The following is a 57671-nucleotide window of genomic DNA, read 5'->3' as shown; positions in this document are numbered from 1 at the left end:
TGTACGCGCCGGCCTCGCGGGCGATGAGGTCGCCGGCCGCCAGGTCCCAGGGGTGGAGCCCGCGCTCGTAGTAGCCGTCGAGGCGACCCGAGGCCACGTCGCAGAGGTCCACGGCGGCGGAACCGCTGCGCCGGATGTCACGAAGCCGCGGGATCAGCTGCTGGGCCACGTCCGCCTGGTGCGTACGGACGTCGCTGACGTAGTTGAAACCGGTCGAGACGAGCGCCTGGTCGAGCGGCGGCGCGGGCCGGCAGCGCAGCGCGGTGCCCTCGCCGTACGCGCCGCCCGTGGCGTACGCCCCGCCGCCGAGCACCGCCCGGTAGGTCTCGCGGCGCATCGGGGCCTCCACCACACCCACGACCCGCACGCCGTCCCGTTCGGCGGCGACGGAGACGGCCCAGGTGGGCAGTCCGTACAGGTAGTTCACGGTGCCGTCGAGCGGGTCGATGACCCAGCGGACGCCGCTGCTGCCCTCGGCGCTGGTCCCTTCCTCGCCGAGGAAACCGTCCTGCGGGCGGCGTTCGCTCAGGAAGCCGGTGATCAGCTTCTCGGCGGCGAGGTCCATCTCGGTGACGACATCGATCGGGCTGGACTTGGTCGCGGCCACTCCCAGATCGGCCGGGCGGCCGTCACGGAGCAGCGCGCCCGCGCGGTCGGCGGCCTCCAGGGCGAGGTCGAGCAGTTCGGACAGGTTCGGGTCGGTCACGGCTCTCCAGGGGGCTGTGGGCGTACGGCGGGGCGCTTACGCGTAGGGGCTGTCGGCACCCGCGGCAGCGGGCTTGGGGGCCCGTGCCGGGCAGCAGCCGACCGGGCAGAGGTCGTGGCCCGGGCCGAGCGCGCCCAGCGCGCACCGCTTCCCGCTCTGTCCCCGCTCGGTGGCGGCGCGCTCCAGCACCAGTTCGCGCACGGCCGCGGCGAACCGCGGGTCGGCGCCCACGGTTGCCGACCGGCGCACCGGCAGCCCGAGCTCGGCGGCCTTCGCGGTGGCCTCGGTGTCGAGGTCGTACAGGACCTCCATGTGGTCCGAGACGAATCCGATGGGGGCCATCACCACGGCGGGCACCCCGTCCGCGTGCAGCGCCTCCAGGTGGTCGCAGATGTCGGGCTCCAGCCAGGGGATGTGCGGGGCGCCGCTGCGCGACTGGTAGACGAGCTGCCAGGGGTACTCGACGCCGGTCTCCTCGCGCACCGCGTCGACGATCAGCCGGGCGACATCGAGGTGCTCGGCGACATAGGCGCCACCGTCGCCGTGCGCCTCGACGGGGCCGGAGCTGTCGGCGGCCGAGGTGGGGATGGAGTGTGTGGTGAAGGCGAGGTGCGCCCCGGCCCGTACGTCCTCGGGGAGGTCGGCCAGGGAGGCGAGGACGCCGTCCACCATGGGCGTCACGAAGCCGGGATGGTTGAAGTAGTGCCGCAGCTTGTCCACCCGGGGCACCGGCAGCCCCTCCGCCTCCAGGGCGGCCAGTGACTCGGCGAGGTTCTCGCGGTACTGCCGGCAGCCGGAGTAGGAGGCGTAGGCGCTGGTGGCGAGGACCGCGATGCGGCGGTGTCCGTCGGCGGTCATCTCGCGCAGGGTGTCGGTGAGGTACGGCGCCCAGTTGCGGTTGCCCCAGTACACCGGAAGGTCCAGTCCGTGCTCGGCGAAGTCCTTGCGCAGGGCGTCCAGCAGGGCTCTGTTCTGGGCGTTGATCGGGCTGACGCCGCCGAACAGGAAGTAGTGCTTGCCGACCTCCTTCAGCCGCTCCTCGGGGATGCCTCGGCCACGGGTCACGTTCGCCAGGAACGGGACCACGTCGTCCGGGCCTTCGGGGCCGCCGAAGGAGAGCAGCAGCAGGGCGTCGTAGGGGGCGGGATCGCGCAGATCGGACATGACACCGATCCTGCCACTCGCCTCGGACAGCCCTCCCACCGACATCGGCTCCGGGACCCACCCCCCTGTCGGACCGACCGCCTCGACCGTAAGCTGTATCGGCTACCTACACGTATTACAGGCGCGTGCGATCACGCTGTTCCGGAGCCCTCCTTGCCCAGTCCCTACCGCGCGATATTCGCCGCCCCCGGCACCAAGGGGTTCTCGGCGGCCGGATTCCTCGGCCGGATGCCGCTGTCCATGATGGGCATCGGTGTGGTGACCATGATTTCCCAGCTCACCGGCCGTTACGGCCTCGCCGGCGCGCTCTCCGCGACGCTCGCGATGTCGGCGGCGGTGATCGGGCCGCTGATCTCCCGGCTCGTGGACCGGCACGGGCAGCGCCGCGTTCTGCGTCCCGCCACCCTCGTCGCGCTGGCGGCGGTGGCCGGGCTCCTGATCTGCGCGCAGCAGCGGCTGGCCGACTGGACGCTCTTCGTCTTCGCGGCGGGCGCCGGCTGTGTGCCCAGCGTGGGTTCGATGATCCGGGCCCGCTGGGCGGAGATCTACCGCGGTTCGCCGCGCGAGCTGCACACCGCGTACTCGTGGGAGTCGATCGTCGACGAGGTGTGCTTCATCTTCGGGCCGATCATCTCGATCGGGCTGTCCACCGCCTGGTTCCCGGAGGCGGGGCCGCTGCTGGCCGCCGGGTTCCTGCTGGTCGGCGTCCTCTGGCTGACCGCACAGCGGGCAACCGAGCCGGTTCCGCATCCGCGCCGGGAGCACACCGGCGGCTCCGCGCTGCGCTCCCGGGGCCTTCAGGTGCTCGTGGTGACCTTCGTGGCCACCGGTGCGATCTTCGGGTCCGTCGACGTGGTGACGGTGGCCTTCGCCGAGGAGCGGGGCCACAAGGCCGCGGCGAGCCTCGTGCTGGCGGTGTACGCGCTGGGGTCCTGCCTGGCCGGAGCGGTCTTCGGCCTGCTGCACCTCAGGGGGAAGGCGTCCACCCGGTGGCTGGTGGGCGTGTGCGCGATGGCCGTGAGTATGATCCCCCTCCAACTGGCCGGGAACCTGCCGTTCCTGGCCGTGGCGCTCTTTGTCGCGGGTCTCGCCATCGCACCGACGATGGTCAGCACCATGGCCCTCGTCGAACAGCACGTACCGCGCACCGAACTGACCGAGGGCATGACCTGGACCAGCACCGGGCTCGCCGTCGGGGTGGCGCTCGGCTCATCGGCCGCCGGCTGGGTGGTCGACGCGTCGGGGGCCGAGGCGGGGTACGTGGTGCCCGTCGTGTCGGGAGCGCTCGCGGCCGCGGTGGCGTTCCTGGGGTATCGCCGGCTCAGCGGGCCGGTTCCTACGGAAGGGCGCGCGGAAGATGACCGACACCGACGCACGGACGACGACGAACGCGTGGCGTAACTGGGCGGGGAACGTCACCGCCCGGCCGGTACGGGCCGTGTCCCCCGCCTCCGTTCCGGAGCTGGCCGAGGTGCTGCGCCGGGCGTCCGAGGACGGTCTGCGGGTGAAGCCGGTCGGCACCGGGCACTCCTTCACCGCGACGGCGGCCACCGACGGCGTGCTGATCCGCCCGGACCTGCTCACCGGCATCCGGAACATCGACCGCGAGGCGATGACGGTGACCGTCGAGGCCGGCACCCCGCTGAAGCGGCTGAACACCGCCCTGGCCCGCGAGGGTCTCTCGCTCACCAACATGGGCGACATCATGGAGCAGACGGTCGCGGGCGCCACCTCGACCGGCACCCACGGCACCGGCCGTGACTCGGCCTCCATATCCGCGCAGATCCGCGCCCTCGAACTGGTCACCGCCGACGGCACGGTGCTGACCTGTTCCGAGAAGGAGAACGCCGACGTCTTCGCCGTCGCCCGGATCGGGCTCGGCGCACTGGGTGTCGTCACCGCGATCACCTTCGCCGTGGAGCCCGTCTTCCTGCTGACGGCCCGCGAGGAGCCGATGACCTTCGACCGGGTCATGAGCGGCTTCGACGAGCTGGTCGCCGAGAACGAGCACTTCGAGTTCTACTGGTTCCCGCACACCGGGAACTGCAACACCAAGCGCAACAACCGCAGCGCGGGCCCCGCCGCCCCGCCCGGAAAGCTCAGCGGCTGGATCGAGGACGAGCTCCTCTCCAACGGGATCTTCCAGGTTGCCTGTTCGCTGGGCCGGGCGGTACCCGCCGCCATTCCGTCGATCGCCAAGCTCTCCAGCCGCGCCCTGTCGGCCCGTACCTACACAGACATCCCGTACAAGGTCTTCACCAGCCCGCGCCGGGTCCGCTTCGTGGAGATGGAGTACGCGGTGCCGCGCGAGGCCGCCGTGGAGGCGCTGCGCGAGGTGAAGGCGATGGTCGAGCGGTCGCCGCTGCGGATCAGCTTCCCGGTGGAGGTCCGTACCGCCCCCGCGGACGACATCGCGCTCTCCACGGCCTCGGGCCGCGAGAGCGCGTACATCGCCGTCCATCTCTACAAGGGCACGCCCTACCAGGCGTACTTCACGGCGGTCGAGCGCATCATGACCGCCCACGCCGGGCGCCCGCACTGGGGCAAGGTCAACACCCGTGACGCCGAGTACCTCGCCGGGGTGTACCCGCGCTTCGGCGAGTTCACCGCCGTACGCGACCGGCTGGACCCGGACCGGCTCTTCGGCAACGACTACCTGCGCCGGGTGCTGGGCGAGTAGCGCCCGCCGGTCCTGAGCGGCTCCGCGCGCCCCGGGCGCCACGGGCGCGCGGGGCCGCTCACTGCCCGGTGTCCGTGCCTGTGGTGGCGCCGTCGCCCTGTGCCGGGGCCTCGCCGCCGCCCGCGGGGGCCGTGCCGGCGGAGGCGCCGTCGCCGGGCGCCGCCGGGGAGGAAGCGGTCGGCGGGGACGGGCTCGTACGGTCACCGGTGCTGCCGGACTGCGTGGGGCTGGGTGTCGGATCGGCCGGGGAGCGGTCGCCCTCGCCGGAGTCCGGGTTCTGGCTCGCGCCACCCTGCTGGTCCGTACCGGGCGTCGTGCCGCTCTCCTGGCCCGGCGTCCGCCCCTGACCGGGGTCGGTGGTCGTCGACGGCGCCGGATCGTCCGACCCGGAACTCCGCTCCCCGCCGCGCACGACGGAGCCGACGGTCGTGCCCTGACCACCGCTCAGATCGTTGCCGGAGATCAGCTCGTACGTGGTGATTCCGGCCATCGTGAGGACGAAGACCACGGCCGCCCCGAGCGCCGACCGCTTCCAGCCGCGGATCCGGGTGCCGTGCGTGGTGGCTTCGGAGAACTCCTCGTCCGGGTCCGGCCGCCCCGTGGTGAGCAGCTGGGTCGCGTCGAGGGGCCGCAGCATTCGCGTACGGTCCGGATCGTCCGCCCTGCGCAGCACGGTCGTGGCGTCCACGGCCGGCATCACCGTGGTGGCGTCCGTGGCTCCGTCGGGAGTGCCGGAGGTGGCGCGGGAGGGCGTTCCGGCCGTTGGCCGTCGCGTCCTCTTCTTCGGTACACGCGCACCGCAGGTCTCACGCGTATGCACGGTCACCTCGCGGCCCGGGTGCTTCACCTGGACCGTGACCTCACGGATCTGCTCCCCCGTGCGCCGGAAGAAGTGCTGGAAGACCGAACCGCCGCAGGTGGCGACGACGCTCATCACTCCGGCGCCGAGGATCGTGCCGTACACACCCAGCTGCGACGCCGCCACCGCTGCCGCGACCGCTGCCACAGCGCTGCCCGCCACCTGCGGCAGGCTCAGATCTATACGCCTTTCTTTGGGTTCTATGTCACTTTCCGGCTTCTGCACCATTTCCAGCCCTTGATTGACATCTCTCCCACCATGCAACAGGAAGGGACATTTGAGCGAAGTGATTGGTTCCGCTTCGGGGGATTCTGTGAAGCAGGACACCCGTGAAAGGTGCACCGCCCCCGGCCGGGTAGCCCAACTCCCGCACCTCAGGAGAACTTCGACGGCGCGGCGGTCCACCCTGGTGGCCCGAATGGAGTACTGTGGCGAGCCCTGGGGCCGGACTCCCGTACGGGTGTCCGGGATCTTCGGGAGGGGGCCGAAGGAGGCACTCGATCCGGCGGCGCCACGGCATCGCACGGGGACTGGCTACACGAAGCGACCAAAGGTCACTTTATGTTGCAGAATAGGTCACCGTGTCATACCGGCGATCAAGGGCTCACGCCCGACACGCCGGGCAACACGGCAATGTTGTGGCAGGCTGCACCCGGGCAGGCCACACTCGACTAGCGGAAGCAGCGACGCACGTGACGTCGGCAGGCACCACCCGGGAGGTCCCCATGCCCGAACTGCGTGTCGTGGCCGTCTCCAACGACGGCACACGACTGGTGCTCAAGGCTGCGGACAGCACGGAGTACACGCTTCCCATCGACGAGCGGCTGCGAGCCGCCGTGCGCAACGACCGCGCGCGGCTCGGCCAGATCGAGATCGAGGTGGAGAGCCACCTCCGCCCCCGTGACATCCAGGCGCGGATACGAGCCGGTGCCTCCGCGGAGGAGGTCGCCCAGTTCGCCGGGATCCCCGTCGACCGTGTCCGCCGCTTCGAGGGCCCCGTGCTCGCGGAGCGCGCCTTCATGGCCGAGCGGGCCCGGAAGACCCCCGTGCGCCGTCCCGGCGAGAACGCCGGCCCCCAGCTCGGCGAGGCGGTGCAGGAGCGGCTGCTGCTGCGCGGCGCCGACAAGGAGACCGTCCAGTGGGACTCCTGGCGCCGGGACGACGGCACCTGGGAGGTCCTGCTGGTCTACCGGGTCGCGGGCGAGCCGCACTCCGCGAGCTGGACGTACGACGCGCCGCGCCGGCTGGTCCAGGCCGTGGACGACGAGGCGCGCTCGCTGATCGGCGAGACCGACGACGTCGCCGCGCCCGAGCCGAGCTTCCCGTTCGTGCCCCGGATCGCCCGGCTGCCGCGCGACCGGCCGCTGGACCGCGCCCTGGACCGCCAGATGGAGCGGCCCACGGCGCCGCCGCCCCCGCCCGAGCCCGAGGAGCACATCGCGTCCGTCTCGGCCGGTGAGCGCGATTCGCTGACCAGCCTGCTGGAGGCGGTACCGAGCTTCCGCGGCGACATGGTGGTGCCGGAGCGGCCGGCGCCGCCCGAGCCGCCCGCGATCGAGCCCGCCGCCAAGGAGCCGGAGGCGGACGGGCCGTCGGCCGCGGCGGCATCCGCGGGCGCCGGTTCCGCCTACGCGGATGTGCTGATGCCGCGAGCGGTGGCCGGTCACCGCGACCGGCTGACCGGTACGACGGACCGCCAGGCCGAGGCGGACGGCGTCCGGCCGGGCCGCCGGGCCGCCGTACCGACCTGGGACGAGATCGTCTTCGGTACGCGCCGCAAGAAGCAGGACTGAGCGGAGCGACCACAGGATGACGAGGGCCCGTACGCCACTTCGTACGGGCCCTCGTGCCGTGTGCGTCCGCCGCACCCGGCGCCTGCGGGGCCGCACGCGGCGGGTCCGGCCGGTCCGGTCGGCGCCCGTCCCGTTACTGCGGCTCGGGTCCCGTGGCGACCGGGCGGGACTCGTCGCCGGACCACTCGGACCAGGAGCCCGCGTACAGCGCCGCGGGGATGCCCGCGACGGCCAGGGCCAGTACTTCATGAGCGCCGGAGACCCCGGAGCCGCAGTAGACGCCGATCTCCTCCGTCCGGTCGGCGCCGAGCTCCTTGAAGCGCACCGCCAGCGCCTGAGCGGCCAGGAACCGGCCGTCCTCCCCCGTGTTCTCGGAGGTCGGGGCCGAGACGGCGCCCGGAATGTGGCCGCCCACCCGGTCGATCGGCTCCACATCGCCCCGGTAACGCTCGGCGGCCCGGGCGTCCAGCAGCAGACCCGAGCGGGCCAGCGCCGCCGCCCCGTCCGCGTCCAGCAGCGGCAGCGCACCGGGCTCGGGCCGGAAGTCGCCCTCGGCCGGGGCCGGGGTCTCCTGCTGGAGTTCACCCGTCCAGGCGGCGAGTCCGCCGTCCAGGACCCGGACGTCCGGGTGCCCCGTCCAACGCAGCAGCCACCAGGCGCGTGCCGCCGCCCAGCCCTGGCCGCCGTCGTACACGACCACCGGGGTGTCCCGGGAGACACCGGCCCGGCGCATCACCGCCCCGAAATCCTCCGGATCGGGCAGTGGATGACGGCCGCCGAGGCCTGCCGGACCGGCGAGTTCCGCGTCCAGATCGACAAAGACCGCACCGGGAATGTGCCCGGCCTCGTAGTCGGGTCGCCCGTGCGGGCCACCCAGTTGCCAACGTACGTCGAGGAGCACCGGCGGACGTGGCCCCGCCGACTCGCTCGCGTATTCGGATGCGGTGATGATGGGCTTCATGGGTGCCATCCTCGCGCAGGAGCCACCCCACCCGTAACACCGTCGAAACGGACGCACCGCACCAAATCGATCTCCCTCCGTCGAGATCCCGGAAAGTGCGGCGCGGCCGGAGCACTTCGTGCGCCGGGTGGTGCAAACATCTGCACGGGGCGTACACATCCCGTACCGCGCGACGGCACGCCGGCCCCGTTCCCCCCGTACGGCCACCCCGATGGTCCGAGGAGAGAGTGACGATGACCGAGGCTGCCGCTCCGCGTACGCCCGGAACACCTTGCTGGGTGAGTCTGATCGTGCACGGCCTGAGCGCGACCCAGGACTTCTACGCCGATCTGTTCGGCTGGGAATTCGTGCCGGGTCCGGACCAGCTGGGTCCGTATGTCCGGGCGCTGATCGACGGGAAGGTGGTGGCGGGCATCGGCCAGCTTCCGCCCGAGCGGCACCTGCCGGTCGCCTGGACGACCTATCTGGCCAGCGACGACGTGGATCTCACGGCGGAGACCATCCGGTCCTGCGGTGGCACGGTCGCCGTGGGGCCGCTCGACGCGGGCGAGGCGGGCCGGCTCGCCATCGCCTCCGACCCCAGCGGCGCGGTCTTCGGGGTCTGGCAGGCCGCCGCGCATATCGGCACGGCGCTCGCCGGGGCTCCCGGCACACCGGTCTGGAACGAGCTGGTGACCCGCGAGACCGCGACGGTCTGCAAGTTCTATCAGACGGTTTTCGGCTACGAGGCGGAGGCGGTCGTCTCGGCCGACTTCGACTACCAGACCCTGCATCTGGCGGGCCGTCCGGTGGCCTCGCTGCACGGCGTCGGCCACGCCCTGCCGCGCGACCGGGGCCCGCACTGGATGACGTACTTCGAGGTCGCCGACACCGACGAGGCGGCCCGGCGCGTGGTGGAGCTCGGTGGATACATCCTGCAGCCGCCCCGGGAGGGGTCGAGCGGCCGGGTGGCGACCGTGGCGGACCCGGAGGGCGCGGCGTTCACGATCGTCCACTCGGACGCACGCTGAGCCGTCCGGCGGGAGCGTCAGCGTGCCCGGACGCGCTCGACATGCCGACGAGCGGGTCCGGCCAGCCGCGCGTGCATCTCGTCGAAGAGCTCGGAGGCATGGGTTCCGCTCCATTCCCCGGGCAATAGTTCACGCGCGACCCCGGGATCGAGGTAGACCAGCCGGCGCCAGTCGGTGAGGACCCCGATGTACGTCGTGAACGCCTGGCGGTCCGTCACCGGGACGCCGTTCGCGATCCGGTCGGCCACCGGACGGTGCGCGGCGAGGAATTCGACGTACAGCCGCTGCAGCCGGTCGGTGTCCCACCAGGAGCGGACTTTCGCGGCGAGTTCGTCGGCGTCGCCGCCGGCCGACAGGTAGTCGGCCCGGAAGAGGTCGGCGTACGAGCGCAGTCCGTGCCTGGCGAGCATGGACTCCGCCTCGTCGTGCACATGTCCCGGAGCGATCCACACTCCGGCGGACACGGACCCGAAACCGAGCCGGGTGAGCTGGGTGCGCAGGGTGTGCCGCCTGGCGCGTTCGGACTCGGGCACCGAGAAGACGACCAGCACCCACCCCTCGTCCACGGTGGCCCGCCGGGCCGCGAAGATGCGCGGATCGCCGTCGCGCAATATCCGCTCGGTCTCGGGCGAGATCCGGTACCCGGCCGCTCCGGACACCGACTGGGCCTCCAGCAGTCCGGCCCGCTTCAGCCGGGAGACGCAGGAGCGTACGGTCTGCGCCTCGACGTCGAGGTCGGCGAGGAGCTGGATCAGTGAGGCCACCGACATCCAGCCGTCGGTGTCGCGCGCGTACAGCCCGTAGACGGTCACGATCAGCTGCCTGGGCTGCACCTTGCCCAGCGGGCCCCGTCCGGCCCCGGACTCTTCTGCGCTCACCGTGTTCACAGGCGTCATCCTAAGCAGCCCGCGCACAGCGCCGGCCGGGCGGTTCAGACGGAGGTGACGGGCAGCACGTCCGGCGACAGCGCGCCCGCGCGGGCCCTCGCGCTGGTCGTCCTGCGCTGGTGGTGGCGCCGGCACAGCACCTCGTAGCCGACCTCGCCCGCCTGTTGGTTGACATCACCCACGACTACCTGGGCGCCTTCGACGACCATCTCTCCGCCGACCGTCCGGGCGTTGTGCGTGGCCCGCGCGCCGCACCAGCAGAGCGCCTCGACCTGGAGCGTCTCGACCCGGTCGGCGAGCTCGATCAGCCGCTGGGACCCGGGGAACAGCTTGGTCCGGAAGTCTGTGGTGATGCCGAACGCGAAGACGTCCATGCCGAGGTCGTCGACGATGCGTGCGAGCTGGTCGATCTGGACGGGGGCCAGGAACTGCGCCTCGTCCACGATCACGTAGTCCGCCCGGCCGCCCCGGCTTATCCGGTCGACGAGATGGGCGTACACGTCCATGCCCTCATCGGCCTCGACGGCCTCGGTGACCAGCCCCAGACGCGAGGAGAGCTTGCCCTCGCCCGCCCGGTCATCACGGGTGAAGATCACGCCTTGCAGGCCGCGTGCCGAACGGTTGTGGCCGATCTGCAGCGCCAGCGTGCTCTTTCCGCAGTCCATCGTTCCGGAGAAGAACACAAGCTCGGGCATGAGGGGCTGAGCACCTTTCGGGCGGGAGAAGAAGCAGCGGTCGGGAAAAACGCGGTTACGAGCGTACTTCGAGGAGCGGGACGAGCTGCTCGACGGGGGTCATGGAGCCGTGCATGCCGACCATCGCGGACTCGTGCGGCTCATTGACGGAGGCGGTGATCACCACGTCGTCGTGGGCCGCCGCGACGACGTCGCCGATCCTGCCGTGCACACGCTCGTCGATCTTCGGGCCGAACCAGCCGGCCGCGATCGCCTCGTCCCTGCTCGCCACCCAGAACTGCTCGCCGAGCACTTCCCGCCAGACGGTCAGCACGTCGTTCTCGGCTCCCGGGACGGCGTACACATGACGGGCCCGGCCCTCGCCGCCGAGCAGGGCGACGCCCGCGCTCAGCTCCCAGTCCTCGTCGAAGTCGATCCGGGACTGCTCGTCGAACGGGATGTCGATCATGCCGTGGTCGGCGGTGATGTACAGCGCCGAGCGGGGTGGGAGCTGTTCGGCCAGGCGCCGGGCCAGTCCGTCCACGTACATCAGCTGTCCGCGCCAGGCATCGGAGTCGACACCGAAGCGATGGCCCTTGCCGTCGACCTCGCTGTAGTACGTGTAGACGAGCGACCGGTCGCCCGCGGCGAGCCGCTCGGCGGCGGTGTCCATCCGCTCCTCGCCGGACAGCCGGCCAAGGAACGAGCCGCCGCTGAGCGCGACCTTGGTGAGCGGGGTCTGCTCGAAGGCGGGGGCGGAGACCTGGGCGGTACGCACGCCCGCGGCGTCGGCGAGCTTGAAGACCGTGGGGTACGGCTGCCAGACCTTCGGGGAGGTCCAGGGGTTCCAGCGGAGCTGGTTCATCAGCTCGCCGGTCTCCGGATTGCGCGCGGTGTAGCCGGGCAGACCGTGCTCCCCGGGCGGGAGCCCGGTGCCCACCGAGGCCAGCGAGGTGGCCGTGGTGGCCGGGAAGCCCGCCGATATCGGGCGGCCGGTGCCGCCGCGCGAGGTGGGGAGCAGGGAGTGCAGAAACGGTGCCTCGTCGGGGTGGGCCTTGATCTGCTCCCAGCCCAGGCCGTCGATCAGGAACACGCAGTTCCGGTCGGCGGGGGTGAGTTCGGGGATCGCCGCGGTGAAGCCGGGCACGCCCTGTCCGGCGACGAGCGTGGGCAGCAGGTCGCAGAGCGATCCGCTGCCGTACTCCGGGACCGGGGCACTCTCGACAGCGAGCGGGTCGGACTCCTGCCAGGCCGGCTGCGCCATCAGTGGCCGGTCGCCGGGGTCGCCGCCGTGGCCTCGGAGAGCGACTGGGCGAAGGCGAGGGTCTGACGCACGGTGTCCGGGCCGTCGCCGGCCTCACTGACCCGCAGGCTCAGGTCGTCGGCGGTGGAATTGCCGGTGTAGCCGTGGTCGGCCTCGCAGTTGGGGTCGCCGCAGGCGGCCGGCTCCAGGTCGATCCGGGAGACCGCGCCCCAGCCGATGGTGAGGACGACCTCGCGGGGCAGCGTGCCCGGCACGTACTTCTCCGGGTTGGCCACGACCCGGCTGACCACGACCGAGGAGATCCGGTCGAGCTTGACCGACTCCGTGGACGTGGTGGCGTACGGGGACGGGGAGCTGGTGTCGGCGTTCTGCTCGTCGGTGTGGCTGACGATGAAACGGTTGTCCGTCAGGACCAGGACCGTGACATGGCGGCGCACCTCGTTGGAGTCGAACGTGGTCTCCTGGTGCACCAGGTACGAAGCGACCGGCTCACCGCCCACGGCGGCCTCCACCGCCTCGGCCACGAGGGCCGGGTAGTAGCCACTGCGCTCGATCGCCGCGCGCAGCCCCTGGGTCGTCGTACCGGTCTTTGCCATGAGGACCATCCTACGGGGGCCGGATGACTGCCGGGGACGTTGTGCGGCAGGGCGGACCGGGCCCTTCGGACGTGACGGCGCCCGGGTCAGTAGTTGGGCAGGCGGCGGGGGCCGAGATCGGTGCGGGGCGGGGGCGGCGAGAGGCGGACGGTCGCGCCGAGCACGGTCAGCCCCTGGGTGGCGACCACCACTGGTTCCAGGGCGATGGAGACCACCTCGGGGTGGTCGTCGACCAGCCGGGAGACCCGCAGCAGCAGCTCTTCGAGGGAAGCGGTGTCCACGGGCGCCGCGCCGCGCCAGCCGAACAGCACCGGGGCCGCCCGGATGGACCGGATCAGCTCGGCGGCGTCGCGGTCGGTGGCCGGGACGAGGCGGTGGGCGGTGTCGCCGAGGAGTTCGGAGGGTGCGCCCGCGAGCCCGAAGGACAGGACGGCACCGGCCGCCGGGTCGATCGTGGCCCGTACGACGGTGTCGACGCCGCGCGGGGCCATGGCCTGGACGACGGGCCGGAGTTCGGCCGGCTTGCCGAGCAGGTCGGTCAGTTCGCCGTACGCCCGGCGCAGCGCGGTCTCGTTGGCGAGGTCGAGCCGGACACCGCCGAGATCGGCCCGGTGGCGCAGATGCGGCGCAGTGGTCTTGAGCGCCACGGGATAGCCGAGCCGGGCGGCCGCGGCAACTGCGGCATCCGGGTCGGGTGCCGGGAGCGTCGGCCGTACGGTGATGCCGTAGCGGCCGAGGAGTTCGCGTGCCTCCTCGTGGGCGAGCGGCCGGCCCCGCGGGTCGGGGTCGGGGCCGAGGAGGGTGTCGATGAGCTCGGCGGCGCCCGATTCGTCGATGGTGTCGTCGAGGAACTCGGGCACCTTGCCGGGCACGGCGGCCTGGCGTCGCCACTGGGCGTACCGCACCGTTTCGGCCAGGGCGCGCACCGCCCGTTCGGCGGCGGGGTAGGCGGGGATCCGGCCGATGCGGGTCCCGGGGGCACTGGTGAGGGGGGCTGCGGGTGCCGGGCCGGGGTCGGGCGGGGTGGTGGTTCCGGTACGCGCGGCCGGGGCGGGCGGGGGTGCCGGGCGCGGCTGCGCGACCGTGCTGGTGGCCGCGGCGAGGGCCTCCGCCAGCCCGCCGATCTCGACATGGACGACGGCGACCGGCTTGGCCGGCCCCGCGGCGGCGGCCGTGTGCAGCGCGGCCGCGAGCACCTCGCCGTCGCCCGCCTCCGCCTCGCCGTCCTCGCCGACCCACGGGATGGCCGTCACGACCACCGAGTCGCAGCCGTCGTCGGCGAGGGCCTCGGCCAGGGCGTTCATGAAGTCCCGCGGGGTGGCGGCGGTGGTGAGGTCGAGGGGAGGGCGCGGGCGCAGCCCCTCGGCGAGGCAGGCGTCGTACGTGAGGAGGCCGAGCGATTCGGAGTTGCCGAGGATCGCGACCCGGGGGCCGGCCGGCAGCGGCTGGTCGGCGAGGAGGAGGCCCGCGTCGACCATCTCCGTCACCGTGTCGACCCGGATCACGCCCGCCTGCCGCATGAGCGCCGAGACCGTCGCGTCCGGGATCCGGCTGATCGGCACCGCGTGGCCGGGCGGGGTGGAGCCGCTGTGCCGGGCGCCCTTCACCACGACGACCGGCTTGACCGCCGCGGTGCGCCGCGCGAGGCGGGTGAACTTGCGGGGGTTGCCGAGCGATTCGAGGTACAGCAGGGCGACGTCGGTGTCGGGGTCCTCGTACCAGTACTGGAGGAAGTCGTTGCCGGAGATGTCGGCGCGGTTGCCCGCGGAGATGAAGGTGGACAGGCCCGCGCCGCGCCGGTAGAGCCCCGAGAGCAGCGCGATGCCGATCGCGCCGGACTGGGTGAAGAGGCCGATGCGGCCGGGGGCGGGCGGCTCGGGGGCGAGCGAGGCGTTCAGCCGAACCGTTTCCGCGTTGTTGATCAGGCCGAAGGCGTTCGGGCCGATGATCCGCATTCCGTACGAGCGGGCCTGCCGGACCAGTTCGCGCTGCCGCTCCCGGCCCTCGGCGCCCCATTCGGCGTATCCGGCGGAGAGGACGACCAGGCCCTGGACGCCGTGTTCGCCGCAGTCCGCGACGGCCTCCGGAACCCGGTCGGCGGGAACGGCGACGACCGCGAGATCGACCGGCTCGCCGATCTCGCCGATCGAGCGGTGGGCGGGGACGCCGTCGACTGTGGCCAGGCCGGCGGCAAAGGCGCGGTTCACGGCGTACGTACGGCCGGTGAAGCCGGCGCCGAGGAGGTTGTGCAGGACCGTGCGGCCGACGCCGCCGGGGGTCCGGCCGACCCCGATGACGGCGACGGAGCCGGGGGCCAGCAGGCGTTGCACGGACCGCGCCTCCGCCCGCTGCTCACGGCCGCGCTGGACGGCGAGGGACTCGGCGGTCGGTTCGAGGTCCAGGGTGAGGTGTACGGAGCCGTCCTCGAAGCTGCGCTGCTGGGTGTAACCGGCGTCCCGGAACACCTTGATCATCTTGGTGTTGGCGGGCAGCACCTCGGCGGCGAAGCGGCGGATCCCGCGCTCGCGGGCGACGGCCGCGATGTGTTCGAGCAGCGCCGAGGCCACGCCGCGGCCCTGGTGCGCATCCTGGACGAGGAAGGCGACCTCGGCCTCGTCGGCGGGTGCGGAGGCGGGCCTGCCGCGCTCGTCGATCCGGTCGTAGCGGACGGTCGCGATGAACTCGCCGCCGATCGTGACCGCGAGTCCCACCCGGTCGACGTAGTCGTGATGGGTGAAGCGGTGCACGTCCCGGTCGGACAGCCGGGGGTACGGGGCGAAGAACCGGTAGTACTTCGACTCGTCGGAGACCTGCTCGTAGAAGCTGACCAGCCGCTCCGCGTCGTCCGTGGTGATGGGCCTGATGCGCGCGGTGCCTCCGTCGCGGAGCACCACGTCCGCTTCCCAGTGGTCGGGATAAGCGTGATGCGGACTCTGCTCCGGCGCGGGCTGCATGGGCAAAGACTACGGCTCGGCCAGCGGTCGCGTACGTCTCGGGGCCGGGGCAGTCTGAGAGGGCCGATCGGCGGCACCCCGGGCATCGCGGGCGTTCCCGGGGTCGGCCGGAGCACTGCGCACCGCGTGAGAGACTGGTCTAGACAACCTTTGATTCGTGAAGGGCAGAACCATGGCTGAGCGCCGCGTCAACGTCGGTTGGGTCGAGGGCCTGCACGCCCGCCCCGCTTCCATCTTCGTCCGTGCCGCCACGGCCTCCGGCGTCCCCGTGACGATCTCCAAGGCCGACGGCAACCCGGTGAACGCCGCCTCCATGCTCGCGGTCCTCGGCCTCGGTGCCCAGGGTGGCGAGGAGATCGTGCTCGCCTCCGAGGCCGACGACTCCGAAGCCGCCCTGGACCGTCTGGCGAAGCTGGTCGCCGAGGGGCTCGAGGAGCTCCCGGAGACCGTCTGAATCATTTTTCCCGAGAGAGCCGCGGCACCCTGAACCGGAGCCGCGGCTTTTTCTTTTCCCGGAACGGACCTCCCGGAGAGCATGTGGAATTACGGCATGCCGATCCAGGGCGGGGCGGAATAGGGTCTCGCGAAATCGCATCTCTTTGTATGCGGCTTGTATACGGCGCAATTGTTAATTCCGGACGCCCGCGGTGTTTACGGGGTGTTGCGAGGTCCTCACCCGTCCGGCACGGGCAGCGGCGGGCGGCCGGGCCTGCCGGTCGGTGCGGCGCAGCCGGTGCGCGGCCGCGGCCCGCTCCGCGTGATGGGCGGCCAGCGCCCTGGCCCGCTCCGCGTCGCCGCGTGCCACCGCGTCCACGATGGCCCCGTGCTCGGCCCAGGAATCCACCGGGCGGGCCGGCTGGTCGACCGCGTACATCCAGGCGGTCTTGTGCCGCAGCTGGGTGAGCAGCGCGATCAGGCCGGGGCTGCCGGAGGCCTGCGCCAGCGTCTCGTGGAACCAGCCGCCCAGTGAGCGCAGGTCCTCGCCCTCGCCCCGCCTGGCCCGGTCCTGGCCGAGCCGCACGAGGCCGCGAAGCACCTTGAGGTGCGCCTCGGTGCGGCGTTGCGCGGCGCGTGCGGCACCCAGCGGCTCCAGCAGCGTCCGGACCTCCAGGAGGTCGGCCGCCTCCAGCTCGGTGGGCTCGGCGACGCAGGCGCCCGCATGCCGGCGGGTGACCACGAAGCCCTCGGACTCCAGGGTGCGCAGCGCCTCCCGCACCGGGACACGGGAGACCCCGTAACGACGTGCCAGCAACTCCTCCGTGAGACGGCTGCCGCGTTCGAAGACACCGGAGACGATGTCGTCGCGGATTGCCGTGCATACCGAATGCGCTGGAATGCGCATGTCCGAACCTCCGCCTCAATCCCCGCGAAACGCGGCCGGCCGATGCCTGTTCCGTGACTCTATTGCAATGCGGCCGCATTTCCGATGCCGGGCGGAAATTCATGAATATCTTTTGGCCACGGGGCGGTTCGGCGGACGGTCGTCGTCCATGGCCGTGCGGCGGGCATGCCGAAGGCCCCGGCATGCTGCCGGGGCCTTCGGCGGGGTGCTGCGACGGCGCGTCGGTCAGACGTTGACGCCGTGGGCGCGCAGATACGCGACCGGGTCCATGTCGGAGCCGTACGACGGTGTCGTCCGGGCCTCGAAGTGGAGGTGCGGCCCGGTGGAGTTGCCGGTCGAGCCGGAGAGGCCGATCTGCTGGCCCACGCCGACGCTCTGGCCGACGGAGACTCCGATCGAGGAGAGGTGGCCGTACTGCGTGTATGTGCCGTCCGTCATCCGGAGCACGATGTTGTTGCCGTACGCGCCGCCCCAGCCGGCCTCGACGACCGTACCGGCGCCGACGGCGACGACGGAGCTGCCGGACGCGGCGTGGAAGTCGATGCCGGAGTGGCTGCCGGAGGACCAGAGCGATCCGCTGGACTTGTAACCGGTGGTGACGTACGAACCGGCGACCGGGAGCTGGAAGGCGCTCAGCCGGGTGCGCTCGGCGGACCGGGCAGCGCGTGCCTTCTCGGCGCGGGCCTCTGCGGCACGCTTCGCGTCCGCCTTGGCCTTGGCCTTGGCCTTCGCTTCGGCCTTCTTCTCGGCCTCGGCCTTCCGCTGGGCCTCCGCCTTCGCCTTCGCCGCCGCGTCGGCCTGGTGCTGCTGCGCGTCGGCCTGGGCGTCGATCCGGTCGGCGAGGGTCTTGTCGATGGCGATGACCTGGCCGAGGCCGGTGTCGCTCACGGAGGGGGTCCCGGAGTCCGCGGCGAGGGCGGGAGCGGCCAGGCCGCCGATGACGCCGGTGGTGGCCAGAGCCGCGACGCCGACCGCCTTCGCGCGCGTGCGCGTCAGTCGGCTCGGGGCACGGTGCTTCCCGGTGGCACGGGTGAACGCCATGAAGTGGCTGATCCTTTCCTTCCTTCTCGCCTACCGGGTTAGCTGACGGGTTCGGAGCAGGAAGGTCTCCTACGGACGCCCCGGCCCCATCCGGGCTCAGGCATCCGATTCACCCCAGGGACTGCATGGGTCCCCGGCTCCCCGGGCTCGCGCCTGACGGGGACTCGGCGATGACTGTCCGGTACGTCGCGGATGCGGCATACGAGTGACGGACAGCCGAGCCGACGCTAAGCGGGGTCACTTTCATTCACCAAACGGACAGGCCGTTTTGTAGCGCATCCCACAGGCCAGACAGGCAACCTCCGCATCAGAACGGACAAAAGGGAAGACCCCGGCGAGATTTTGCCCGCAAGGATCTTCCCTTTGCCCAGATATAGGGCGATATGCCGGATCGCTCCGATCGGCCGGTGCCCGTCGGACGGTGCCGGTCGTCAGCCGGTGACCACCGACACTTCTCCGATGCCCAGAGCCCGGACGGGCTCCTCGATCCGTGCCGCGTCGCCGACGAGGATCGTGACCAGCCGGTCACCCGGGAAGGCGTTGACAACCGCCGCGGTCGCCTCGACCGTGCCGGTCTCCGCGAGCCGGGCGTACAGGTGCGCCTGGTAGTCGTCGGGGAGGTGCTGCTCGACCTGGTCGGCGAGGGTGCCCGCGACGGAGGCCGCCATCTCGAACTTCAGCGGCGCGACCCCCACGAGGTTCTGCACCGCCGTCTCGCGCTCCTCGTCTGTCAGGCCCTCGGCCGCCAGCGTCCGAAGGACCGTCCACAGGTCCTTGAGCGCGGGCTCGGTGGACTCCGTGTCGACCGATCCGCTGATGGCCAGCATCGCGGCGCCGGTCGCGCCCGAGGCGGCGTCCGGGGCCGACGACCGCAGCACCTGGGCGAAGGCCCGTACGCCGTAGGTGTAACCCTTCTCCTCGCGCAGCACCCGGTCGAGGCGGGAGGTGAGCGTGCCGCCCAGGCAGTACGTGCCGAGCACCTGGGCCGGCCACACGCTGTCGTGCCGGTCGGCGCCGATCCGGCCGATCAGCAGCTGCGTCTGCACCGCGCCCGGGCGGTCGACGATCACCACCCGGCCGGTGTCGTCGGCGGTGATCGGCGGGGCGGGACGGGGCTCGGCGGGCTCTCCCGACCAGTCGCCGAGGGTGTCGGCGAGCAGGGCGTCCAGGTCGATCCCGGTGAGGTCGCCGACGACCACGGCGGTCGCCGCGGACGGCCGGACGTGGGCGTCGAAGAAGGCGCGCACGGCCGCCGCGTCGATCCGCTCCACCGTCTCCTCGGTGCCCTGGCGCGGACGCGACATCCGCGCCGTGGCCGGGAAGAGCTCCTTGGAGAGCTGCTTGGCGGCGCGGCGGGCCGGGTTGGCCTGCTCGTGCGGGATCTCGTCGAGCCGGTTGCGCACCAGCCGCTCGATCTCGCTGTCGACGAAGGCCGGCGCCCGCAACGCCTCGGCGACCAGCGCGAGCGCCTTGGCCAGCCGGGAGGCCGGGACCTCCAGGGAGACCCGGACGCCGGGGTGGTCGGCGTGCGCGTCGAGAGTGGCGCCGCAGCGCTCCAGCTCGGCGGCGAACTCCTCGGCGGTGTGCTTGTCGGTGCCCTCGGACAACGCCCGCGACATGATCGTGGCCACGCCGTCGAGGCCCTCGGGCTCGGCGTCCAGCGGGGCGTCGAGGAAGATCTCGACCGCCACGACCTGCTGGCCGGGACGGTGGCAGCGCAGCACCGTGAGGCCGTTGGGCAGGGCGCCACGCTCCGGCGCGGGGAAGGCCCAGGGCCGGGCGACGCCGGGGGCCGGCTGCGGGTGGTACTGCATCGAAACTCCAGTCGCGGCAGCGTCGGTCACTTGCCCGCTCCTTCGTGCGCGTCGGTGTCGTCGGCGTCGGTCTCGTCGGTGTCCGCGGGCTCGGCCGATTCGACCGGCTCGTAGACCAGCACCGCCCGGTTGTCGGGGCGCAGCTGGGCCTTGGCGACCTCCTGGACCTCCTCCGCGGTGACGTCGAGCACCCGCTGCACAGCGGTCAGGGCGAGCTGCGGGTCGCCGAACAGCACGGCGAACCGGCACAGTTCGTCGGCGCGGCCGGCGACCGTACCGAGCCGGTCCAGCCATTCACGCTCCAACTGGGCCTGCGCGCGCTCCATTTCCTCGGGCGTGGGGCCCTCGGCGGCGAACCGGGCGAGCTCCTCGTCGACCGCGGCCTCGATCTGCGGCACCTCGACGCCGCCGGACGTCTTGACGTCCAGCCAGCCCAGCGAGGGCGCACCGGCCAGCCGCAGCAGCCCGAACCCGGCCGCCACGGCCGTACGGTCACGGCGGACCAGGCGGTTGTGCAGCCGCGACGACTCGCCGCCGCCGAGCACGGTCAGTGCGAGGTCCGCCGCGTCGCACTCGCGGGTGCCGTCGTGCGGCAGCCGGTAGGCGGCCATCAGCGCCCGCGCCGGGACCTCCTCGTGCACCTCCTCGCGCAGCTGCTCGCCGATGATCTCGGGGAGCGAGCCGTCGCGCGGCGGCTGCTTGCCGTCGTGGGAGGGGATGGAGCCGAAGTACTTGTCGATCCAGGCGAGGGTCTGCTCGGGGTCGATGTCGCCGACGACCGAGAGCACCGCGTTGTTGGGCGCGTAGTACGTACGGAAGAAGGTGCGGGCGTCCTCGAGGGTCGCGGCGTCCAGGTCGGTCATCGAGCCGATCGGGGTGTGATGGTACGGGTGGCCCTCGGGGTAGGCCAGTGCCGTCAGCTTCTCGAACGCCGTGCCGTAGGGGACGTTGTCGTAGCGCTGGCGGCGCTCGTTCTTGACGACGTCGCGCTGGTTCTCCATCGACTCCTCGTCGAGCGCGGCGAGCAGCGAGCCCATACGGTCGGCCTCGAGCCACAGGGCCAGCTCCAGCTGGTGCGTGGGCATGGTCTCGAAGTAGTTGGTGCGCTCGAAGCTGGTGGTCCCGTTGAGCGAACCGCCGGCCCCCTGCACCAGCTCGAAGTGGCCGTTCCCCTTGACCTGGCCGGAGCCCTGGAACATCAGGTGCTCGAAGAGGTGAGCCAGACCGGTGCGCCCCTTGACCTCGTGGCGCGAACCGACGTCGTACCAGAGGCAGACCGCGGCGACCGGGGTCAGATGGTCCTCGGAGAGCACCACGCGCAGGCCGTTGGCCAGGCGGTGCTCGGTCGCTGTCAAGCCGCCGGAGCCGGCCTGAGCGGTGGCCGTGTGACCCATGGGCATGTACGTCCCTTCGATCGCGATACTGGATTTCCTGCGAGACCTGCCACCTTAAGCAAGCGCACGGACACCTGGCGAAGTTCCCGTACCGCGGAAGTTCGCGTGAAAGAGGGGCGCATCCCCCGCGCGGCGGGTCGGAAAAGCGCCCCGTCGGGGGCCGGGAACACCCCTTGGGACGGGTCGAGGTCGGCGATGTCAGCGCGGCGGTCCACAATGGTCCGCGTCAGAACCTGAGGTTGCCCGAACAGAATCCGTGAAGGAGTCGCAGCAGCGATGGCCCGCCGCAGCACGAAGACCCCGCCGCCGGACGACTTCGAGGAGAAGATCCTCGACATCGACGTCGTCGACGAAATGCAGGGCTCCTTCCTCGAGTACGCGTACTCGGTGATCTACTCGCGGGCCCTGCCCGACGCCCGCGACGGCATGAAGCCGGTGCACCGCCGCATCGTGTACCAGATGAACGAGATGGGCCTGCGCCCCGATCGCGGCTTCGTGAAGTGCGCCCGCGTCGTCGGCGAGGTCATGGGTAAGTTGCACCCGCACGGGGACACATCGATCTACGACGCGCTGGTCCGTCTGGCGCAGCCGTTCTCGATGCGGCTCCCCCTGGTCGACGGCCACGGCAACTTCGGCTCGCTCGGAAACGACGACCCGCCGGCCGCCATGCGGTACACCGAGTGCCGGATGGCCGACGCGACGTCACTGATGACGGAGTCGATCGACGAGGACACCGTCACTTTCCAGTCGAATTACGACGGCCAGGAGATGGAGCCGTCCGTTCTCCCCGCCGCGTACCCGAATCTCCTGGTCAACGGCTCGTCCGGGATCGCGGTCGGCATGGCGACCAACATGCCGCCGCACAACCTGGGCGAGGTCATCGCCGCCGCCCGCCATCTGATCAAGCATCCGGGCGCGGACCTGGAGACCCTGATGCGGTTCGTGCCGGGTCCCGATCTGCCCACCGGCGGCCGGATCGTGGGCCTGGGCGGCATCAAGGACGCGTACGCCCGCGGCCGCGGCACGTTCAAGATCCGTGCGACCGTCTCGGTGGAGAACGTGACGGCCCGCCGCAAGGGTCTGGTCGTCACCGAACTGCCCTTCGCCGTAGGCCCGGAGAAGGTGATCGCCAAGATCAAGGACCTGGTCTCGGCGAAGAAGCTCCAGGGCATCGCGGACGTGAAGGACCTGACCGACCGCGAGCACGGCCTGCGCCTGGTCATCGAGGTGAAGAACGGCTTCGTGCCGGAAGCCGTGCTGGAGCAGCTCTACAAGCTGACGCCGATGGAGGAGTCCTTCGGCATCAACAATGTGGCGCTGGTCGACGGGCAGCCGCTCACTCTGGGGCTCAAGGAACTCCTGGAGGTCTATCTCGACCACCGCTTCGACGTGGTGCGCCGGCGCAGCGAGTTCCGCCGGGGCAAGCGGCGCGACCGGCTGCACCTGGTCGAGGGCCTGCTCGTCGCGCTGATCGACATCGACGAGGTCATCCGGATCATCCGGTCCAGTGACAATTCGGCGCAGGCGAAGGAGCGGCTCGTCGAGCACTTCTCGCTGAGCGAGATCCAGACGCAGTACATCCTGGACACCCCGCTGCGCCGGCTGACCCGGTTCGACCGGATCGAGCTGGAGAGCGAGCGGGACCGGCTCAACGGCGAGATCGACGAGCTGACCAGGATCCTCGAATCGGACACCGAGCTGCGCAAGCTGGTCTCCGCCGAACTGGCGGCAGTCGCCAAGAAGTTCGGCACCGACCGGCGTACAGTGCTGCTGGAGTCGGCCGGTTCGCAGGTGGCCTCGGTGCCGCTGGAGGTCGCGGACGACCCGTGCCGGGTGCTGCTGTCCTCGACCGGTCTGCTGGCCCGTACCGCCAACGACGAGCCGATCGTTCTCGCCGAGGACGCCAAGCGCTCCAAGCACGATGTGATCGTGTCGGCCGTGCCGGCCACGGCCCGCGGCGACGTGGGCGTGGTGACGTCGGCGGGGAGGCTGCTGCGGCTCACGGTGATCGATCTGCCCCAGCTGCCGGACACCCACGCCGCGCCCAATCTTTCGGGCGGGGCGATGGTCGCCGAGTTCCTCACGCTGGAGAGCGACGAGTCCGTCGTCTGCCTCACCACGCTCGACGAGGCCTCCCCCGGCCTGGCGATCGGCACCCTTCAGGGCGTCGTCAAGCGCGTGGTGCCGGACTACCCGGCCAACAAGGACGAGCTGGAGGTCATCACCCTCAAGGACGGTGACCGGATCGTCGGCGCCGCCGAGCTGCGGACCGGCGAGGAGGATCTGGTCTTCATCACCTCCGACGCCCAACTGCTGCGCTACCCGGCGGCCCAGGTGCGGCCGCAGGGCCGGCCCGCCGGTGGCATGGCGGGGATCAAGCTCGTGGCGGACGCCGAGGTGATCTCGTTCACCGCGGTGGACCCGGCGGTGGACGCGGTGGTGTTCACGGTCGCGGGCTCGCACGGCACGCTCGACGACTCGGTGCTGACGTGCAAGCTCACCCCGTTCGACCAGTACCCGCGCAAGGGCCGGGCGACCGGTGGGGTGCGCTGCCAGCGGTTCCTCAAGGGCGAGGACGTCCTGGTGTTCGGCTGGGCTGGTGCGACGCCCGCCCGCGCCGCGCAGCAGAACGGCACACCGAGCGAGCTGCCCGAGCCGGACCCGCGGCGCGACGGTTCGGGGACGCCGCTGGCCAAGCCGGTCGCGGTGGTCGCCGGGCCGGTGTAGCGGTTCGGCCGGGCGGCGCGTGGCGAAAGGGCCTACGCGTCGTCGCCGGGCCGTTGTACGTACCGCAGGACGCCCCACATGCTTCGCTCATGTGCGGCGTCCTGTGTCGTGTCCGGGCCCGGCGCGGTGTTCTCGCGGCAGTCGGCCAGCTCCTTGTGCAGGGCCTGAGGGGCGATGCCCGAGCCGATCAGCACCAGCTGGGTCCGGCGCGGTTCGTCGCGCTTCCAGGGCTGCGGATCGAACCGCAGGAACCTGCCGACCGCGTGCAGGACGTACTTGTTGGCCCGGTCGCCCATGCCGAAGTCGACGAACCCCTTGATCCGGTAGAGGCCCTGCGGCCGGGAGTCGAGGAACTCCATCAGACGGCGGGGGTTCATGGGCACGTCCGCGGTGAAGGACACGCTGTCGTACGCGGCGTGGAGGTGGTGGGCGTGCCCGGCGTCGCCCTCTTCCTCGTCCCGCTCCGCCAGGAGCAGGTCCTCGAAGGTGAGCTGACGGGCCTTCTCCTCGCTGTCCGGCCGCAGTGCCGGGTCGAAGAGCAGCTCGGGGTCGACGCGTCCGTACGTGGCACCGATGACGGCCGGCGCGCCGCCGCCGAGCGCCCCCGCCGCGGCGACGGCGTCCAGGATGCGGGCCCGTTCCTCGCTCCCGACCCGGTCGGTCTTGTTCAGCACGACGAGGTCGGCGACGGCGAGATGGCGGTCGATCTCCGGATGGCGCTCCCGGGTGGCGTCGAACTCGGCGGCGTCGACGACCTCGACCAGTCCCCCGTACACGATGTGCGGGTTGTCGCTGGCCAGGAGCATGCGGACGAGTTCCTGCGGTTCGGCCAGTCCGCTGGCCTCGATGACGATCACGTCGAGACGGGCGGCGGGCCCGGTGAGCGTCTCCAGGAAGGTGTCGAGTTCGCTCGCGTCGACCGCGCAGCACAGGCAGCCGTTGCCCAGCGAGACCGTGGAGCCGACCTGTCCCGAGACCGTCATGGCGTCGATCTCGATGGCGCCGAAGTCGTTGACGATCACACCGATCCGGTTTCCGGCGCGATTGCGCAGGAGGTGGTTGAGCAGTGTCGTCTTGCCCGATCCCAGGAACCCCGCAAGAACGATGACCGGGATCTGCTGCTTGCGGGGCGGGGACGACGGGTTCAACGGAGACCTCTCTCGGGGGACCTCAGGGCATGGGGACCGGCTGCGGCGGGGGCGTACCGACGTAACGGGCCGCCGGGCGGATGATCTTCGAGTCCTCCGCCTGCTCCAGGATATTGGCGCTCCAGCCGACCGCCCTCGCCGCGCAGAACGTCGGCGTGAACATCTCGCGCGGCAGCCCGCACAGCTCCATGACGACTCCGGCGTAGAACTCCACGTTGGTGTGCAGTTCCCGGCCCGGCTTGAGCTCGGCGAGGATCGCCTCGACCTGGCGCTCGACTTCGACGGCGAAGTCGACGAGTGGGCCGCCGAAGCCCTGGGCGATGTCCCGCAGCATTCGTGAGCGGGGGTCCTCGGTGCGGTAGACGGGGTGCCCGAAGCCCATGATCCGCTCGCCCGCGAGCACTCGTTCGCGGATCCAGCCGTCGATGCGCTCGGGGGTGCCGATGGCGTCCAGGGTGTCGAGTGCCCGGCTGGGCGCTCCGCCGTGCAGCGGTCCGGAGAGCGCGCCGACGGCCGCCACCAGGCAGGCCGCCACGTCGGCGCCGGTGGAGGCGACGACGCGGCCGGTGAACGTCGAGGCGTTGAAACCGTGATCGACGGTGGAGATCAGGTACTGCTCCACGGCCCTGACGCGCGCGGCGTCCGGTACGGAGCCGGTGAGCATGTAGAGGTAGTTGGCCGCGTGGGGCAGATCGTCGCGCGGTTCGACCGGTTCGAGGCCCCGGCCGAGCCTGTGCAGGGCGGTGAGCACCGTGGGGACGGCGGCGCAGGCGGCCAGTGCGTCGGCGCGGCGCCGGTCGGCGTCGATGTCGTACACCGGCCGGAAACCGGCCGAGGCGCCGAGGAGCGAGAGGGCGGTACGCAGACCGGCCAGGGGTCCGGAGACGGACCCCGCCCGCGCTATGGCGGGCAGTGCCTCGCGCACCTCGGCGGGCAGCCGGCGCAGAGCGGCGGTACGGGCGGCGAATTCGGCGCGGGCCGCGGCATCGGGCAGCGCGCCTCGGGCATCAGGTACCAGACGTCCTCGAAGCTGCGGGTCTGCGCCAGCTCGATCGCCGAGTACTGCCGGTAGTGGTAGAAGCCCTCCCGCCCTCGGACGTCGCCGAGGGCGGTATCGGTGACGACGACGCCCGCGAGGCCTCGGGGTACGTCGAGTGGGGTTCCGCTGGTCATGGTCGGCATCTCTTCCTCCGTGGGCGCCCCGGTCGAGGCGCTGGCCGCGGCGCGCCGGGCGGTCGACGCGCTGCCCGCGCACAGCGGCTCGACGGACCGGCTGCGCGTGGCGGTGGTCGCCGCGGCGACGGGCGACCCGCTCCGCTTCGACCTCTCGCGCGAGGCGGTGCTCGCCGCCGCGCGGAGCCTCGTTCCGACCCTGGTCGGTGCGCTGCCCGTGGCGGCGGGCGCACCGTCGGCGGCCGACGGGACCGAGGAGGCGCCCGACACGAGCGGCGCCCGGCTGGCCCGGCAGCTGTGGCCGAAGCTCACCGCCCGCCCGGCCGACGAGCCGTCGGTCGCCGCGCTGGACGCCGCCCTCGCCCTGCTGATCGACCACGACCTCGCTGCGTCGACACTGGCCGCCCGGGTCGCCGCATCCGCCCCTGGCGCTCGCTGTGCTCTCGGTCTCCTGCGGCATGTCCGCGGAGGCCGGTGAGACGGTATTCGCGGTGTCCCGCACAGCGGGCTGGATCGCCCATGCCCTGGAGGAGTACGGGGAGCGGCCGTTGCGGATGCGCCCCAGCGGCCAGTACGACGGCCCTCGTCCGCCTCAGCCGTTGCCCACCGCCACGGGGTGAACCGCCGCGACGGACAGCCGGTGCTTGAGCAGGCCCGACCGGGCGCGCTCAAGCACCCGGCCGAGCGAGGGGAATTTCGGAAAGCACCGGAATGCCCCTTACCGTTCATACGATGAGCGCCCCACCGCCCACCGCCAGGAGAGCACGCCGACTCGGCTGGCCCCAGCGGGTCTTCTCCCAGGTCCTGCTGATGCAGCTGGCCATCGCGACCGGCGTCACCGTGCTCGCCACCGGCCTCTTCCTGGCACCCCTCAGCGCCCAGCTCGACGACCAGGCGATGCGCCGCGCCCTGGCCATCGCGCAGAGCACGGCGGCCCAGCCGCAGCTCGCCGAGGAACTGCTCGCCACGGACCCGTCCCCCACCGGACCCGTGCAGTCCGCGGCCGAGCGGATCAGGCGTGCCACCGGCGCCGAGTACGTCGTCGTCATGGACCGGCGCGGGGTGCGCTGGTCGCACACCGACGCCGCCGAGATCGGCAAGGTCGTCTCCACCGACCCGAGCGACGCGCTCGCGGGCCGGAACGTCATGGAGATCGACAGCGGGACGCTCGGCCGCTCGGCCCGCGGGAAGGTGCCGCTGCGCGACGAGGCGCAGCACATCGTGGGCGCCGTCTCCGTCGGAATCGCGTACGACAGTGTCCGCGCCCGGCTCCTCGCCGCGATCCCCGGGCTGTTCGCCTACGCGGGCGGGGCGCTCGCCGTCGGGGCGCTGGCCGCTTATCTGATCTCCCGGCGCCTCCAGCGGCAGACCCACGATCTCGCGTTCTCCGACATCTCCGCGCTGCTGACGGAGCGCGAGGCGATGCTCCACGGCATCAGGGAGGGGGTCGTCGCGCTCGACCGGACGGGCAGGATACGGCTGCTGAACGACGAGGCGCAGCGGCTGCTCGGTCTCGGTCCGGACGCCGCGGGCCGCCCGCTGGACACCGTGCTCGGCGCGGGACGGACCGCCGATGTGCTGGCCGGCCGGGTGCTCGGCGACGATCTGCTGACGGTGCAGGGCACCCGCGTCCTGCTCGCCAACCGGATGCCGACCGACGACGGCGGCGCCGTCGCCACCCTCCGCGACCGCACCGAACTCGAACACCTCGGCCGCGAGCTCGACTCCACGCGCGGCCTGATCGACGCGCTGCGGGCCCAGGACCACGAGCACGCCAACCGGATGCACACCCTCCTGGGGCTGCTGGAACTGGACATGCACGAGGACGCCATGGAGTACGTCACCGAGATCGTGGGCGTTCAGCGGGCGACCGCCGAGCAGGTCACCGAGAAGGTGCACGACCCGCTGCTGGCCGCGCTCCTGGTCGGCAAGGCGATAGTGGCGGCGGAGCGCGCTGTCGCGCTGCGCATGGCCCCGGGGACGCTGCTCCCGGACCGGCTGGTGGACCCGCGCGGCCTGGTCACGGTCGTCGGCAACCTCGTGGACAACGCGCTGGACGCGACCGCCGGGGCGGACGGCGCCCTGGTCGAAGTGGGCCTGCGCGCCGAGGGCCGTACGGTGGTGCTGCGGGTCCGCGACAACGGCCCCGGAGTTTCGCCCGCGCAACGCGAGTCGATCTTCACGGAGGGCTGGTCGACGAAGGAGATCCCGGCGCACGGCAAGCGCGGTCTGGGCCTCGCGCTGGTGCGGCGGCTGGCGGAACGGCAGGGTGGCAGCGTCACCGTCGACGGGGCCGCGGACGGCGGCGCCGAGTTCACCGTCGTACTGCCGGAGGCCCTTGCCGACCCGGAACTGACGGAGCCGGAACTGACGGAGCCGGAAGCCACGGGCCCCGAAGTGACCGGATCCGAAACGACTGGACCGGAAATGACCGAATCGAACAGCGGCACCGTGGGAGAAGCTCAGTGATCGAGGTCCTGGTCGTGGACGACGACATCCGGGTCGCGAAGGTCAACGCGGCCTATGTCTCCAGGGTGCCGGGATTCCGGGTGACCGCCCAGGCGCACTCCGCCGCCGAGGCACTCGCCACGATCGAGAGCCGGCGCGTGGACCTGGTACTGCTCGACCACTACATGCCCGACCGCAACGGCCTGACCATGGTGCGGGAGCTGCGCAGGCTCGGCCACCACACCGACGTGATCATGGTGACGGCGGCGCGCGATGTCGCCACCGTGCAGGAGGCCATGCGCCACGGCGCCCTGCAGTACCTGGTGAAGCCGTTCGCGTACGCGGGACTGCGCACCAAGCTCGAGGCGTACGCGGCACTGCGCCATACCCTGGAACGCGGCGGCGAGGCCGAACAGGGCGAGGTGGACCGGCTCTTCGGCGCTCTGTGGGCGGCGGGCGAGCCAGATCTGCCCAAGGGGCACTCACCGACCACGGCGGAACTGGTCAGGCAGGCGCTCCGGAGCGCGGACGGGCCGCTCTCCGCGCAGGAGATCGCGGAGAGCGCCGGCATGAGCAGGCAGACCGCCCAGCGCTATCTGAAGCTGCTGGAAAGGACCGGCAGAGTGCGGCTGACGCTGCGGTACGGCGATACGGGCCGCCCGGAACACCGCTACACCTGGTCCACCGGCGGGCAGGCCTGAACTGCCCCGTCCGTACGGTGCGGTGGCGCCGGACTACACCGCACCCGCCCCGGTCAGCGCGCGGACCTCGGTCTCCGCATGCTTGGCCTCGTCCGGCGGATCGGTGGAGGTGACCGCTCCGGCCCAGCCGGCCAGGAAGCCCAGGGGGATGGAGACCAGTCCGGGGTTCTCCAGCGGGAAGAGCTGGAAGTCGACGCCCGGGAAGAACGAGTCGGGGCTGCCGGAGACGACCGGCGAGAGCAGCACCAGCAGCACGGCGGGAATCAGCCCGCCGTAGACGGACCAGACCGCTCCCCGGGTGGTGAAGTTCCGCCAGAACAGGGAGTACAGGAGCACCGGGAGGTTGGCCGAGGCGGCAACGGCGAAGGCGAGTCCCACCAGGAATGCCACGTTCAGGTCCTGGGCGACCAGACCGAGCCCGATGGCGGCCACCCCGATCACCGCCGCGGCCACCCTGGCCACGGCGACCTCGCTGTACTGCTTGGCGCCGGGGCGCCTGAGCGAGGCGTAGAGGTCGTGGGCCACGGAGGCGGACGAGGCGAGCGTGATGCCCGCGACGACGGCGAGGATGGTGGCAAAGGCGACTGCGGCGACCACGGCGAACAGGATCGTGCCGCCGGTGGACCCCTCGCCGCCGCCGAGCACCAGGGCCAGCAGCGGAACCGCTGTGTTCCCCGCGGCGTTCGACGCCCGTACCTCGGCCGAGCCGACCAGAGCCGCTGCCCCGAATCCGAGCGCGATCGTCATCAGGTAGAAGCTGCCGATGAGCCCGATCGACCAGACGACCGAACGGCGGGCCGCGCGGGCGGTGGGCACGGTGTAGAACCGCGACAGGATGTGCGGCAGCCCGGCCGTACCGAGCACCAGGGCCAGCCCCAGGCTGATGAAGTCGATGCGCGCGGTCCACGTACCGCCGTACCGGAGACCCGGCGCGAGGAACCGGCTTCCGTGGCCGCTCCGTTCGGCTGCCGAGTCGAGCAGGGCGTTGAAGTCGCCGTGGAAGCGGACCAGGACGAGAACGGTGAGCACGACCGCTCCCGCCATCAGAAGAACGGCCTTGACGATCTGGATCCAGGTGGTGGCACGCATCCCGCCGAGCGACACATAGATCACCATGAGCGCCCCGACACCGATGACGGTCCAGGAGCGGGCTGCGCCGCTGGTACCGCCGAGAAGCAGAGCGACCAGGCTGCCCGCACCCACCATCTGTGCCACCAGATAGAGCACGGAGACGGTGACGGACGAAGTGCCCGCCGCGATCCGGACCGGACGCTCGGCCATCCGCGCCGCCACCACATCGGCGAGCGTGAACCGACCGCAGTTGCGCACCAGTTCGGCGACGAGCAGCAGAACGACGAGCCAGGCGACGAGGAAGCCGACCGAATAGAGCATGCCGTCGTAGCCGAAGAGTGCGATCAGACCGGAGATGCCGAGGAACGATGCGGCGGACATGTAGTCGCCCGCGATGGCGAAACCGTTCTCCATGGGGGAGAACAGACGGCCGCCCGCGTAGAACTCCTCCGCCGAACCATGGCGGTTGCGGCCCACCCAGGTGGTGATGGCGAGCGTGACTGCGATGAAGGCGCTGAACAGCAGGAGCGCCAGCGTCTCATGGTTCCCGTTCAACGCCCTGCCCCCCGCGTCATCTCCTGTGTCTCCCACCGCAGATCGAGTGCGGCTCGGTCCCTGCGCAGCCGTGCGTGGCGCGCGTACGCCCCGGTGAGAAGGAAGGTCGTGAGGAACTGCCCGAGCCCCGCGACCATCGCGACATTGACCGCCCCCGCCACCGGACGGGCCATCAGTCCGGGCGCGGTGACCGCGGCGACGACGTAGACGAGGTACCAGGCGAGGAACGCGAAGGTGGCGGGGACGACGAACCGCCGGTACCGGCGGCGCACTTCCTGGAATGCCTCGCTGCGCTGCACCTCCAGATAGATGTCGGCCGCACTGTGGCCGCGCCGCGGGTCCGCGGGCCCGGGTGGTCCGGTGGGAGCGAAGCTCCCCGTACCGTCCAGCTCGCCCCATCCGGAGGCCAGCGCGTCGTACCACGGGTCGTCGAGTCGCATCACTGCGGCCTCACGCCCTGCTTCCTTCTCCACGGAACAACTCCCCTTGTCCACGGACCACTTCGGCCGTGTACCCAAGAATGGGCAGATCGGGAAGATCCCGGGCAGTTCATTCGCCGGTCTTCACCTCTTCAGGTGACGGCCTGTCCGGGCGGCTGTGCGAGGCCCCGAACGTACGCATAGCGAACGGCCTGTGCCCGGTCACGCACTCCGGCCTTGGCGAAGAGGTTGTTGATGTGGCTTTTCACGGTGGCCTGCGAGATGTGCAGTCTGCGGGTGATCTCCGGATTGGACAGCCCCTCGGGGCTACAGACCTGGGAGGGCATTCAAGTTCCAGGTGGCACTGGAGCCCTGACCTGCGTAGACGCGCCGATCGGGAATACCTGGGGCTCCGTGCTGAAGCCGATGCCATCCTCGCTGAGCTCGTCGGTGCCCCGGGGGGGGGGTCGGCGCGGCTGCGGGAGGATCAGTGGCAGGCGGTGGCAGCCCTGGTGGAGGAGCGCCGGCGGGCGCTGGTGGTGCAGCGCACCGGCTGGGGTAAGTCGGCGGTGTACTTCATCGTCACCGCTCTGCTGCGCCGTCGTGGCTCGGGTCCCACGGTGATCATCTCGCCGCTGCTGGCATTTGATGCGTAACCAGGTCGAGTCGGCGGCGCGGGCCGGTATCCAGGCGCGCGGCACGCCGCAGCGACTCCGCCCAACGTCTCAGGGCGTTGTCCGGCGCCTTCACCGTTTCTGAGGAGCTGGCTGGTGCCCTGGCCAGCTCTCCAGGCCCTGTCCTGCTCGTGGACGATTACACCGACTCCGGCTGGACCCTCGCAGTCGCTGCCCGCCAGCTCCGCCAGGCAGGCAGTGAACAGGTTCTTCCGCTCGTCCTCGCCGCGGCAGGCTGAGATGTTTCATGTTCGTGCTCATTGATGCAGCTGCATGTCCCAGAGAAGTCTCAGGAGGGGTATTCGCCTCGACATACCGGCTGCTATTTTCGGCCGCCCTGGAAGTGACTGCCACGGGACAGTGACGGCAGGACCGCGCGCACGGCGGCGAAGTTGCGATCCTTGGTCGCCCCGAAAGGCGACCGCTCCCAGGCCCATGTCGTGGCGAGAAGAGCGCCGTTGCGATCCTCGGCTGCCGGTATGCGACCGCCACTCAGTGGTCGCCGTCAGGCCGTCAGCCAGGGGGGCGGGTTGCGATCCGCGGCCGCCCCAGGGCGCTCGATGGGGCCGGCTCATTCTGAAGCAGATCCGCGACGTGCAGCTCCCTGTCTTCGGCAGTGCGGCCGCTGGGGCCGGCTGGAGCGGCAGCGCGAGTTCGAGAACCTCGTCACCGGCTTCCTCGGGGCGCTGTCGTGAGTGGGGGCTGGCTCGACGGGTACACCGCGCTCATCACTGGAGGCGGCTCCGGCATCGGCCGCGCGGTCGCCGAGCGGTTCCTGGCGGAGGGGCCTCCCTCACGATTCTCGACCGTGACAAGGGACAGCTCGACGACGTCGTCCGCGCAGCCGCCGACCCGGCCCGCGTGCACACGGTCACGGCCGACGTGCGCGACTCCGCGGCGCAGCACGCGGCCGTCGCCGAGAGGGTCGCACGCTTCGGCCGGCTGGATACCCTCGTCGCCAGCGCCGGAGTGTGGGACTACCAGCGTCAGCTCACCCGGCTCGGGGCCGCCGAACTCGACGCTGTCTCATGCCGCCGGTGAACGGCTGGTCGTGGTCGGCGCCTCCGGCGCGGGCAAGTCCACCCTCGGCAAGCTGCTGGCGGGAGTACATCACCCCACGCGGGGGACCGTGCGCATCGGCGGTGCCGATGCCGCCACACCGGTGGTGGGCAGCTGCGGCGCGAGGTCGTGCTCGTGACCCAGGAACAGCACGTGTTCACCGGCACGGTAAAATCACCAGAATCGCCGTCCCACGCCGCCTGCTTCAGTGGCTGCCGCTGGAGACGGCGTGTCAGCCCACGCCCGGCGACACCGTTGCCCCCCACTGCTCGTGAACGCGCGGGTGCATCAGCCCTGCCATAGGTGTCAGGATGGCAGGGCGCCGGCCGGGGCCCTGCCGCTGTGCGCTCTTCGGAAGGTCAGGTGTCCCGTTGTCCGACGTAGTGGAGTTGCGCCCTGTCACCGCACAGAATCTCGACGCGTGCCTCGCGCTGCGGGTTCACCCGGACCAGGAGGGTTTCGTGGCGCCGAACGTCAGGTCTCTGGCGGAGGCATACGTCCATCCCGAGGCGCAGACCAGGGTCATCCATCATGGTTCCGAGCTCGTTGGCTTCGTGCTCTTCCACCCTGTGGAAGTGGGTCGCCCGGACCAAGGGCACTGCATCGTGCGGTTCATGGTCGACCACCGCTTCCAGGGCCAGGGCATCGGCCGTCGCGCCCTGCGCGCGGCGCTCGACTGGGTCTCGCGTGAACACCATACGGACGTAGTCCAGTTGAGCTTCCGGCCGGAGAACGTCCGGGCTCGCTCCTTCTACCGTGCGGCTGGCTTCGAGGATACCGGTGAGGTCAGCGAGGGTGAGATCGTCATGCGGTGGACGGTGCCCTGAGGGCCGGTTCTGTTCGGTACGACGCCTTGGAGGGGCCCCGGCCGGTACCAGCTCGCCAACCACGGGCAATCGCCGCACGCCCCGCAACAGCGCACCGGGCAGCCACTCCAGCTCGTCTCGCCGGGCGTCGAGCGCGAGGCCCGGGCACCGCTCCAGCAGGCTGCGCAGGGCGATCCGGCCCTCCATGCGGGCGAGTGGGGCACCGAGGCAGTAGTGGATGCCGTCCCCGAACGCGGGCAACCAGTACTGAGTCTCCGGCCAGAATGACGGTGTCGCCGATCTCCACCGGCTCCACGGCGAACCTGAACGTGGATGCCTCGATGGGCCCCTCATAGCGCAGCATCTCCTCCACGGCCGCGTCCAGCAGCGTGAAGTCAGTGCGCAAAGCGCGTAGTTCGCCGGGATGGCGAAGCAGCGTGTGCACGCCGTCGGCGATGAGGTTGACCGTGGTTCCGTGCCCGGCGGACAGCAGCAGGTACGCCATGGAGCGGAGCTCGTCCGGAGTTCCTGGTCGAGGGAGCTGGCTCCGATGCGGGCCGGGTTCTTGGAGAGGCGCGGGTCGACGAGTGCGGCGCGGGCCTCCTCGTACCCGACGACGAGCCACAGCTCCTGGCCGTCGGGAATCCGGACTCAGTGGACCGGTGCCTCCTGCCGCAGCCGGGCGTAGACGGGGAAGGGGTACACCAGCCACGCGGGTCCGCCCGCGTCTCCCGCGGCTTCGATCGCCTTGCTCACGGCATACGACAAACGCAGATCATTACTCTCCGCATAAGTAAGCTTCACGAGCTGTCATTCACCCGAGTCGCAAAGTCTGCACCCCAGGTAAGGGTCAGTTAAAGGCACGCCCATGCCGCACCCAAGTTGGGGGTAGACGTGGTGCGTTGACCTGTGACATGGTCCTGGTGTCGGAGGGGTCTTAGACTAACCCCCCGACGGGGATATTGCCGATTTCAGGCAAACGGGGGATTGTTTTCCACGGAAGTCTTGTCGTGCAGCCTGACTCACGGCGCGGACATTCCGCTTTGTTGTACCCTCGTTGCATCCTCCGGACCTTGCACCGTCACGCGCCGCGATCCTCGGCAGGGATAGGCGTAGCGATTTCACACGGGGGAGCGCTGCCACATGGTTTTCCAAGGACTCCAGGCGGAACACGGCGGGCAGCCGCGTTCGCCGCTGGGGCCGTTCCTGCGGGGCGGAGCGGACCTGCTCGCTCTGGAGGACCCCCTGCTGCACCGCGCGCTGACGGCCGAACACCAGCGGCAGGACACCACGTTGATGATGGTGGCGTCGTCGAGCATCGTCGATCCGTCGGTCCTGGCGTGCATGTCGTCCGCCGCTATGAACGTGACGGCGGAGGGCCTTCCCGGTGCGCGGTACCACGCGGGCTGCCGGGAGATCGACCCGATTGAGCAGCATGCCATCGAGCGGGCTATGGCCGTGTTCGGGGCTCGGTTTGCTTCTGTGCAGGCCCACTCAGCGACCACTGCGAATTACGCCGTACTTTCCGCGCTACTCGATCCCGGTGATGTCATCCTGGGAATGAAGCTGGATCAGGGCGGACACCTCACTCACGGGTATCCCGTGGCGTACTCCGGCACCTACTTCAAGGCCGTGAATTACGGACTCGACGAGAATGGGCGTATTGACTACGCTCAAGTTCGTGAGTTAGCTCTGGAGCACCGCCCCAAACTCATTATTTGCGGTGCCACCGCTCATCCGAGGACTGTTGACTTCGCGCGGTTCCGCGAGATCGCAGACGAGGCCGACGCGCTTCTTCTGGCAGACATCTCTCATATCGCGGGGCTCGTGGCCACCGGTCTGCACCCCAGCCCGATCGACCACGCGCACATCACCACGACCTGCACGCACAAGCAACTCGGCGGTCCGCGCGGTGCGCTGATCATGTCCGGCCGGGATGCGGACAGCCCTGTCGGAAAGCGCGGGCAGCCGCTGTCGCGGCGCCTCTCGCGGGCGGTGTTCCCGTACTTCCAGGGCGCGCCCATCCTCCCGGCGATCGCCGCCAAGGCACGCATGCTCTCGCTCGTCCAGGGCGAGGAGTACCGGGCGACCGCCCAGCGCATCGTCGACAACGCGGCGCTGCTGGCCGAGACCCTGACCGAGCTGGGCTACAAGGTGATCACGGGGGGCACCGACAACCACATCGTCCTGCTCGACTTCATCGGCTCCCCGTTGAGCGGCCTGGTCGTGGAGCGGGTGCTGGAAGACGCCGGGATCGTCGTCAACAAGAACCACATCCCCGGTGACCCGCGGCCGTCCGCAGTCACCAGCGGTGTGCGCATCGGGACGAACTCCATCGCCCAGCGCGGCTTCGGGCCCATCGAGATGCGGCAGTGCGCGCGCCTCATCGACTCCGTCCTGCGAGCCGTCCGTCCACTCGGCGACCGAGACTACGAGCTGGAGGAGTTCACCCGCCAGTCCGTGCGCACCGAAGTACGGAAGCTGACCTCGCAGTTCCCGATCCCGCGTTACGCCCCGGTCGACCGCTGGGAGTTCGACGAGTGACTGCCCTGCTCGCCAGGCTTGAAATGCTCAGCGCCTCGTTCGGTCAGACACCGGTCGTCAGACTCGCCGACGACACCGTCGATCTGTACGCCAAGCTGGAGTTCGCCAACCCCAACGGCAGTACCAAGGACCGATCCGCGTACTGGATCCTGAAGCGGGCGATCGAGCGCGGTGACGTCACCGAGCACACCACGGTCGTCGAGTCCTCGTCGGGGAACTTCGCGATCTCGATGGCCTCGTTCTGCCAGGCCCTCGGTATCCGCTTCGTCCCGGTCATCGACCCCAACTGCAACGCGCCCACCGAGGCGTACCTGCGGACCATCTGCGAGCGGGTGGTGAAGGTCGAGGAGCCCGACGGGTCCGGTGGCTTCCTGCGAACCCGGCTGGAGCGGGTGGAGTCGCTGCGCGCCGAGCTCGCCCCGGTGTACTGGCCGAACCAGTACACCAACCCGGACGCCCTGGAGGCCCACTACCGGATGACCGGGGGTGAACTCTGCGGTACCTTCCGGAACATCGACTACGTCTTCGTGGGCGTCAGCACCGGCGGCACGGTCGCCGGGGTGTCCCGTCGGCTCAAGGAGTCCTTCCCGAACATCACGGTGGTGGCCGTCGACGCGGCGGGTTCGGCCATCTTCGGGCGGCCGCCCAGTACGCGTCGCATCCCGGGGCTCGGCTCCAGCGTTGTGCCCGACCTGTGCCGCCGCGCCGAGATCGACGACGTGGTCATCGTCCCGGAGCGGCAGGCCGTGGCCAGCTGTCACGAGCTGTTCCAGCGCCACGGTCTGTACGCGGGCGGCTCGACCGGCAGTGTCTACGCGGCGATCCGCAGCTACTTCGAACGATTCCCGCCGCCGGGCAGTCGGCCGACGGTCGTCTTCCTCTGCGCCGACCGAGGCGCGAGCTACGCACACACGATCTACAACCCCACCTGGGTGCGGGAGCACCTCGACGACGAGTCGGCCGGATCGCGGCCGATCGTGCTGCCGAAGCCCGTGGGCCGAAAGGAAAGTCATGCCGGGCTCGTCCCCTGACCTGTCTTTGCCGTCCTTGCGCACGCTCACCGGCGCCGACGTGCTTAAACACATCGAGGGCAACCGCCCCGAGTGCGTGGACGTCGTACGCCGCGGCTACCTCACCCACGCGAGCGGGGACAGCTCCAATCCACACAGCGCGTTTCTGCGCTTCCCGCACCGCCCGAAGTCGCGGATCATCTCCCTGCCCGCCTACCTGGGCGGCGAGTTCGAGGTCGCGGGCATCAAGTGGATCGCGAGCTTCCCGGACAACCCGGTCACCCGGGGTATCCCGCGGGCCTCGGCCACGCTCGTCCTCAACGACACGGAGACCGGCTACCCGTTCGTGTGCATGGAGTCGTCGATCGTCTCCGCGACCCGCACCGCGGCGTCCGCCGTCCTCGGCGCCGAAGCCCTGAGTGGCGGCCGCAGCGCCGCGCGGATCGGCGTGGTCGGCACCGGCCTCATCGCCGGGCACGTCTGGAAGTTCCTGCGTGACCTGGACTGGAAGGTCGGCGGCTTCCGCCTGTACGACCAGGACCGCGCGCACGCCGAGCGCTTCGGGCGGACGCTCGCCGAGCAGGGAGCCGAGGACGTGGCCGTCGTCGACGACGTGCGGGACGCGTTCACCGACTGCGACCTCGTCGTGCTCACCACGGTCGCCGGCGAGCCGCACATCCACGACCCCGCCCTGCTGGCGCACGCGCCTGTGGTGCTCCACCTCTCGCTGCGCGACCTCCAACCCGACATGGTGCTGGCCGCCCAGAACATCACCGACGACGTAGACCACGCCGTCCGCGAGAACACCTCGCTGCACCTGGCCGAACAACGCATCGGCAACCGGGACTTCATCGACGGCACCATCGCCGGCGTCCTCAACGGCGAGGTCTCCATCGACCCCGCCAGACCCGTCATCTTCGCCCCGTTCGGTCTGGGCGTGCTGGACCTGGCCGTCGGCAAATGGGTCCACGACCGCGCCGTCGCCGGGGGCGATGGACACGACATCCCTGATTTCTTCGGCGAGGCAGTGAGGTAGTCATGAGCGACGACACCATGCGGTACAAGGTCGTGGTCAACCACGAGGAGCAGCACTCGATCTGGTTCGCCGAGCGGGCCCTGCCGGCCGGCTGGACGGAGACGGGATTCTCCGGCACCCGCGAGGCGTGCCTGGAGCACATCGCCGAGGTCTGGACGGACCTCACGCCCAAGTCGGTCCGTGAGCGACTCGGGGGACGGGCCACATGACTTCCCTGGACGAACGGCTGGCGGCCCTGCCGGCGAACCGGCAGGCGCTGCTCGCCAAGCTGCTGGCCGAGCGCCGCGCGGCCACCAGGCCCGAGATACCCCGCGGCGAGGGACCGCAGCCGCTGTCCTTCGCACAGTGGCAGTTCCACTTCCTGTGGCAGCAGGACACGGACAGCGGCCTGTACAACGTGCCGATGGCCCTGCGGCTGCGCGGCGAGCTGCGCGCCGCCGAGGCAGAGGTCGCGCTCCAAGAGGTGGTGCGCCGCCACGAGATCCTGCGCACACGGTACGTCATTCACGGCGACGAACCCGGGACGGCCCTCGGCGACCACCAGGATCTGCGGCTCACGCACACGGACCTGTCCACGCGCCCCGAGGACGAGCGAGAGCCGGCCGCGCGGGCGCTGGCCGCCGACTTCGCGGCGCTCCCCTTCGACCTGGAGCACGACCTTCCGCTGCGGGCCGCGCTGATCGAGCTGGCGGACGAGGACCACGTGCTGGTCATCGTGGTCCACCACATCGCCACCGACGGCGCCTCCACGGAGCTCCTCTTCCGGGAGTTCTCCGCCGTGTACGGCGCGTTGTGCTCCGGCGGGCAGGCCACGCTCCCCGCGCTGCCCATCCAGTACGCCGACTACGCGGGCTGGCAGCGGTCGCAGACCGAGGGCGAGCGGCTGGAGCGCGGACTGGTCTTCTGGGAAGCCTGGCTGGAGGGCGCCGAGACGTCGCTCGACCTGCCGACGGACCGGCCGCGCCCGGCCAAGCCCACGCACCGCGGCGGCCGTCGGCGCCGGCGTATCCCGTCCGAGCTCGCCGCGCGCATGCACGCGTTCTGCGCCGAGCAGGGCGTCACGCCGTTCATGACGGCGCTGACCGCGCTCGGTGCGGTGCTGCGCCGGCAGACGGGGAAGCGGGACTTCCTCATCGGTACCCCCGCCTCCAACCGGCCGACGCCGCACACCGAGCAGCTCATCGGCTGCTTCGCCAACACGCTGGTGTTGCGGGTGCGCCCGCAGGGCTCGGCCACGATGCGGGAGGCGGTGCGCCAAGTCAGGGACGACGTGGTGGCCTCCTACGACCACCAGGACGTGCCGTTCGAGAAGGTCGTCGGCCGGCTGCGGCCGGAGCGCACCCTCTCGCGCAACCCGCTGTTCCAGGTGATGTTCGTCTACCAGCAGGTGCCCGAGACCGACAGCCTGCCCGGGTTCGCGGTCGAGCGGTTCGACCTGCACAACGGCACCGCCAAGTTCGATCTGGACCTGTCACTGCTGGACGGTCCCGATGGCATCGATGTCAGCTGCGAGTACGACGCCGAGGTTTTCACCCCTGAGCGTATCGACGCCCTGCTGGGCCATCTGGAGAACGCCGTCGCCGCCATGGTCGCCGACCCGGACGCGGTGCTCTCGGCGCTGCCCGTCCTCGGGGACGCGGAGGCCACCCGCGCGGCTCTGGAGTGGAACGACACGGCCGTGGACTTTCCCGAGGGCAGCACAATCGCCGCGCTGTTCGCCGAGCGGGTCGCGGCCCATCCCGACGCCCCGGCCGTCCGCACTGCCTCGGGCACCCTCACCTACGCCGAACTGGACCGGCGCTCGAACCAGCTGGCGCGCATACTCGCCGAGCAGGGCGCGGGCCCCGGCACGGTCGTCGGCATCGCGACGGATCGCACCGCGGACCTGCCGCTCTCCGTGCTGTCCGTGCTGAAGGCCGGCGCCGCCTATCTGCCGCTCGACACCTCGCACCCGGCCGACCGGCTGGCGCTGATGCTCGGCGACGCGGGGGCGATGGCGGTGCTCACCAGCCGTTCGGTCCGTGAGCGGGTGCCGACGACCGACGCGCCCGTGCTGGTCCTTGAGGAGCTGGCGGAGCGCCTCGACGGGCTGTCCGACGCACCGTTCGTCTCCCACGCCGCCCCGGACGACCTCTGCTACGTCATCTTCACATCGGGTTCCACCGGGCGGCCCAAGGCGGTGACGCTCGACCAGCGGGGCCGCGTCAACAACTTCTCCGACTTCAACCGCCGCTTCGGCGTCGGCGCGGGCGACGCCGTGCTGTCGGTGTCGTCGCTCGGCTTCGACATGACCGCGTACGACGTCATCGGCACCTTGATGGCCGGCGCCGCAGTCGTACTGCCCGACCCGGCACGCGAACGCGATCCGGGCCACTGGCTCGACCTGATCGCGCAACACCGGGTCACCGTCTGGCACTCCGTGCCCGCGCTGCTGGGTCTGCTCATCGACGCGGCCAGCGATCTGAGCATCGACGAGCTGCCCACGCTGCGCGTGGTGCTGCTGGGCGGCGACTGGATTCCGGTGGCGATGCCGGACCGACTGCGTGCCCTCGCCCCCGACGCCCGTGTCATCAGCCTGGGCGGCGCGACGGAAGCGTCGATGGACTCCACGATCTTCGAGATCGGCGAGGTCGACCCGGCCTGGCGCAGCATCCCCTACGGGCGGCCCATGGCCAACCAGCTCGCCTACGTCGTGGACCCCGAGGGGCACCTTGTCCCGCAGGGTGTCCCCGGTGAGCTGTTCCTCGGCGGCACCGGGCTGGCCTGGGGCTACCTCGGCGCCGCCGCCCAGACGGCCGAACGGTTCGTACCCAACCCGTTCAGCGGCGTGCCCGGCGACCGCATGTACCGCACGGGCGACCTGGCCCGGTACCGGCCGGACGGGGTCCTGGAGCTGCTGGGCCGTATCGACTTCCAGGTGAAGATCGCGGGCAACCGCATCGAGCTGGGCGAGGTCGAGGCGGCGCTTCGCGCACAGCCGGAGGTCGCCGAGGCCGTGGTGGCCGCCCCCGAGGCCGGCGGACGGCGCACCCTCGTCGGCTACCTGGTGCCCGAGCCGGGCACCGAGCCGGACACCGGAGTGCTGCGTGAGCGGCTGCGCTCCGGGCTCCCCGAGTACATGGTGCCCTCCTCCCTTGTCGTGCTGGAGCGGATCCCGCTCACACCGAACGGCAAGGTGGACAGGGGCCGGCTGCCGGTTCCCGGCACCGGGGCGCCCGTCAGCGGCGGCATCGGCACGGGCCGGGCCCCGCACACGCCCACCGAGCTGACGCTGGCGGAGGTCTGGCGGGAGCTGCTAGGCCGCCCCGAAATCACCGCTGACGACGGCTTCTTCGCCCTCGGCGGCGACTCGGTGACCTGCATCCGCATGGTGACCCGCGCCCGCGCGGCCGGTCTCGAACTCTCCCCGCGCCTGGTGTTCGAGCACCAGACCATCGGCGAGCTGGCGGCGGCCGTGGACCGTGCGGCGGCGCAGGAGCCGGCGGCCCGGCAGCCCGCGGATGCCGATGGTGCGTCTGCCGGCGCCTCCGCGCTGGCACCCATCCAGCGACACATGCTGTCCGTCGCCCACCGGCGGCCCGTGCCCGGTCTGTACGTCATCCAGTCGGCGTTTCCGCTGCCCGGAGAGCTCGACGAAAAGGCGTTCCACGCCGCCTGGGAGTGGCTGTTCGCGCGCCACGCGATCCTGCGCACCTCCTACCGCGACGTGGCGTCCGGCCAGCCCCGGCCGGTGGTCGCCGACCGTGTCGACCTGCCCCTGGAATCGCGCGATCTACGCGGAACGCCGCCCGAGGAGCAGGAGCGAGAGGTCCTCGCCGAGCTGGACGAGAAGCGACGGCGCGGCTTCGAGGTCGACGCTGCCCCGCTGATCCGGCTCCTGCTTTACCGGCTCACCGACGATGTGCAGCTGGTCGTCCAACTGCACCACTACAGCCTGCTGGACGGCTGGTCGTGCATGCAGCTGCGGCGAGAACTGCTGTTCGCCTACCTGGCGTTCGCATCCGGTGAGCAGCCGGAGCTGCCCGAGCCGCTCGCGTTCTCCCGGCATGTCGAGTGGGTCGCGGGCCAGGCTCGCGGCGGCACCGCGGAGTTCTGGACGGACTACCTGCGCGACTGCCCCGGACCCTGGGCACCCGAACCGGAGTCGCGGCCGGTGGTATCCGGCACGGCGCCGGGCCGGCCGGTCCGGCTGGTGCACGACCTGGACCCGGCCCTGCTCGCGGGGCTGGACGCACTGGGCCGGGAGCGCGGTGTCACCTTCGCCACACAGGTCCAGCTGGCCTGGGCTGTGGTACTGGCAGGCCGCACGGCCACCGACGACGTGGTGTTCGGCATCACCGCGTCAGGCCGATCCGCGCTCGCGGGCGCCGAGTCGGCCGTCGGGCCGTTCATCAACACCATGCCGGTGCGGTTCACCGCACGGGACGGCGAGCCGGCCGTGGACGCCGCGCTGCGGCTGCAGCTGGAGCGGGCCGCCGCCGAGGAGCACGGTGTGCTCGAACTGGAGGCGATGACCGGGGGACGGGACCTTGCCACGGTGCTGGTCTTCGACAACTACCCGGTCGACGAGTCCCTCAAGGCGGCCGAGCTGCCGGTCGCGGTCGACCATCCGCTGGTCGTGCGCGATCTCGGACTGGCCCAAACCGAGTTCCCGGTCCGGGTCGACATCCTGCGCGGCGCACAGGACTCACTCGCATTCACCTTCGCCGCCGACCGGGCACTGCCGGGCGACGCGTACGAGCTGGGGCAGCGGCTCATCGCCGTACTGGAAGACCTCCGGTCCGGCGCGGACGGTCCACTGCGCGGGCTGGTGGAGCGCACTCGCAACGAATTGGGGGACGCATGAAGACGGTGACGACGGTGGAGCTCTCGGTGTTCGAGAGGATCACCCCGCTGGTGTCGGGCTATCTGGAGGCGTACGCGTCGACGGACTCCGTGGTCTCGAAGGAGTACCGGTTCGACAAGTACACGACGAGCATCAAGACGCCGCTCGACAGCATCGCGAAGGACCTGCTGGCCAAGGACTCGGACGTCTTCGCGTTCTCGACGTACGTCTGGAACATCGGCCTGGTACGGCCGTTGGTGAAGATGCTGCGCGAGGCGAAGCCGGACGCCGACATCATGCTGGGCGGCCCGCAGGTCATGCACCACGGGCTGCGCTACCTCGACCCGCAGGACGAGAAGCTGTCGCTGTGCAACGGCGAGGGCGAGATCTCCTTCACCGAGTACCTGCGCGAGCTCACCGAGCCGCACCCCGACCTCACCAAGGTCGAGGGGCTGAGCGTCTACCGGGACGGCGAACTGGTGAACACCGGTGACCGGGCGCGCATCAAGGACCTGGACACCATTCCGTCGCCGTTCCTGTCCGGGCTCATCGCGCCCGAGTACAGCATCAGCATCATCGAGACCAACCGCGGCTGCCCGTACCACTGTGGCTTCTGCTTCTGGGGCGCGGCGACCAACGACCGGGTGTACCGCTTCGACGAGGACCGGGTGCGCGACGAGCTGACCTGGATGTCGCGTAACGGCACGCTCTTCCTCTACATCGCCGACGCCAACTGGGGCATGCTCGCGCGGGACGTGGAGTTCTCCGAGCACATCGCTTCGCTGACGCGCGAGAACCACCTGCCCAACGTTGTCTACTTCTCCTCGGCGAAGAACAAGCCGCACGCCGTCACCAAGATCACCGGCATCTTCCAGGAGGCCGGCCTCGTCACCTCGCAGCCGGTGTCGATGCAGACGCTGGAGCCGGAGAGCCTGAAGATCATTCGCCGGGACAACATCAAGCTGGACGCCTTCGGCTCGGTCCAGGACGATCTGCGCGACCGCGGGCTCAGCTCGTTCATCGAGCTGATCTGGCCGCTGCCCGGCGAGACGCTGGAGACGTTCAAGGCCGGCATCGGAACGCTGTGCGAGAAAGACGCGCACACGATCATCTCGTACTCGCACCTGCTGCTGAACAACACGCCGATCTACCACAACCAAGAGAAGCTCGGCCTGGTCACCCGGCCCGCCGGCGGGGGAGTCGCAGAGGCGCAGATCGTCATCGCCACCGAGCAGGTCAGCGCCGATGAGTTCGTCGAGGGCATGCGGTACTTCTACGCGGTCCACGCGGTGCACAACACCCGTAGCCTGCGCGCCACCAGCAAGTACCTGACCGGCAAGGGCATCGTCACGTTCCCGGAGCTGTTCTCCGCGTTCGTCGACCACTGGCGCACACTGCCGGAGGACGACCCGATCGTCGAGTACGTCGAGCGGTCGATCCGGGACGCCCTGTTCTACGACGTCGGCAACTACGGCCTGTTCATCCACACCGTGCTGCACGAGCACCGCGCCCTGTTCACCCGGCACCTGAGGGAGTTCGCGCAGGCGCAGCCGTGGTGGTCGGACGAGACCGCGCGCGGGCTGTTCGAGATCGACCTGGTCAACCGGCCATACGTGTACAGCACGACGCCGCTCGAAGAGCACGACTACCCCTTCGAGACGCTGAAGGTTACGGGCCGGAAAGGTCGTGCGTACACCGTCGAGCTGGCCGCGTCCTGGCACGAGGCGCTGGCGACCGCCGCCCGGCTGGACCCGGCGCCGCCGAACGGCCCGATGTTCACCGTGGACCACAAACGGCTGCAGTACCCGTTCATGGCGGCGCAGAGCCTGGACCACAACGCAAACTACTGCCACGGCATGATCGAGAAGATCGAGAACATTGTGCCGTTCTGGCGGACGGTCTGAGCCGGCGATGACCTTGAACACCACGGACGAGCTGTCCCGGGAGGCGGGGCCCGTCGCACCCCGCCCCGGCCACCGCCGTGCGGTGCTCCCGGCGGTCCTGGCGATGCTGGCGCTTCTCGGCGTGCTGGCGCTGCTGGCCTTTGCACCGCCCCCCGCGAGCGGTGCCGACGCGCCGGCGACGGAATTCTCCGCCGGGCGTGCCGAGAGGCATCTGCGGGAGATCGCCCAGCGGCCGCACCCGCTGGGCACCGCCGACAACACCCGGGTGCGCGGCTACGTCGCGGACACGGCGCGGGCGCTCGGCGCCGAGGTCAGTGTCCAGTCGGGTGACGTCGTGCGCCCCGCCTGGGGCAACCCGTTCCCGGCGGCGACCGCCCACAACGTGATCGCCCGGGTGCCGGGCAAGGACCCGCAGCTCAGCGGTGGCAAGACCTTGTTGCTCGTCGCGCACTACGACTCCGTGCCCACGGGCCCGGGGGCCGCCGACGACGGCGCGGCCGTCGCCGCCATGTTGGAGACGATGCGCGCGCTCAAGAGCGGCGGCGGTGTGCGCAACGACGTGGTGTTCCTCTTCACCGACGGTGAGGAACTCGGAGCGCTCGGCGCGGAGTTGTTCGTACAGAGGAACGGCGTCGACGGCTACGGGGCGGTCCTCAACTGGGAGGCCCGCGGCAGCAGCGGTCCGGTGATGATGTTCGAGACCAGCACCGGCAACGGCCCACTGATCGACGCGTTCGCCGACGGCAGCAGCAGGCCGGTGGCCAACTCGCTGGCGTACGAGGTCTACAAGCGGATGCCGAACGGCAGCGACTTCACCGTCTTCCGCGACGAGGGAGCCATCGGCCTCAACGCCGCGTTCCTGCACGGCTTCCACGACTACCACTCGCCGCACGACGACCTCGAACGGCTCAGCCCGGACAGCGTCCAGCACCACGGCGAGTCGATGCTGGGGCTGGTCCGCGGGCTCGGCGAGCACGACCTGCGGACGCTGCACGACGGCGGGGACAGCGTCTACTTCGACCTGTTCGCACGGATCCTCGTGCGCTACCCGGCCGACTGGGCGCTGCCGCTGGCCGGGGCCACGGTCCTCGGCCTCATCGCTCTTGCGTACCGGGGCGCGCGCACCTCCGCGCTGCGGGTCAAGGGGGTCCTCGTGACCGCGGGCACCGGTTTCGCGGCGGTGCTCGTCGCGGCCCTCGGCTCCTTCGGACTGTGGCTCGCGGCGGCGGCGCTGCGCCCCGGGCTTGCGGCGCTGCCCCTGTCCGAGCCGTACGAACGGGGCTTCTTCGCGGCCGGATTCCTGGTGTTGGCAGCGGCCGCGCTGCTGATGGCGGCTCGGCTGCTGCGGGGACGGCGCCCCGCGGAGCTGCTGTGCGGTGTGCTGACCATCGGGGCGGTCCTGCTGCTCGGGGCCGTGATCGCGCTGCCCGGGACGAGCTATCTGTTCCAGTGGCCGCTGCTGGCAGGGCTGCCCGCGCTGTGGTGGGCCTGCCGGGACACCGGCGGGGAGCACTCCGGACAGCGGCTCCTGGTGGGCACGCTGCTCGCGGCGGCCGGTCCCGCCGTGGCGGTCGTCCTGTTCGCGCCGCTGGTGGACAGCCTGCTCATCGCGCTCGGCATCCCCCTGGCGGCGGTGGCCGTACTCGTGGCGGCCATCGGTGGCGCACTGCTGCTGCCGCTGCTGGCCCGGGTCCCCCGGCCGGGCGTGGCCTCCGCCGCGGCGGCCGTGCTGGCACTGGCGCTGGTGGGGACGGGACTGCTGCGCTCCGGGTTCAGCGCCGAGCATCAGCGTCCCAACGCCCTCGTGTACGTGAAGGACTTGTCGCTGGGCACCACCACCTGGATCAGCGGCGACCCGGAGCCGGACGCCTGGACCAGGAAGGTCCTCGGCGACGACCCGGCGCGCGGCTCGGCCGCCGACTACTACCCGCAGCGGGGCGACGAGCCCGTACTGAAGGCCGGCGCTCCCGCCCTCGACCTGTCGGCGCCCACCGTGTCGCTGCTCGCCGACTCGACCTCGGGCGACACCCGCCGGGTGCGGTTCAAGGTCGCCTCGCAGCGCGAGGCGTGGCGGCTGCAGATCCGGCTGCCGCGCGAGCCGCTGAAGTCCTGTGTCGTCGCCGGCGTACGGATGGACCGCGCCGCGCTCACCAAGCAGGGCGAGGGTGCCGAGGGAGTGGTCTTCCACTTCACCGGCGCCGTGGCCGGCGTGGAGTTCAGCTGCGACACCGAGGCCGGGAGCCGACTCCCCGTCGACGTGTCCGACTACACCATCGGGCTGCCGGCCGAGGTCGCCGCGCTGGTCGGCCCGCGTCCGAAGGAGACCATCCCGGTGTCCTTCGGCTTCGCCCCGGACGATTCCGCTGTCGTCCGTCAGATCAAGACCCTCTGAGGAGACATGGCGCGCAACGACGAGGCCACGGCGATCGAGGTCCGCAATCTGACCCGCACCTACCAGTCCGGCAAGCACGGCGAACTGGTGCGTGCGAATGACGACCTGACCTTCAGCATCGCCAGGGGCGAGGTGTTCGGCCTGCTGGGTGCCAACGGCGCAGGCAAGACCACCCTGGTCTCCCAACTGCTGGGGCTGGTCCGTCCGACATCGGGATCCATCCGGGTCGAGGGCGTCGACGTGGTGGCGGACCCCGAGGCGATCAAGGCCATGACCGGTTTCCTGCCGCAGACCGGGCTGTCGATGCGGCTGGTCGAGGTCCGGCGGGCGCTGCACTACACGGGGCGGCTGCGCGGGCAGTCGGAGGGCGAGGCCAGGCGTCAGACCGCCGAGCTGATCGAGGAGTTGGGGCTCGACTCCGTCGCCGACCGCTACGTCAACCAGCTGAGCGGCGGCATGATGCGGCTCGTCAACTTCGGCATGGCGCTGATGGGCAGGACCAAACTGCTCATCCTGGACGAGCCCACCAATGAACTCGACCCGCACAACCGACGGCTGATCTGGGACATGGTCGCGCGGCGCAGCGCCACCGAGGGCACCACGGTCGTCCTGGTCACGCACAACGTGCTGGAGGCCGAGAAAGCCGTGCACCGGGTGGGCGTGATGCACGCGGGCCGGATCACCGCCCTCGGCACGCCCGGTGAGCTGAAGGAGCAGCTGGGCGACAAGGTTCGGATGGAGCTGTTCGTCAAGGACGGCGATGCGCTGCGGGCGTCCGAGATCGACCGGCTGGAGAGCGTCGGCTCCGTCGTCCCCGGCAACCGCGAGGGCACCTACCTGATCCATTCCGACCCTGAGCAGATGCCCGACCTGGTCAAGGCGGTCACCCGAGACCTGGGCATGGCGAGAGTCGACGACTTCCGACTGACCCGCCCGACCCTGGAGGACGTCTATCTGAGCATGGACGGCGGAGTCCTGGCCAGTACGCCGGAGCAGCGGGACGGGGAAGGGCCGTCCGCGGCGAAGGAGGGCTCCTCCGCCACTCCCGCCGTGGTCGGAGACCTGGAGCCGGAGCCGGCGGCGGCAGGGGTGAAGACCGCGGTGGCCACGGCGTCCGCCGGGTCCGGGGCGTCCGTCACGAAGCCTGCCGCGGACGTCGCCGCTCCCGGCCGGCGGACCGTCAAGGAGCGCGCCCGTCGGCTGCTCGTCGGCCTCAAGTACCTATGGCTGGAGCAGATGCTCGAGGTCCGCACCACCTGGACCTGGAGCCTGCTGTTCGGGCTGCTGATGCCGGTCGCCATGGTGTTCGGCCTGTCCCGCATCGGCGGTGGGCTGAACGACGCGACCAGCCTGCTGTACATCGTCAGCGGCGCGGCGATCTTCTCCGTCGCGACCGAGGGCATCGCGACGCTGGCCCAGCGCATCGGCGTGATCAAGAACGACGGCATGATGGTCTATTACGCCTCACTGCCCATCAGCAAGGCGTCGTTCGTGGCGGCGATGGTGCTCTCCCGGCTCCTGCTGATCATGCCGGGACTGATCACCCCGATGATCGCCGCCGGCCTGATGTACGACGTGGACTTCGTCATCTCACCGGCCCTGGTGATCGTCCTGCCGCTGTCCTGTCTGGCGCTGTCCGCCATCGGGCTGGCGATCGGCACCCTGATCGACAGCATGGAACTGATCGTCGTCATCACCAACCTTCTGATCTTCGTGCTGTTGCTCGCGGCACCGGTGCTGATCCCGCCGGACTCGCTGCCTCTGCCGCTACGGGTCCTCGGCTATCTGCTGCCACCGACCTACGCCGCGGACGCGCTGCGGCACACCCTCAGTGGCGACCTGGGCGCCGCTTTCGCGCTGGACGTGGCGATGCTGACCGCGATGACCGTATTGGGGCTGGCAGGAGCCGCCCGCTGGATCCGTTGGCGTCTCGCCTGAACTAGGAGTACCCGTTATGGAGCAGTCTGTTGTCCGCGCTTCGACGTTCGTCGACGTGGTTGCCGAGCGGGCAGCCCTGTCGTCGGGCGCCGCGTTCCAGTTCATCACCCCGGGCAACCCAGAGCGCCCCGCCCTCACCTTCCCTGAGCTGCACGATCGAGCGCGTGCCATCGGAGCCCTGCTCGCTGGACGGGTCGCCCCCGGCGACCGGGTGCTGGTCCTGCTGCCACCGGGTCTGGACTACGTGGCGTCCTTCCTCGGCTGCCTGTACGCGGGGGCCATCGCCGTGCCCCTGTACCCGCCGAGCAAGGGCAGTTACTCGGCGCGCCATCGCGCCGTCCTCGCCGACTCCAGCCCGGCCGCCGCGCTCGTGCCGGGGGCTGTGCTTGCCGACCCCGCTGAACTCGTCGAGGCGGCGGGCATCCCCGGCCTTCCGCTGATCGCAGTGGACGGGGAGCTGCCGGCGCCCGACGACTGGCGGCGCCCGGAGATCGACGGGGACAACGTCGCCTTCCTCCAGTACACCTCTGGCTCCACGGCCACCCCGCGCGGTGTGGTCGTCACCCACCGGAACCTGGTCGTCAACTCCCGGCAGATCCAGGAACGGTTCCGTACCACGCCCGACACCGGTGTGGTCAGCTGGCTGCCGCCGTACCACGACATGGGGCTCATCGGCGGAATCCTGCAGCCCGTCTACGCCGGCGCCACCGCCACCCTGTTCTCGCCCGTCTCGTTCATCACCCGGCCCATGGAGTGGCTGCGGCTGATATCCGAGCAGCGCGCCAGGATCAGCGGCGGCCCCAACTTCGCGTACGACCTGTGCGTGGACCGCATCCCCGAAGCGGACCTCGAAGGGCTCGACCTGTCCCACTGGGAGGTCGCCTTCAACGGCGCCGAGCCGGTGCGCGCCAGGACCCTGGAACGGTTCGCCGAGCGCATGGCCCCCCACGGCTTCCGGCGCGGCTCCTTCTTCCCGTGCTACGGCCTCGCCGAGGGCACGCTCATGGTCTCCGGCCGCACTGTCGGTGACACCCCGGTGGCCGAGTCGTTCGACGCCGACTCGCTGGCCCCCGGGCAGCTCCCGGTCCACGACGACGACGGCCTGCGGGTCGTCGGCTGCGGACCGGTCGCCGAAGACCTGACCGTCACCATCGTGGACCCGGAGGCCGGCACCGCCTGCCCGCCCGGAACCGTCGGAGAAATCTGGGCGTCAGGCGACAACATCGCGGCCGGCTACTGGGGCCGGACGGACCCCGACAAGGAGACGTTCGGCGCCGGGCTCGCCGACGACGACCGCAGCTATCTGCGCACTGGTGACCTCGGCTTCCTCCGGGACGGCCAGCTGTATGTGACGGGCCGCAGCAAGGACCTCATCGTCGTACGTGGCCGCAACCACTACCCGCAGGACCTGGAGCAGGCCGCCCTCGACGCGCACGCCACCCTGCGGCGCGGAGCCGCCGCCTTCGCCCTGGACAGCGACGGCCGTGAGGAGGTCTGCCTCGTTCTGGAGACGGCGGTCGGCCACCGCAGGGAGGAAATCGTCGAGGTGACCGGCGAGGTGCGGACCCGGCTGGCCCGGGAGCACGGCGTCACACCCGGCACGGTCGTCTTCGTACGCCCCGGCCACATACCCCGTACCACCAGCGGCAAGATCCAGCGGTCGCGGACGCGGGCCATGCTCGTTGACGACTCGCTGAAGGTGGTGCACCGCTGGGACGCCGGGCGGACGGGCACGCCGGGCCGGGTGAACGCGCTCGCCCCGCTGCCGGAACACCTGTGGCAGGAGACGGCGCGGGAGACCGTCCTGGCCCTCGCGGGCCGCAGGCTGAACACGGTCATCGACCCCGCACTGCCACTCGTCGCCCAAGGACTGGACTCGCTCGCCGCCATCGAGCTCAAGGCGGCCGTCGAGGACGCCATCGGCATGGACCTCTCCCTGGAGGCACTGCTCGCCGGGGCGAGCGTCGACGAACTGCTGGCCTCGGCCGGGCAGCCGGCCGCCGACGCCCTCTCCCTCGGCTCATCCGCCGAGCGGGACGGCGGACCCAGCCCGCTCGCGTTCAACCAGCAGGCGCTGTGGATCCTGGAACGGCAGCACCCGGACAGCGCCGCCCAACACATCTACGTCGCACTCAAGTTGCTCACCGACGTGGACGTCGAAGCGTTGCGCCGCGCCTTCCAGACGCTCGTCGACCGGCACCCCGCACTGCGCACCGCCCTGCACTGGGGCGAGAACGGGGATCCGTACCAGGAGGTGCTGGACCACCAGGACGTGGCGTTCGCCGTCGAGGACGCGGCGCACCTGGACGACGGGCAGTTGGGCGAGCGGCTGCGCCACGAGGTCCGGGGCGAGCTGTTCTCGCTCTCCGAGGGACGGGTCCTCCAGGTCGTGCTGTTCCGCAGGCCGGGCGGGGACGTCCTGTCGATCGTCGTGCACCACATCGCTGTCGACATGTGGTCGATCGCCATCATGACCGACGAGCTCGGCAGGCTGTACGCGCGGGAGACCGGCCGCGACGCCGTGCTGCCCGCGCCGCCCGCCGCCGGCTACTCGGAGCTCGCCCACCGGCAGCGCGCGCTGCTCGACTCCCCGCGCGGCCGGGTGTTGTGGGACTACTGGCGCACCGAGCTCGACGGCTGCAAGCCGGTGCTCGAACTGCCCGCCGACCACCCCCGTCCGCCCACTCTCACCTACCGGGGCGACACCGTCACCCTGGAGGTCGACGCCGGCACCACCGCTGCCCTGCGCGACCACGCGGCGAGCGAGGGAACCACGCTGTTCGTGGCCCTGCTGTCCGTGTTCCAGAGCCTGGTGCAGTGCTACACCGGCGAGGACGACTTCCTGGTGGGTGTGCCGGCCTCCGGCCGCACCGACGCCGATCTGCAGGGCGTCGTGGGCTACTTCGTCAACCCGGTGCTGATCCGCTCCCGCATGGACGACGCGCGCAGCTTCACCGAGCAGCTGCGCGAGACGAAGAAGTCCGTCGTCGGGGCCATGCAGCACCAAGAGATGCCGTTCCCCGTACTCGTCGAGCGGCTCAGCCTGGCGCGCGAGGCGTCCCGGCCGCCCGGCTACCAGCTGATGTTCAGTCTCACCAAGTCCCACCTGCTCGGCGGCGAGGACCTCCCGGCCCTCAACTTCGGCCGTGCGGGCGCCCGGCTGAAGCTCCGGGAGCTGGAGGCAGAGTCCCTGGACCTGGTCCGGCGTACCGCGCAGATCGACATGACCATGGTGGTCACCGAGGTCGGCGACCACCTCGAAGCGGCCATCAACTTCTCCACGGACCTCTTCGACCGGGAGACGGTGGAGCGCTTCGGCGAGAACTTCTCCGACCTGGCGTCCCGTCTCGTGAAGCAGCCCTCGCTGCCGCTCGCCGAGATCCCCTCCGCCCGCGAGGCCGAGCTGCAGCGGATCGCCGAGTGGAACGCCACATCGACGGAGTACCCCCGCACCCGCACGGTCACGGAGCTGTTCGCCGAACACGTCGCTGCCCGGCCGGACGCCCCTGCCCTCACGTACGGGGAACTGTCGTACACCTACCGGGAGCTGGACCGGGTCTCAAACGCCCTCGCACACCGGCTGCGCGCGCTGGGTGTGGCCGCCGAGACACCGGTCGCCCTGTACGTGGACCGCGACCCGGCGGTCGTCGTCGCGATGCTGGCCGTCGCCAAAGCAGGCGGGGCGTACATACCACTGGACCCGGCGCACCCGCCGCGGCGGCTGCGTCAGATCCTCAATGAGTCAGGGGCCGCACTGGTACTCACCCGGCCCGGCGGTTCGCTCAACGAGCTGATCGGTGACGACGAGGGTGCCGCTGCCGAGCTGCCCACCCTCACGCCCTGTGACTTCATGACGGCCGTGCTCGCCTCCGACCCGGCCCACGACCGCCCGGTACCCGCCGCCCACACGGGGGACAACGCCTCCGACGGCCTGCTGTACGTGATGTACACGTCCGGCTCCTCGGGTACGCCGAAGGGCATCTGCATCACCCACCGCAATGTGGTCCGGCTGGTCCAAGACGCCGACTACCTGTCGCTGGGCCCCGGCGACCGGGTGGCGCAGATCTCCAACGCCGCGTTCGACGCGGCCACGCTGGAGATCTGGGGCGCCCTCCTCAACGGCGGACAGCTGGTCGGGTTCGGCAAGGACACGGTGCTGTCGCCGCCCCAGCTCGCCACCGCCCTGCGCGACAACGAGATCCACACCGTCGTCATGGCCACACCGCTGTTCACCCAGGTCGTCGGCTACGACCCCGCCACGTTCGCCAACGCCCGGCAGCTTCTCGTCGGCGGCGACTCGATGGACCCCAAGCGGGCCCGGGAGGTCGCCGCGCTGGGCGGCCCGCTCCTCACCAACGGGTACGGCCCGACCGAGTCGACCACTTTCGCGACGACCCAGCAGCTGCATGAGGTGCCGGAGGAGGTCTGGCGCCTGCCGATCGGCGGCCCCGTCTCCAACACCTCGGTGTACGTTCTGGACGAGCGGCTGCACCCGGTGCCCGTCGGGGTGCCCGGCCAGCTGTACATCGGCGGAGACGGCCTCGGCCGCGGCTATCTGGGCCGGCCGGCCCTTACGGCCGAGAAGTTCCTGCCGGACCCCTTCAGCGCCGAGCCGGGCGCCCGGATGTACGCATCCGGGGACCTGGCCCGCTGGCTGCCGGACGGCACGATCGACTTCCTCGGCCGGGTCGACTTCCAGGCCAAGGTACGCGGGTTCCGCATCGAGCCGGGCGACATCGACGCCGCGCTCACCGCCCACCCGGGGGTCCTTGAAGCGGTCACCGTCGTCGACGGAAGCACCGGCGAGAAGCGGCTGGTGGCCTACTACGCCGGCACCCCCACGGTGGCGGAGCTGACGGAACACCTGGCCGAGCGGCTGCCGGAGTACATGGTGCCATCGGTCCTCGTCCCGCTCCCGGAGCTGCCGAAGAACCCCAACCGCAAGATCGACCGCAGCGCGCTGCGGCTTCCGGAGCCGGGGGCGGCGGTCGCCAGTGCCACGCCCGACGTTGCGGTGGCCGATGAGGCGGGCGCTCAAGCGCCCGGAATCCACGAGGAGGTCGCGGCGATGCTCGCCGAGGTGCTGGGGCGCCCGGACGTCGGACTCGACGACAACTTCTTCGAGATCGGCGGCCACTCGCTCCTCGCCATCCGCCTCCTCGCGCAGATCAAGCAGCGCTACGAAGTCGACCTCGCCCTCAACGAACTCTTCAACGACCCCACCGCACGCGCCGTCGCCGAGCAGATCGCCCAGCAGACGGACGACGAGACACGGGCGGAGGCCATTGCGCCGTCCGTGCCCGCCGGACCGACCGCGGTGTCGCGGAGCGCGTACGTACGCAAGGACGGCAGCCGCTAGACAGCAGCCGCCCGCGCCCGACCCGCGCGGCCGCGCCGTGGCATCACGACACACGAACGCCGAACAACGATTGTGAGCGAGGACCAGATGGATTCGGGCCAGGTCTATGTCATGCCGGCGTCCCCGGCGCAGGTCGGCCTGTGGCTGCTCGTGGAACTCGACCCGACATCCACGGCGTACAACGTGCCGGCCGCGATGCGCCTGTCCGGGCCCCTGGACGTCGACGCGCTGGCGCGGGCCCTGCGCGGGCTGTGCGAGCGGCACGAGATTCTGCGGACCACGTTCACCGTCGCAGACGGGGAGGTGTCGCAGGTGATCCACCCCGAGTCGCGCATCGGGATGGACCAACTGGACCTCACCGGCCTCGGCGGGGACACCGAGGCCGTGTGCCGCAAGGAGTGCGCCGAGCGGGCGGCTGAGTCTTTCGACCTTGAGAACGGCCCGCTGCTGCGCGTCGTCGTCTTCCGGCTCGACCAGGACGACCACGTCGTGTCGCTGTTGATGCACCACATCATCACTGACGGTTGGTCGATGGGCGTGTTCATCAAGGAGCTAGCCGTCCTCTACATGGCGGAGCTAGTCGGGGCCGGGGACGCCCCTCTCCCCCCGCCGGCCCTGCAGTACGCCGACTTCGCGGTCTGGCATCGCGGATGGCTCGGGTCCGGCGTCCAGGACGCGCAGCTCGGCTACTGGCGCGGTGTACTCGCCGACGAGGACCTGGTTCTGGAACTGCCCACCGACCGGGCGCGTCCGAGGGTGCCCACTTTCGCGGGCGACCGGGTCAGCACGACATTGGACGCGGAGCTCGGCCAGCGGCTGCGTGCCATGGCGGCCCGACTGGGAGCGACGCCGTTCATGGCGACCCATGCCGCCTTCGCCGCCGTACTCGCCCGCAACGCCTCGCAGGGTCAAATCAGGATCGGTGTCCCCTCCGCGAACCGGGACCACGCCAACACCCAGGAACTCGTAGGCTTCTTCGCCAACACTCTGGTGGTCGGCACGGACTACGACCGGTCGCAGTCCTTCGGCGAACTGCTCGTGCAGGTGAGGGAGCGTACGGCGGAGGCACTCGCCCACGGCGACGTGCCGTTTGGGGAGGTAGTCCGTGCGCTGGGCGGCCGGCGGGACCGGTCGCGCAGCCCGCTGTTCCAGGCCATGGTGGCCATGGACAACGCGCCGGGCGGCTTCGACCTCGCTCCCGGCCTCAGGGCGCACCGCTTCGACGTGCCGTTGCCGGGCGCCAAGTTCGACCTGACGCTCTTCGTGCACGACGGCCCGGCCGGACTCGAACTGGGCCTGGAGTACGCGGCGGACCTGTTTACCCGGGACACCGCCGCGCGCCTCATGGACCAGATGCTGGCCGTGCTGCGCGCGGGCACGGACGCGCCAGAGCGGCCGCTGAGCTGCCTGCTCACCGTCAGCGACGAGCAGCGGCGCCTGCTCGCCGACTGGGCGCGGGGTCCTGCCGTCGTCCCGGACGCGGGCGGTGCGACCACCGCGCTCGACCTCTTTGCCCGCCAGGTGGCGGCAGCACCGCACGCGCCCGCGATTGTGGCCGGTGACGGCACCGTTAGCTATGCAGAGCTGGACGCCCTCGCGGACCGCATCGCCGCGGGACTCGCGGCCGCGGGCGTGGAGCCGACCGACCGGGTCGGTGTGGCCGTGCCGCGCTCCGTCGAGCTGGTGGCGGCCCTGATCGCGGTGTGGAAGCGAGGCGCGGCGTACGTGCCGCTCGACCCAGCCCAGCCGGCCGTCCGACTGGTCTCGATCGTGGTGGATGCCCGCCCGACGGTGGTGCTGCAGACGGACGGGCACGGCACCGCCGCCGCGGGCGGTGCGCAGGTCTTCGACGTACGGAAGCTGCTCGCAGGGGACAGCGGCGCGGCGCCCGCACCGGCGGTCAGCGGGTCCGACCCTGCGTACGTGCTGTACACTTCCGGCTCCACCGGGCGCCCCAAGGGCGTTCAGATCACCCAGTCGGGACTGGTCAACTACCTGCGCTGGGCGGCGGCGGAGTACTGCCCAGACGAGCCGCCGGTCGCGCCGCTGCACACCACCGTGGGTTTCGACCTGACGGTGACGAGCCTGTGGGTGCCGCTGACGACGGGCGGTTCTGTCCACCTGGTCGACGAGTCCTCGCCGGTCGACGGGCTGGTCGACGTACTGTCCGGGCCGGCACGCCCCAGCCTGGTCAAGCTGACGCCCGCGCACCTGGAGGCGGTCTGCCGTCTCCTGCCGCAAGGCGCGCTCGCCGGACTGCGGGTCTGTTTCGTCGTGGGCGGCGAGGCGCTGGCGCCGAGTCTCGTGCGCCGGCTGTTCGCCGTGGCGCCGGACGCCAGGGTCGTCAACGAGTACGGGCCGACGGAGACCGTGGTCGGCTGCTGCGTCGCGAGCGCCGTGGCCACCGATGACCTGGGCGAACGGCCCGGCATGTCCATCGGGCGACCGGTGGCCAACACCCAGCTCTACGTGGTCGACGAGCTGTTGGAGCCCGTGCCGGTGGGTGTGCCGGGGGAGTTGGTGGTGGGTGGTGTGGGCGTGGGGCGTGGGTATCTCGGTGATCCTGCCCGCACGGCCGCGACCTTCGTTCCTGACCCGTTCTCGGGTGTGCCTGGTGCTCGGTTGTATCGCACGGGGGATGTGGTGCGGTATTTGCCGGATGGGCAGTTGGAGTTCCTTGGCCGTCGGGATCACCAGGTGAAGATCCGTGGTCAGCGTATCGAGCTGGGTGAGGTCGAGGCGG

At 71.1% G+C, this 57671-nt stretch carries 37 protein-coding genes, 5 pseudogenes and 1 riboswitch (1 of these 43 running past the window's edge); of the genes and pseudogenes, 23 read left to right on the top strand and 19 right to left on the bottom strand.

The genetic code is table 11. From position 1 onward, the window contains the following. Both BT364_RS16160 and BT364_RS16155 read right to left on the bottom strand, forming a co-directional pair. Positions 1–706, bottom strand: partial view of an inositol monophosphatase family protein gene (locus BT364_RS16160; protein WP_072485871.1) — the 5' portion only. 113 nt of this gene lie to the left of the window's left edge; 706 of the gene's 819 nt are visible here — the first part of the coding sequence; it begins with the start codon at positions 704–706; its stop codon lies off the left edge, out of view. Positions 707–742: 36 nt separating this feature from the next. Next, positions 743–1870, bottom strand: coding sequence for a ferrochelatase (locus BT364_RS16155; RefSeq protein WP_072485870.1), 1128 nt, complete (start codon positions 1868–1870; stop codon positions 743–745). Between the two features lie 153 nt (positions 1871–2023). On the opposite strand from BT364_RS16155, the gene BT364_RS16150 reads away from it, so the two are divergent. After that, positions 2024–3271, top strand: a complete 1248-nt coding sequence (locus BT364_RS16150; RefSeq protein WP_072485869.1) for an MFS transporter — start codon at positions 2024–2026, stop codon at positions 3269–3271. Next, positions 3228–4550: a D-arabinono-1,4-lactone oxidase gene (locus BT364_RS16145; protein ID WP_072485868.1), complete on the top strand. Its 1323-nt coding sequence runs from the start codon at positions 3228–3230 to the stop codon at positions 4548–4550. Before BT364_RS16150 ends, BT364_RS16145 begins: the two co-directional genes overlap by 44 nt. Before the next feature lie 58 nt (positions 4551–4608). Here BT364_RS16145 and BT364_RS16140 read toward each other — a convergent pair whose 3' ends face one another. Beyond that, positions 4609–5637 carry a hypothetical protein gene (locus BT364_RS16140; protein WP_072485867.1) on the bottom strand — a complete coding sequence of 343 codons (1029 nt, stop codon included), beginning with the start codon at positions 5635–5637 and terminating at the stop codon, positions 4609–4611. A 497-nt stretch (positions 5638–6134) separates the two neighbouring features. Between BT364_RS16140 and sepH the strand changes: the two genes are divergently transcribed. Continuing rightward, positions 6135–7202: a septation protein SepH gene (gene sepH, locus BT364_RS16135; protein ID WP_072485866.1), complete on the top strand. Its 1068-nt coding sequence runs from the start codon at positions 6135–6137 to the stop codon at positions 7200–7202. Between the two features lie 133 nt (positions 7203–7335). Here sepH and BT364_RS16130 read toward each other — a convergent pair whose 3' ends face one another. Then, positions 7336–8163 (bottom strand): sulfurtransferase, encoded by an 828-nt coding sequence (locus BT364_RS16130; RefSeq protein WP_072485865.1) that lies wholly within the window; start codon positions 8161–8163, stop codon positions 7336–7338. 233 nt (positions 8164–8396) lie between these two features. Here BT364_RS16130 and BT364_RS16125 point away from each other — a divergent pair, with 233 nt between their 5' ends. Continuing rightward, entirely contained in the window at positions 8397–9173 is a 777-nt protein-coding gene (locus tag BT364_RS16125; RefSeq protein ID WP_072485864.1) for a VOC family protein, read from the top strand. A gap of 17 nt (positions 9174–9190) precedes the next feature. Here the strand turns inward: BT364_RS16125 and BT364_RS16120 are convergent, their stop codons facing one another. From BT364_RS16120 to BT364_RS16100, 5 genes are all read right to left on the bottom strand, one after another. Next, entirely contained in the window at positions 9191–10069 is an 879-nt protein-coding gene (locus BT364_RS16120; protein ID WP_072485863.1) for a PaaX family transcriptional regulator, read from the bottom strand. 35 nt (positions 10070–10104) lie between these two features. Continuing rightward, positions 10105–10755 (bottom strand): thymidine kinase, encoded by a 651-nt coding sequence (locus BT364_RS16115; protein WP_072485862.1) that lies wholly within the window; start codon positions 10753–10755, stop codon positions 10105–10107. 55 nt (positions 10756–10810) lie between these two features. After that, positions 10811–11998: an alkaline phosphatase family protein gene (locus tag BT364_RS16110; protein WP_072485861.1), complete on the bottom strand. Its 1188-nt coding sequence runs from the start codon at positions 11996–11998 to the stop codon at positions 10811–10813. Next, positions 11998–12594: a DUF5998 family protein gene (locus tag BT364_RS16105; protein ID WP_072485860.1), complete on the bottom strand. Its 597-nt coding sequence runs from the start codon at positions 12592–12594 to the stop codon at positions 11998–12000. Before BT364_RS16105 ends, BT364_RS16110 begins: the two co-directional genes overlap by 1 nt. A gap of 86 nt (positions 12595–12680) precedes the next feature. Next, on the bottom strand, positions 12681–15548 hold the full coding sequence (locus BT364_RS16100) for a bifunctional acetate--CoA ligase family protein/GNAT family N-acetyltransferase (RefSeq protein WP_072485859.1): 2868 nt from the start codon (positions 15546–15548) through the stop codon (positions 12681–12683). A gap of 172 nt (positions 15549–15720) precedes the next feature. Here BT364_RS16100 and BT364_RS16095 point away from each other — a divergent pair, with 172 nt between their 5' ends. Further along, the gene (locus BT364_RS16095) at positions 15721–16002 is read left to right on the top strand and encodes an HPr family phosphocarrier protein (protein WP_072485858.1); all 282 of its coding nucleotides are present in this window, start codon (positions 15721–15723) and stop codon (positions 16000–16002) included. 174 nt (positions 16003–16176) lie between these two features. Here the strand turns inward: BT364_RS16095 and BT364_RS16090 are convergent, their stop codons facing one another. The 4 genes from BT364_RS16090 to BT364_RS16075 all read right to left on the bottom strand — a co-directional run bounded on the left by BT364_RS16090 (position 16177) and on the right by BT364_RS16075 (position 21145). Beyond that, the gene (locus BT364_RS16090) at positions 16177–16890 is read right to left on the bottom strand and encodes a GntR family transcriptional regulator (RefSeq protein WP_072485857.1); all 714 of its coding nucleotides are present in this window, start codon (positions 16888–16890) and stop codon (positions 16177–16179) included. A 225-nt stretch (positions 16891–17115) separates the two neighbouring features. Continuing rightward, on the bottom strand, positions 17116–17931 hold the full coding sequence (locus BT364_RS16085) for a M23 family metallopeptidase (protein ID WP_072485856.1): 816 nt from the start codon (positions 17929–17931) through the stop codon (positions 17116–17118). Between the two features lie 13 nt (positions 17932–17944). Further along, positions 17945–18111, bottom strand: a riboswitch (cyclic di-AMP (ydaO/yuaA leader). Positions 18112–18362: 251 nt separating this feature from the next. Further along, entirely contained in the window at positions 18363–19745 is a 1383-nt protein-coding gene (locus BT364_RS16080; RefSeq protein WP_072485855.1) for a M16 family metallopeptidase, read from the bottom strand. A gap of 26 nt (positions 19746–19771) precedes the next feature. Continuing rightward, a complete protein-coding gene (locus tag BT364_RS16075; protein WP_072485854.1) occupies positions 19772–21145 on the bottom strand; it encodes a M16 family metallopeptidase in 1374 nt (457 codons plus the stop codon). 270 nt (positions 21146–21415) lie between these two features. Here BT364_RS16075 and BT364_RS16070 point away from each other — a divergent pair, with 270 nt between their 5' ends. Further along, entirely contained in the window at positions 21416–23866 is a 2451-nt protein-coding gene (locus BT364_RS16070; protein ID WP_072485853.1) for a DNA gyrase/topoisomerase IV subunit A, read from the top strand. Positions 23867–23898: 32 nt separating this feature from the next. On the opposite strand, the gene BT364_RS16065 is transcribed toward BT364_RS16070, so the two are convergent. Further along, entirely contained in the window at positions 23899–25014 is a 1116-nt protein-coding gene (locus BT364_RS16065; protein ID WP_072485852.1) for a CobW family GTP-binding protein, read from the bottom strand. Positions 25015–25036: 22 nt separating this feature from the next. Beyond that, positions 25037–26196: pseudogene (locus BT364_RS16060) on the bottom strand (citrate synthase/methylcitrate synthase). A 16-nt stretch (positions 26197–26212) separates the two neighbouring features. Here BT364_RS16060 and BT364_RS16055 point away from each other — a divergent pair. The 3 genes and pseudogenes from BT364_RS16055 to BT364_RS16040 form a co-directional block, all read left to right on the top strand. Then, a pseudogene (locus BT364_RS16055) lies at positions 26213–26807 on the top strand (citrate/2-methylcitrate synthase); the annotation flags it as partial. A 112-nt stretch (positions 26808–26919) separates the two neighbouring features. Then, entirely contained in the window at positions 26920–28656 is a 1737-nt protein-coding gene (locus BT364_RS16045; protein ID WP_079179491.1) for a sensor histidine kinase, read from the top strand. Next, positions 28653–29336 carry a response regulator gene (locus BT364_RS16040; RefSeq protein WP_072485850.1) on the top strand — a complete coding sequence of 228 codons (684 nt, stop codon included), beginning with the start codon at positions 28653–28655 and terminating at the stop codon, positions 29334–29336. The genes BT364_RS16045 and BT364_RS16040 overlap by 4 nt, the downstream gene beginning before the upstream one ends. Positions 29337–29369: 33 nt before the next feature. Here BT364_RS16040 and BT364_RS16035 read toward each other — a convergent pair whose 3' ends face one another. The 3 genes and pseudogenes from BT364_RS16035 to BT364_RS16025 all read right to left on the bottom strand — a co-directional run. Then, positions 29370–30962 carry a solute symporter family protein gene (locus BT364_RS16035; RefSeq protein WP_072485849.1) on the bottom strand — a complete coding sequence of 531 codons (1593 nt, stop codon included), beginning with the start codon at positions 30960–30962 and terminating at the stop codon, positions 29370–29372. Beyond that, on the bottom strand, positions 30959–31402 hold the full coding sequence (locus tag BT364_RS16030) for a DUF485 domain-containing protein (RefSeq protein WP_072485848.1): 444 nt from the start codon (positions 31400–31402) through the stop codon (positions 30959–30961). Before BT364_RS16030 ends, BT364_RS16035 begins: the two co-directional genes overlap by 4 nt. A 131-nt stretch (positions 31403–31533) precedes the next feature. Then, positions 31534–31704 (bottom strand): annotated as a pseudogene (locus tag BT364_RS16025) (response regulator transcription factor); the annotation flags it as partial. 81 nt (positions 31705–31785) lie between these two features. On the opposite strand from BT364_RS16025, the pseudogene BT364_RS16020 reads away from it, so the two are divergent. From BT364_RS16020 to BT364_RS16005, 4 genes and pseudogenes are all read left to right on the top strand, one after another. Then, a pseudogene (locus tag BT364_RS16020) lies at positions 31786–32077 on the top strand (DEAD/DEAH box helicase); the annotation flags it as partial. A 251-nt stretch (positions 32078–32328) separates the two neighbouring features. Further along, positions 32329–33096, top strand: coding sequence for an SDR family oxidoreductase (locus tag BT364_RS16015; protein ID WP_371268593.1), 768 nt, complete (start codon positions 32329–32331; stop codon positions 33094–33096). Positions 33097–33106: 10 nt separating this feature from the next. Then, entirely contained in the window at positions 33107–33253 is a 147-nt protein-coding gene (locus BT364_RS42995; protein WP_256259847.1) for an ATP-binding cassette domain-containing protein, read from the top strand. A 232-nt stretch (positions 33254–33485) separates the two neighbouring features. Beyond that, positions 33486–33941: a GNAT family N-acetyltransferase gene (locus BT364_RS16005; RefSeq protein WP_256259920.1), complete on the top strand. Its 456-nt coding sequence runs from the start codon at positions 33486–33488 to the stop codon at positions 33939–33941. 60 nt (positions 33942–34001) lie between these two features. On the opposite strand, the pseudogene BT364_RS39185 reads toward BT364_RS16005, so the two are convergent. Then, positions 34002–34440, bottom strand: a pseudogene (locus BT364_RS39185) (cytochrome P450); the annotation flags it as partial. Positions 34441–35063: 623 nt separating this feature from the next. On the opposite strand from BT364_RS39185, the gene glyA reads away from it, so the two are divergent. The 10 genes from glyA to BT364_RS15955 form a co-directional block, all read left to right on the top strand. Then, positions 35064–36464: a serine hydroxymethyltransferase gene (gene glyA / locus BT364_RS16000; RefSeq protein WP_072485846.1), complete on the top strand. Its 1401-nt coding sequence runs from the start codon at positions 35064–35066 to the stop codon at positions 36462–36464. After that, positions 36461–37495 (top strand): 2,3-diaminopropionate biosynthesis protein SbnA, encoded by a 1035-nt coding sequence (sbnA, locus tag BT364_RS15995; RefSeq protein WP_256259845.1) that lies wholly within the window; start codon positions 36461–36463, stop codon positions 37493–37495. Before glyA ends, sbnA begins: the two co-directional genes overlap by 4 nt. Next, the gene (sbnB, locus tag BT364_RS15990) at positions 37476–38510 is read left to right on the top strand and encodes a 2,3-diaminopropionate biosynthesis protein SbnB (protein WP_072485844.1); all 1035 of its coding nucleotides are present in this window, start codon (positions 37476–37478) and stop codon (positions 38508–38510) included. Before sbnA ends, sbnB begins: the two co-directional genes overlap by 20 nt. A gap of 2 nt (positions 38511–38512) precedes the next feature. Further along, entirely contained in the window at positions 38513–38719 is a 207-nt protein-coding gene (locus BT364_RS15985) for an MbtH family protein (RefSeq protein ID WP_072485843.1), read from the top strand. Next, positions 38716–43356, top strand: a complete 4641-nt coding sequence (locus BT364_RS15980; protein ID WP_072485842.1) for a non-ribosomal peptide synthetase — start codon at positions 38716–38718, stop codon at positions 43354–43356. The genes BT364_RS15985 and BT364_RS15980 overlap by 4 nt, the downstream gene beginning before the upstream one ends. Then, positions 43353–45239: a hypothetical protein gene (locus BT364_RS15975; protein WP_072485841.1), complete on the top strand. Its 1887-nt coding sequence runs from the start codon at positions 43353–43355 to the stop codon at positions 45237–45239. The genes BT364_RS15980 and BT364_RS15975 overlap by 4 nt, the downstream gene beginning before the upstream one ends. 7 nt (positions 45240–45246) lie before the next feature. Continuing rightward, positions 45247–47631, top strand: coding sequence for a M20/M25/M40 family metallo-hydrolase (locus BT364_RS15970; RefSeq protein WP_072485840.1), 2385 nt, complete (start codon positions 45247–45249; stop codon positions 47629–47631). Positions 47632–47637: 6 nt separating this feature from the next. Continuing rightward, positions 47638–49569: an ABC transporter ATP-binding protein/permease gene (locus BT364_RS43955; protein ID WP_072485839.1), complete on the top strand. Its 1932-nt coding sequence runs from the start codon at positions 47638–47640 to the stop codon at positions 49567–49569. Positions 49570–49585: 16 nt separating this feature from the next. Then, positions 49586–54928 (top strand): non-ribosomal peptide synthetase, encoded by a 5343-nt coding sequence (locus BT364_RS15960; protein WP_072485838.1) that lies wholly within the window; start codon positions 49586–49588, stop codon positions 54926–54928. Positions 54929–55000: 72 nt separating this feature from the next. Next, positions 55001–57671: non-ribosomal peptide synthetase (locus tag BT364_RS15955; RefSeq protein WP_143166499.1), on the top strand; the 2671-nt coding region annotated here is incomplete at its 3' end.

The sequence above is a fragment of the Streptomyces atratus genome (assembly GCF_900119365.1).
In the GTDB taxonomy this organism is placed as follows: Bacteria; Actinomycetota; Actinomycetes; order Streptomycetales; family Streptomycetaceae; genus Streptomyces; species Streptomyces atratus_B.
The sequence above is the reverse complement of the archived record's forward strand: the minus strand, read 5'-3'. Positions and strand labels throughout refer to the sequence as shown.

Bases quoted from the DNA above. Each gene is read 5' to 3' on its own strand.
- BT364_RS16045 (WP_079179491.1), top strand. From the start codon at position 26,920: ATGAGCGCCCCACCGCCCACCGCCAGGAGAGCACGCCGACTCGGCTGG.
- BT364_RS16015 (WP_371268593.1), top strand. From the start codon at position 32,329: ATGTCCCAGAGAAGTCTCAGGAGGGGTATTCGCCTCGACATACCGGCT.
- BT364_RS15980 (WP_072485842.1), top strand. From the start codon at position 38,716: ATGACTTCCCTGGACGAACGGCTGGCGGCCCTGCCGGCGAACCGGCAG.
- BT364_RS16030 (WP_072485848.1), bottom strand. From the start codon at position 31,402: ATGCGACTCGACGACCCGTGGTACGACGCGCTGGCCTCCGGATGGGGC.
- BT364_RS16070 (WP_072485853.1), top strand. From the start codon at position 21,416: ATGGCCCGCCGCAGCACGAAGACCCCGCCGCCGGACGACTTCGAGGAG.
- BT364_RS16095 (WP_072485858.1), top strand. From the start codon at position 15,721: ATGGCTGAGCGCCGCGTCAACGTCGGTTGGGTCGAGGGCCTGCACGCC.
- BT364_RS16105 (WP_072485860.1), bottom strand. From the start codon at position 12,594: ATGGCAAAGACCGGTACGACGACCCAGGGGCTGCGCGCGGCGATCGAG.
- BT364_RS15985 (WP_072485843.1), top strand. From the start codon at position 38,513: ATGAGCGACGACACCATGCGGTACAAGGTCGTGGTCAACCACGAGGAG.
- BT364_RS16075 (WP_072485854.1), bottom strand. From the start codon at position 21,145: ATGCCCATGGGTCACACGGCCACCGCTCAGGCCGGCTCCGGCGGCTTG.
- BT364_RS16155 (WP_072485870.1), bottom strand. From the start codon at position 1,870: ATGTCCGATCTGCGCGATCCCGCCCCCTACGACGCCCTGCTGCTGCTC.
- sbnB (WP_072485844.1), top strand. From the start codon at position 37,476: ATGCCGGGCTCGTCCCCTGACCTGTCTTTGCCGTCCTTGCGCACGCTC.
- BT364_RS43955 (WP_072485839.1), top strand. From the start codon at position 47,638: ATGGCGCGCAACGACGAGGCCACGGCGATCGAGGTCCGCAATCTGACC.
- BT364_RS16110 (WP_072485861.1), bottom strand. From the start codon at position 11,998: ATGGCGCAGCCGGCCTGGCAGGAGTCCGACCCGCTCGCTGTCGAGAGT.
- BT364_RS16085 (WP_072485856.1), bottom strand. From the start codon at position 17,931: ATGGCGTTCACCCGTGCCACCGGGAAGCACCGTGCCCCGAGCCGACTG.
- BT364_RS16115 (WP_072485862.1), bottom strand. From the start codon at position 10,755: ATGCCCGAGCTTGTGTTCTTCTCCGGAACGATGGACTGCGGAAAGAGC.
- BT364_RS15960 (WP_072485838.1), top strand. From the start codon at position 49,586: ATGGAGCAGTCTGTTGTCCGCGCTTCGACGTTCGTCGACGTGGTTGCC.
- BT364_RS16130 (WP_072485865.1), bottom strand. From the start codon at position 8,163: ATGAAGCCCATCATCACCGCATCCGAATACGCGAGCGAGTCGGCGGGG.
- BT364_RS16080 (WP_072485855.1), bottom strand. From the start codon at position 19,745: ATGCAGTACCACCCGCAGCCGGCCCCCGGCGTCGCCCGGCCCTGGGCC.
- BT364_RS15970 (WP_072485840.1), top strand. From the start codon at position 45,247: ATGACCTTGAACACCACGGACGAGCTGTCCCGGGAGGCGGGGCCCGTC.
- sepH (WP_072485866.1), top strand. From the start codon at position 6,135: ATGCCCGAACTGCGTGTCGTGGCCGTCTCCAACGACGGCACACGACTG.
- BT364_RS16145 (WP_072485868.1), top strand. From the start codon at position 3,228: ATGACCGACACCGACGCACGGACGACGACGAACGCGTGGCGTAACTGG.
- BT364_RS16100 (WP_072485859.1), bottom strand. From the start codon at position 15,548: ATGCAGCCCGCGCCGGAGCAGAGTCCGCATCACGCTTATCCCGACCAC.
- glyA (WP_072485846.1), top strand. From the start codon at position 35,064: ATGGTTTTCCAAGGACTCCAGGCGGAACACGGCGGGCAGCCGCGTTCG.
- BT364_RS16090 (WP_072485857.1), bottom strand. From the start codon at position 16,890: ATGCGCATTCCAGCGCATTCGGTATGCACGGCAATCCGCGACGACATC.
- BT364_RS16125 (WP_072485864.1), top strand. From the start codon at position 8,397: ATGACCGAGGCTGCCGCTCCGCGTACGCCCGGAACACCTTGCTGGGTG.
- BT364_RS16140 (WP_072485867.1), bottom strand. From the start codon at position 5,637: ATGGTGCAGAAGCCGGAAAGTGACATAGAACCCAAAGAAAGGCGTATA.
- BT364_RS15975 (WP_072485841.1), top strand. From the start codon at position 43,353: ATGAAGACGGTGACGACGGTGGAGCTCTCGGTGTTCGAGAGGATCACC.
- BT364_RS16120 (WP_072485863.1), bottom strand. From the start codon at position 10,069: ATGACGCCTGTGAACACGGTGAGCGCAGAAGAGTCCGGGGCCGGACGG.